Annotated in this window: 52 protein-coding genes and 1 pseudogene (2 of these 53 running past the window's edge); 23 read left to right on the top strand and 30 right to left on the bottom strand. The window is 59.5% G+C overall.

The window, feature by feature from the left end; all coding sequences use genetic code 11:
- The 3 genes in view from MnOB_RS06905 to MnOB_RS06895 are tightly spaced (each overlapping or abutting the next) and all read right to left on the bottom strand, a layout consistent with a single transcriptional unit that may run on beyond the window.
- Positions 1-368: the 5' end (the start) of a DNA-binding domain-containing protein gene (locus tag MnOB_RS06905; protein WP_077523359.1), read on the bottom strand. It extends 1477 nt beyond the left edge of the window; the window shows 368 of its 1845 coding nt (coding positions 1-368); it begins with the start codon at positions 366-368; its stop codon lies off the left edge, out of view.
- Positions 365-862, bottom strand: coding sequence for a hypothetical protein (locus MnOB_RS06900; RefSeq protein ID WP_077523357.1), 498 nt, complete (start codon positions 860-862; stop codon positions 365-367). The genes MnOB_RS06905 and MnOB_RS06900 overlap by 4 nt, the downstream gene beginning before the upstream one ends.
- A complete protein-coding gene (locus tag MnOB_RS06895) occupies positions 859-1482 on the bottom strand; it encodes a TnsA endonuclease N-terminal domain-containing protein (RefSeq protein ID WP_107504037.1) in 624 nt (207 codons plus the stop codon). The genes MnOB_RS06900 and MnOB_RS06895 overlap by 4 nt, the downstream gene beginning before the upstream one ends.
- 338 nt (positions 1483-1820) lie before the next feature.
- Between MnOB_RS06895 and MnOB_RS06890 the strand changes: the two genes are divergently transcribed.
- Complete coding sequence (locus MnOB_RS06890) at positions 1821-2762, top strand: hypothetical protein (RefSeq protein WP_077523353.1); 942 nt, start codon at positions 1821-1823, stop codon at positions 2760-2762.
- 39 nt (positions 2763-2801) lie between these two features.
- Here the strand turns inward: MnOB_RS06890 and MnOB_RS06885 are convergent, their stop codons facing one another.
- Positions 2802-3767, bottom strand: coding sequence for a DNA-binding protein (locus tag MnOB_RS06885; RefSeq protein ID WP_077523351.1), 966 nt, complete (start codon positions 3765-3767; stop codon positions 2802-2804).
- A 181-nt stretch (positions 3768-3948) separates the two neighbouring features.
- Between MnOB_RS06885 and MnOB_RS06880 the strand changes: the two genes are divergently transcribed.
- A complete protein-coding gene (locus tag MnOB_RS06880; RefSeq protein WP_107504036.1) occupies positions 3949-4938 on the top strand; it encodes a site-specific integrase in 990 nt (329 codons plus the stop codon).
- Here the strand turns inward: MnOB_RS06880 and MnOB_RS06875 are convergent.
- Complete coding sequence (locus tag MnOB_RS06875; RefSeq protein WP_199824490.1) at positions 4910-5140, bottom strand: DUF7740 domain-containing protein; 231 nt, start codon at positions 5138-5140, stop codon at positions 4910-4912. The genes MnOB_RS06880 and MnOB_RS06875 overlap by 29 nt on opposite strands.
- A 309-nt stretch (positions 5141-5449) precedes the next feature.
- On the opposite strand from MnOB_RS06875, the gene MnOB_RS06870 reads away from it, so the two are divergent.
- Together MnOB_RS06870 and MnOB_RS06865 are read left to right on the top strand one after the other, a co-directional pair.
- Positions 5450-7837, top strand: a complete 2388-nt coding sequence (locus MnOB_RS06870) for an SEC-C metal-binding domain-containing protein (RefSeq protein WP_077523347.1) — start codon at positions 5450-5452, stop codon at positions 7835-7837.
- Between the two features lie 339 nt (positions 7838-8176).
- The gene (locus MnOB_RS06865) at positions 8177-8881 is read left to right on the top strand and encodes an abortive infection family protein (protein WP_158713773.1); all 705 of its coding nucleotides are present in this window, start codon (positions 8177-8179) and stop codon (positions 8879-8881) included.
- A gap of 235 nt (positions 8882-9116) precedes the next feature.
- Here MnOB_RS06865 and MnOB_RS06860 read toward each other — a convergent pair whose 3' ends face one another.
- Positions 9117-10487, bottom strand: coding sequence for a transposase (locus MnOB_RS06860; RefSeq protein ID WP_077523343.1), 1371 nt, complete (start codon positions 10485-10487; stop codon positions 9117-9119).
- On the opposite strand from MnOB_RS06860, the gene MnOB_RS06855 reads away from it, so the two are divergent.
- Complete coding sequence (locus MnOB_RS06855; protein ID WP_077523341.1) at positions 10486-10962, top strand: hypothetical protein; 477 nt, start codon at positions 10486-10488, stop codon at positions 10960-10962. The two genes, MnOB_RS06860 and MnOB_RS06855, sit on opposite strands and share 2 nt — an antisense overlap.
- Positions 10963-11044: 82 nt before the next feature.
- On the opposite strand, the gene MnOB_RS06850 is transcribed toward MnOB_RS06855, so the two are convergent.
- Positions 11045-11638 carry a hypothetical protein gene (locus MnOB_RS06850; protein ID WP_158713772.1) on the bottom strand — a complete coding sequence of 198 codons (594 nt, stop codon included), beginning with the start codon at positions 11636-11638 and terminating at the stop codon, positions 11045-11047.
- 358 nt (positions 11639-11996) lie between these two features.
- Between MnOB_RS06850 and MnOB_RS06845 the strand changes: the two genes are divergently transcribed.
- The gene (locus MnOB_RS06845; RefSeq protein ID WP_077523337.1) at positions 11997-14936 is read left to right on the top strand and encodes a DEAD/DEAH box helicase; all 2940 of its coding nucleotides are present in this window, start codon (positions 11997-11999) and stop codon (positions 14934-14936) included.
- A gap of 413 nt (positions 14937-15349) precedes the next feature.
- On the opposite strand, the gene panC is transcribed toward MnOB_RS06845, so the two are convergent.
- The gene (gene panC / locus MnOB_RS06840; protein WP_077523335.1) at positions 15350-16204 is read right to left on the bottom strand and encodes a pantoate--beta-alanine ligase; all 855 of its coding nucleotides are present in this window, start codon (positions 16202-16204) and stop codon (positions 15350-15352) included.
- Between the two features lie 55 nt (positions 16205-16259).
- Positions 16260-16541 (bottom strand): annotated as a pseudogene (locus tag MnOB_RS06835) (bifunctional aconitate hydratase 2/2-methylisocitrate dehydratase); the annotation flags it as partial.
- A 303-nt stretch (positions 16542-16844) separates the two neighbouring features.
- Here MnOB_RS06835 and MnOB_RS06830 point away from each other — a divergent pair.
- From MnOB_RS06830 to MnOB_RS06820, 3 genes are all read left to right on the top strand, one after another.
- Entirely contained in the window at positions 16845-17594 is a 750-nt protein-coding gene (locus MnOB_RS06830; protein ID WP_077523333.1) for an electron transfer flavoprotein subunit beta/FixA family protein, read from the top strand.
- A gap of 1 nt (position 17595) precedes the next feature.
- Positions 17596-18525: an electron transfer flavoprotein subunit alpha/FixB family protein gene (locus MnOB_RS06825; protein ID WP_077523331.1), complete on the top strand. Its 930-nt coding sequence runs from the start codon at positions 17596-17598 to the stop codon at positions 18523-18525.
- Positions 18526-18594: 69 nt separating this feature from the next.
- Positions 18595-19419: a metalloregulator ArsR/SmtB family transcription factor gene (locus MnOB_RS06820; RefSeq protein ID WP_077523329.1), complete on the top strand. Its 825-nt coding sequence runs from the start codon at positions 18595-18597 to the stop codon at positions 19417-19419.
- A 35-nt stretch (positions 19420-19454) separates the two neighbouring features.
- On the opposite strand, the gene MnOB_RS06815 is transcribed toward MnOB_RS06820, so the two are convergent.
- Entirely contained in the window at positions 19455-20366 is a 912-nt protein-coding gene (locus MnOB_RS06815) for a TauD/TfdA dioxygenase family protein (RefSeq protein ID WP_077523327.1), read from the bottom strand.
- 96 nt (positions 20367-20462) lie between these two features.
- On the bottom strand, positions 20463-22073 hold the full coding sequence (locus MnOB_RS06810; RefSeq protein WP_234358204.1) for an MFS transporter: 1611 nt from the start codon (positions 22071-22073) through the stop codon (positions 20463-20465).
- A 198-nt stretch (positions 22074-22271) separates the two neighbouring features.
- On the opposite strand from MnOB_RS06810, the gene MnOB_RS06805 reads away from it, so the two are divergent.
- The 7 genes from MnOB_RS06805 to MnOB_RS06775 all read left to right on the top strand — a co-directional run bounded on the left by MnOB_RS06805 (position 22272) and on the right by MnOB_RS06775 (position 31362).
- Complete coding sequence (locus MnOB_RS06805) at positions 22272-23612, top strand: hypothetical protein (protein ID WP_077523325.1); 1341 nt, start codon at positions 22272-22274, stop codon at positions 23610-23612.
- Positions 23609-25003, top strand: a complete 1395-nt coding sequence (locus tag MnOB_RS06800; RefSeq protein WP_077523323.1) for an acyl-CoA reductase — start codon at positions 23609-23611, stop codon at positions 25001-25003. The genes MnOB_RS06805 and MnOB_RS06800 overlap by 4 nt, the downstream gene beginning before the upstream one ends.
- Positions 25004-25022: 19 nt before the next feature.
- Complete coding sequence (locus MnOB_RS06795; protein WP_077523498.1) at positions 25023-25811, top strand: SDR family oxidoreductase; 789 nt, start codon at positions 25023-25025, stop codon at positions 25809-25811.
- A 93-nt stretch (positions 25812-25904) separates the two neighbouring features.
- A complete protein-coding gene (locus tag MnOB_RS06790; RefSeq protein WP_077523321.1) occupies positions 25905-26930 on the top strand; it encodes an aldo/keto reductase in 1026 nt (341 codons plus the stop codon).
- A gap of 78 nt (positions 26931-27008) precedes the next feature.
- Positions 27009-28676: a DUF1302 domain-containing protein gene (locus MnOB_RS06785; RefSeq protein WP_234358203.1), complete on the top strand. Its 1668-nt coding sequence runs from the start codon at positions 27009-27011 to the stop codon at positions 28674-28676.
- Positions 28677-28704: 28 nt separating this feature from the next.
- Entirely contained in the window at positions 28705-30084 is a 1380-nt protein-coding gene (locus tag MnOB_RS06780) for a DUF1329 domain-containing protein (protein WP_234358202.1), read from the top strand.
- 135 nt (positions 30085-30219) lie between these two features.
- A complete protein-coding gene (locus MnOB_RS06775; RefSeq protein ID WP_077523494.1) occupies positions 30220-31362 on the top strand; it encodes an alpha-hydroxy acid oxidase in 1143 nt (380 codons plus the stop codon).
- Positions 31363-31432: 70 nt separating this feature from the next.
- Here MnOB_RS06775 and MnOB_RS06770 read toward each other — a convergent pair whose 3' ends face one another.
- Entirely contained in the window at positions 31433-32767 is a 1335-nt protein-coding gene (locus MnOB_RS06770) for an amidohydrolase family protein (RefSeq protein ID WP_077523317.1), read from the bottom strand.
- Positions 32768-33114: 347 nt separating this feature from the next.
- On the opposite strand from MnOB_RS06770, the gene MnOB_RS06765 reads away from it, so the two are divergent.
- Positions 33115-33978 (top strand): cache domain-containing protein, encoded by an 864-nt coding sequence (locus MnOB_RS06765; protein WP_371579102.1) that lies wholly within the window; start codon positions 33115-33117, stop codon positions 33976-33978.
- Here MnOB_RS06765 and MnOB_RS06760 read toward each other — a convergent pair.
- The 6 genes from MnOB_RS06760 to MnOB_RS06735 all read right to left on the bottom strand — a co-directional run bounded on the left by MnOB_RS06760 (position 33957) and on the right by MnOB_RS06735 (position 38601).
- Positions 33957-34556: a TetR/AcrR family transcriptional regulator gene (locus tag MnOB_RS06760; RefSeq protein WP_077523313.1), complete on the bottom strand. Its 600-nt coding sequence runs from the start codon at positions 34554-34556 to the stop codon at positions 33957-33959. The two genes, MnOB_RS06765 and MnOB_RS06760, sit on opposite strands and share 22 nt — an antisense overlap.
- Positions 34557-34564: 8 nt before the next feature.
- Positions 34565-35824: an NAD(P)/FAD-dependent oxidoreductase gene (locus tag MnOB_RS06755; protein ID WP_077523311.1), complete on the bottom strand. Its 1260-nt coding sequence runs from the start codon at positions 35822-35824 to the stop codon at positions 34565-34567.
- A 29-nt stretch (positions 35825-35853) separates the two neighbouring features.
- Entirely contained in the window at positions 35854-36021 is a 168-nt protein-coding gene (locus tag MnOB_RS06750; RefSeq protein ID WP_077523309.1) for a rubredoxin, read from the bottom strand.
- Between the two features lie 104 nt (positions 36022-36125).
- Positions 36126-37145, bottom strand: a complete 1020-nt coding sequence (locus MnOB_RS06745; RefSeq protein WP_199824488.1) for a zinc-dependent alcohol dehydrogenase — start codon at positions 37143-37145, stop codon at positions 36126-36128.
- Positions 37146-37189: 44 nt separating this feature from the next.
- Positions 37190-37666, bottom strand: a complete 477-nt coding sequence (locus MnOB_RS06740) for a MaoC family dehydratase (RefSeq protein WP_077523305.1) — start codon at positions 37664-37666, stop codon at positions 37190-37192.
- Between the two features lie 32 nt (positions 37667-37698).
- Positions 37699-38601: an SDR family NAD(P)-dependent oxidoreductase gene (locus MnOB_RS06735; RefSeq protein WP_077523303.1), complete on the bottom strand. Its 903-nt coding sequence runs from the start codon at positions 38599-38601 to the stop codon at positions 37699-37701.
- Between the two features lie 331 nt (positions 38602-38932).
- Here MnOB_RS06735 and MnOB_RS06730 point away from each other — a divergent pair, with 331 nt between their 5' ends.
- Positions 38933-39676: a TetR/AcrR family transcriptional regulator gene (locus MnOB_RS06730; RefSeq protein ID WP_077523301.1), complete on the top strand. Its 744-nt coding sequence runs from the start codon at positions 38933-38935 to the stop codon at positions 39674-39676.
- 27 nt (positions 39677-39703) lie between these two features.
- On the opposite strand, the gene MnOB_RS06725 is transcribed toward MnOB_RS06730, so the two are convergent.
- The 3 genes from MnOB_RS06725 to MnOB_RS06715 all read right to left on the bottom strand — a co-directional run bounded on the left by MnOB_RS06725 (position 39704) and on the right by MnOB_RS06715 (position 42310).
- The gene (locus tag MnOB_RS06725; protein ID WP_077523299.1) at positions 39704-40552 is read right to left on the bottom strand and encodes a hotdog fold domain-containing protein; all 849 of its coding nucleotides are present in this window, start codon (positions 40550-40552) and stop codon (positions 39704-39706) included.
- Between the two features lie 67 nt (positions 40553-40619).
- Positions 40620-41420: an enoyl-CoA hydratase gene (locus tag MnOB_RS06720; protein ID WP_077523297.1), complete on the bottom strand. Its 801-nt coding sequence runs from the start codon at positions 41418-41420 to the stop codon at positions 40620-40622.
- Between the two features lie 20 nt (positions 41421-41440).
- Positions 41441-42310 (bottom strand): MaoC/PaaZ C-terminal domain-containing protein, encoded by an 870-nt coding sequence (locus MnOB_RS06715; protein ID WP_077523295.1) that lies wholly within the window; start codon positions 42308-42310, stop codon positions 41441-41443.
- A 237-nt stretch (positions 42311-42547) separates the two neighbouring features.
- Between MnOB_RS06715 and MnOB_RS06710 the strand changes: the two genes are divergently transcribed.
- Genes MnOB_RS06710 through folX form a run of 4 tightly spaced genes read left to right on the top strand, consistent with a single transcriptional unit; the run spans position 42548 to position 45633 of the window.
- Positions 42548-43411, top strand: a complete 864-nt coding sequence (locus MnOB_RS06710) for an SDR family NAD(P)-dependent oxidoreductase (RefSeq protein WP_077523293.1) — start codon at positions 42548-42550, stop codon at positions 43409-43411.
- A 42-nt stretch (positions 43412-43453) separates the two neighbouring features.
- Positions 43454-44641 carry a thiolase C-terminal domain-containing protein gene (locus MnOB_RS06705; RefSeq protein ID WP_077523291.1) on the top strand — a complete coding sequence of 396 codons (1188 nt, stop codon included), beginning with the start codon at positions 43454-43456 and terminating at the stop codon, positions 44639-44641.
- Between the two features lie 60 nt (positions 44642-44701).
- Complete coding sequence (gene folE, locus MnOB_RS06700; RefSeq protein WP_016492704.1) at positions 44702-45259, top strand: GTP cyclohydrolase I FolE; 558 nt, start codon at positions 44702-44704, stop codon at positions 45257-45259.
- Positions 45260-45261: 2 nt separating this feature from the next.
- A complete protein-coding gene (gene folX / locus MnOB_RS06695; RefSeq protein WP_077523289.1) occupies positions 45262-45633 on the top strand; it encodes a dihydroneopterin triphosphate 2'-epimerase in 372 nt (123 codons plus the stop codon).
- A 185-nt stretch (positions 45634-45818) separates the two neighbouring features.
- On the opposite strand, the gene MnOB_RS06690 is transcribed toward folX, so the two are convergent.
- Genes MnOB_RS06690 through MnOB_RS06670 form a run of 5 tightly spaced genes read right to left on the bottom strand, consistent with a single transcriptional unit; the run spans position 45819 to position 50437 of the window.
- Positions 45819-46874 carry an acyl-CoA dehydrogenase family protein gene (locus MnOB_RS06690; RefSeq protein WP_199824486.1) on the bottom strand — a complete coding sequence of 352 codons (1056 nt, stop codon included), beginning with the start codon at positions 46872-46874 and terminating at the stop codon, positions 45819-45821.
- Entirely contained in the window at positions 46871-48031 is a 1161-nt protein-coding gene (locus tag MnOB_RS06685; RefSeq protein WP_077523285.1) for an acyl-CoA dehydrogenase family protein, read from the bottom strand. Before MnOB_RS06685 ends, MnOB_RS06690 begins: the two co-directional genes overlap by 4 nt.
- A 10-nt stretch (positions 48032-48041) precedes the next feature.
- A complete protein-coding gene (locus tag MnOB_RS06680) occupies positions 48042-49283 on the bottom strand; it encodes a CaiB/BaiF CoA transferase family protein (RefSeq protein ID WP_077523283.1) in 1242 nt (413 codons plus the stop codon).
- Complete coding sequence (locus tag MnOB_RS06675; RefSeq protein ID WP_077523281.1) at positions 49280-50059, bottom strand: SDR family NAD(P)-dependent oxidoreductase; 780 nt, start codon at positions 50057-50059, stop codon at positions 49280-49282. Before MnOB_RS06675 ends, MnOB_RS06680 begins: the two co-directional genes overlap by 4 nt.
- 9 nt (positions 50060-50068) lie before the next feature.
- Positions 50069-50437, bottom strand: coding sequence for a Zn-ribbon domain-containing OB-fold protein (locus tag MnOB_RS06670; RefSeq protein WP_077523279.1), 369 nt, complete (start codon positions 50435-50437; stop codon positions 50069-50071).
- 208 nt (positions 50438-50645) lie between these two features.
- Here MnOB_RS06670 and MnOB_RS06665 point away from each other — a divergent pair, with 208 nt between their 5' ends.
- Positions 50646-52238, top strand: coding sequence for an MFS transporter (locus MnOB_RS06665; protein WP_077523277.1), 1593 nt, complete (start codon positions 50646-50648; stop codon positions 52236-52238).
- 127 nt (positions 52239-52365) lie between these two features.
- Here MnOB_RS06665 and MnOB_RS06660 read toward each other — a convergent pair whose 3' ends face one another.
- From MnOB_RS06660 to MnOB_RS06645, 4 genes are all read right to left on the bottom strand, one after another.
- Positions 52366-53172 carry a metal-dependent hydrolase gene (locus MnOB_RS06660; protein ID WP_077523275.1) on the bottom strand — a complete coding sequence of 269 codons (807 nt, stop codon included), beginning with the start codon at positions 53170-53172 and terminating at the stop codon, positions 52366-52368.
- 75 nt (positions 53173-53247) lie between these two features.
- Entirely contained in the window at positions 53248-54534 is a 1287-nt protein-coding gene (locus tag MnOB_RS06655; RefSeq protein ID WP_077523273.1) for an amidohydrolase family protein, read from the bottom strand.
- Positions 54535-54564: 30 nt separating this feature from the next.
- Entirely contained in the window at positions 54565-55752 is a 1188-nt protein-coding gene (locus MnOB_RS06650) for an amidohydrolase family protein (protein ID WP_077523271.1), read from the bottom strand.
- Between the two features lie 173 nt (positions 55753-55925).
- Positions 55926-56124: the final stretch of an acetyl-CoA C-acyltransferase family protein gene (locus MnOB_RS06645; RefSeq protein WP_077523269.1), read on the bottom strand. It continues 989 nt past the right edge of the window; 199 of the gene's 1188 nt are visible here — the last part of the coding sequence; the start codon falls outside the window, past its right edge; its stop codon occupies positions 55926-55928.

The raw sequence follows: 56124 nt of genomic DNA, 5'->3' as shown, positions 1-56124 counted from the left end.
GGTGGGTCTTCATCTTGTATTTCTTTTGCAATTTCGGCAATCAGCGCATTGATTCGGTCGCGAGGAAGCGCGCCGGAAAATTCCTTTAAGCAGGTGGTCACGTAGATGTGTCGGCGGAAATAGATTTTTTTTTCTTCTTCAGTCGCTGATGTCAAATGCACCGCGTCAGATAGATCGATGGGGGCATTCTGGAAAAGGGTTATAGTATTTCTGATTTGAAGTTCAGCGAATTCTTTTTTCTCCAGGAATCTGCGGGCGCCTGTTTCCAAGCAGCATAACCCTATTACGGTTCCAACAGTGGTCACTTCATAGGTCTTGTTGTTCATCTTATAGTGGGCGCCGATAGATGGCTGCTTAATTATGTTCATACACCCTCCAGTATTGCGAAGCCAATGCACATGCCGATGTTTTGATTGATTACGGTGACTAGCATTGGCTTCTCAATGACGTTGCCGTTGTTGTCGACGATAATTAAATCAATCTCTTGCAAGTTAATCTCGATGCTGGTGCTTGGGTGTCGGTTATTATTTTGTTTTCCTTTGCTCTTATATTTGCTCGCCGAGTATTTGCGGTTGTATCCCGCAAGGTCTATTTGGCAATTGTGTCGGCACGAGAGGGCATCCCTTTCTTCTTCGATAGTTAGCGCCCATCGTGCGTCTAATGAAAGAGCGATTGGCGCATTTTGGTAAAGTGTTATTGCCTTTCTGATATGAAGCTCAGTGAATTCTCGCTTGTCTAGGAATGTGCGGGCGCCAGTTTCCAGGCTGCATAGCCCTATTACGGTTCCGACGGTGGTTACTTCATAGATCTTGTTGTCCATCTGGTAGTGGGCGCCGATCGCTGGCTGCTTAATCGTGTTCACGTTGCACCTTCCAGTATGCTAAGCGGGGTTATTTTATGAAGCAGATCGGTCTTCAGATGCTTGTCGAATATGCATCTATAGACGGCCCTGGGGCTTGCGCTGTATTTCTTCAGGAATTCTTGGATGGTTAGCGGAAATGACGCGAAACATAATGTTGACATGCATTGATTGAGTTCTTCTTTGTTGGCATTGAAGGAGTTGAAATAGAGCAATTTTAGGTTTTGGATTGTTGCTCCTTGGTTGATGCTATTGCAGTCTGCAATGTGAAGGATTACTTGTCTTTTATTGAGTTCATCCTTGGCGGCTGATAGCTTTCTCTGATATGCGGGGTGAAGCTTTGACCAGTCTGGTTTTACTTCTGTGTAGTAGGTGCGGTCAGCTGTTTCGACTAAGAAGTCGGGAGTGTAGGTTACGGTTTTTCCATCGACCAAGAACGACATTGTCTCTGGTTGGGCAAAGTAAGCCACGACTTCCTCTGCATACTCGAGATGAAGGCAATAATCGGCCTCTAGTAAGCTTTCGCAGATGACTTGACACGCATTCTTACGCGAGGGGAAACAAACGAGATACCTTCCATAATGCCCTTTCGTTAATTTGCGAGCTGGGGGTATCGAAGGCATAAAGAACCTCCTGCCGTTACCAAGGCCACGGCTATAGGGAATCGGATGTAGGGCGGTGTGTATGCATCAGCCTACGCCGTTTGAGATGCAAGTCAGCCCAACCCAAAACGCTTGCGACAAAAGGTAATAAGTAAATTTTTCAATCGTTTAGAACGGTTCCGGAGTCCCAAACCTGTTCAGCAGACAGAGAGTGGCTCGTCAGAGGCTCTAAACAGCCAATTTTGCCGAAGTCAACCAATCAAAAACGCTTGCGATAAATAGGCATCAGTAGTTTTATCAATGGATTAGAATGGTCCCAGAGTCCCAAACCTGTTCAGCAGGGAAGAGGGAGATTCACCATGGGGGCTAAAGATCCCGATGCGAACGAGTTCAACCGTTTTGTCCGCCAGCTTCGAGCTATGTCGTTTGCGCATACCTTGGCGCACGCCGCGCGGGTGCATCACCATGGGCAAGCGCTGGCTACTGGTCTAGTCCAGCTAGGGTTTGTGGAAGCGGAAGAGTGGGGCCACCGATGTGAGGCGTGGTTCCGCGGTGCGTTACCCAATGAGTCGCTGCGCAAACGCCTGGTCAAAATATTTCCGCATTTGCAGGCACTGTTAAGCGCGCCGCTATGGCTTTCTCTGAGCGATATCAATGCTGGCCCACCGTTCTGGGATACCTGCGCCGCGGCACTGCGATTCAATTACGGTAAGCTACCCTTTTTCTCTCACTCGAGAGCGGATCGTCTTTGCAGTTGTCCCAGTTTGGAGCGGATGGGGGAGTTAATGATCCTGATGCGTAGTCGGGATCTGTACTTTGATGCTTACCGACTTTGGCTGCAAAAGAATTTCTACTCATTCTTTTGTGTGGCGTGTATGCAGCCGTCGCTCCATTGGGTGAGAGACCAATTGCTTTATGCTGTGGATGAACTGCAGGCATGCAATCTGTTAAGTGAGGGGGCATTGCGTAATTGGCCAACTCGCATCGAAGAGTTCGATCGCGATATGTCTGACCGCTTCGAAGTACTGGACAGCCTGACGGAGCGCGGCTGGATAGAGAGTCGGGAAGACGACAGTTATTTATTAGTATCGCTGCTGTTTGATTATCCGGATGTTGCTAATGCCTTGGTTTATTCCGACAAGAAGTTTGTGATACCGGCTAAGATTCGGATGCGGTGGCGGCGAGATATAGAGAAGAGAAATAGCACCACTCTCGAGATTGCGTGGCCAGCTGTGTTCTCGGAGCTCAGACTGGATGATCATGATCGTCGAGTCGTACGACGATTGGGTTTGCTGGATTGAAACCAGGCTATTTACCCCGCCTCATTTGTCGGTGTTCGGCTAGGAAAGGGGATTGGTGGTTGGAGAGAGAGATTGCTGCTGCAAGAGTCTCTCTTGATTCCGTAGTTGGCGTCGGTATTGGCGAACCTCAATCAGGCGTTGTCTGAGCCGCTCCTGTAGCGTGGCGTTCTCCGTCTGCAGCGTATTCAAGGCACTACGCAGGTAGGTTTGTTCGGTCTTCAGCGCCGCCGAGGCTTCCTGGTATTGATGATGCAGGTCACTGATTTGCCGACGGTGTTGCTGCAACTGAATGCGTGCTTCGCTCAATAGCCGCTCATTGTCGCGATTGAGGACGGTCAGTTCATCCTGTTTACTGATCAGGCTGTTTTGCAGGGCACGGTGCTCCCGACGCAACTGCTGCATGGCCTCATCGTGCTGTCGCAGTTCCTGCTCGCGGTGTTCTTTCTGCGTCTGTCGATAGTGCTCCAGCGCCTGGCGGGCGTGTTGGTGTTTTTCTTCGAGGGACTGCAGTTGCTGCGCCTGCGCTTCCGACAGCCGCTGCCAGCCGTGCTCGGCTTCCAGCCGGCGACTGCTCTCCACCTCGCTGGCGCGTAGTTGCTCCTGCAGGCTCAATTCGATCTGCAGGTGTTGCTGCAACTGGGCGCTCAACTCGGATTGGCTGCGCTGCAGTTCCTCGATCCGCTCCTGGCTGCACTGACGTTCTGTGCGGTACTCCAACTGTTGGCGCGTCAGTAGCTCGCGTTCGGCGGCGACCGCTGCCTGCGCGTCCTCGCGCAGTCGATCCGCGACCGGGCCAATCCGTCTCAGCAACTCTTCCTCCACGGTCGGTGCCGGATGCTGGGGATCCTGGGCCGCCAATTCATGCAGACAACGCAGGATGGTGGATTTCGACCCGGTGTTGCCGAGCTCAATCCGCACCGCATCGATGCTGGGGTGGATGCCGCGGGCGAGCAGGGCGTCCCGGGCGATTTTGACCACCGCTTTGTTCACGCCACCGCGTGCCATGGTAAGGCCTCCTGACGATTTCGTGTTGTGGTACGGAGTATGGAAGTACACCTGCAATGGCGCCTGTCGTCTTTCAATTGGGCTGACGAACTAACATGGGATAATGCGGAGTTATCCCATGTGAGACAGCAATACGACCCAAATCCGGTCTTGAGGCGCTATGCCGGGACGGGGAGGCGCGATGAGTGAGGCGGTGGAGCGCTACCTGCAGGCGGGCACGCGGGCCAACACCCGGCGCAGCTACCAGCAGGCGATCGAGCACTTCGAGGTGAGCTGGGGCGGCTTCCTGCCGGCCACCAGCGACGCCATCGTGCGCTACCTGGTCGACTACGCCGGCACCCTGGCGAGTAGCACGCTGAAGCTGCGTCTGGCCGCACTCGCGCAGTGGCATATCAGCCAGGGCTTCCCCGATCCGACCAAGGGCTCCCTGGTACGCCAGGTGCTGAAAGGCATCCGTACCCTGCACCCGAAGCCGGAAAAGCAGGCCGAGCCGCTGCAGCTACGTGAGCTGGAGCAGTGCGTCGTCTGGTTGGAGCGGGAAGGGGAGAAGGCGCGGGCGGAGGGCGACTTGCCGCGGCTGTTGCGCTGCTGGCGCGACCGCGCCCTGCTGCTGATCGGTTTCTGGCGCGCCTTTCGCAGCGACGAACTGTGCCGCCTGCGGGTCGAGCACGTCCAGGTGCGGCCGGAGGAGGGCATGCAGCTGTTTCTGCCCTGGAGCAAGAGTGACCGCGACAACCAGGGGCAGAGCTACCCGGCGCCAGCGCTGGCTCGGCTCTGCCCAGTGCAGGCCTACAGCGACTGGATCAGCGTCGCCGGCATCACCCGCGGACCGGTATTTCGTGGCATCGATCGCTGGGGCCACTTGAGTGGACAGGGGTTGCACCCGCACAGCGTGATTCCGATGTTGCGCGCGGTGCTGCAAGGTGCCGGGTTGCCCGCCGAGATATATAGCAGCCACTCCTTGCGTCGCGGCTTCGCCACATGGGCGACGCGCAACGGTTGGGACCAGAAGGCCCTGATGGGCTATGTCGGTTGGCGCGATGCCAAGTCGGCACTGCGCTATGTGGACAGCACCGGCTTGTTTCCCGGGCAATTGCGGCCGTTTTCGCCGAGTCTGGAGGCTGATGAGGTCCCGGGCCTGGCTAGTCCAGGTGCTCTGCCAGGTAGTTGACTAGTTTGAGCGGTTCGGCGCTGTCGACGATGGCGAATATCAAGTCGCGCTTGCTGCGCGGCAGATGCTTGGCGCAGCGCTTGGCGGTGGCCTTAATGGCGCTGTTCGTTCCGTGAATGCGAGCCGCGAGGAAAACGGCCAGCGTTGCGTCTAATAGGGTCAAGCTGATTTGCTCAGATTGGAGGTCGCGGGGAGTGTGCATTCTATCTCTAGCGTTACTCAATTGAAGGCATAATCCCTGCGAAATAGCGGTGCAAAACTGACTGCTTTCAACCCAAAGCGGACTCTAACTACGTAGTTACCAAGCGGCGGTCGGCGCTGTTGGCTCGCTCGGCGTGGACGTCAGTGGTAGTGTCCGGGCAATGGGCTCGCGCGATGACCTCTTCTGGCCGGTAAGTCCCGCACCATAGGGTTGTTTTTGACCAGGAGCTAACCTTGCAACTTCTAACCTAGAACTCTTAGACGCTATAACCCAATCAATAAAGCCATATAATTATTGACGGCCAAGGAAATGAGCAAGACTAGGGACAATCATTTTGTAGCTCAATGGTATCAGAAAGGTTTCATGCATGAGCGAGACAGCCAACTCTGCTATCTAACGCGCCGAGATATATATCTAAAGAACGGTGAAGCCAAGACAATTTACTCCAAGAGATGGCATGCGCCGGCTCAACAGTTCTATAAGATCGACCTCTACTCGACATTCTTGGGGGAAGAAGTTAATGATGATATTGAGCAGAAGCTTTTCGGCCCGATTGACGACAACGGCTCAAAAGCTGTGCGAGCATTTCTAACTGATGACCAATCGCAATGGCATTACAACTTTCAGAATTTATTTACATATATAGACGCCCAAAAGCTAAGAACCCCAAAAGGCTTGGATTGGATTAAGAGCAAGTATCCAAAGCTAAGCCAGCCACAGTTGATGATGGAGATGCAATCACTGCGTACAATGCATTGCATTTTGTGGGCTGAAGGCGTAAGAGAGCTAGTCTCCGCTGAAGATTCCGAAGTAAAATTTATAATTTCCGACCATCCTGTCACGATTTATAATTACGCGTGCCCTCCTGGAACAGAGCTATGCGAGCCCCCTAATGATCCTGACATTTCACTGAAGGGTTCGCAGACAATATTTCCCCTAGACAAAAATCGCTGTTTGATTCTAACCAATCTTGAATATGCTCGAGACCCTGAAAATGTCAATCCACTTGAGCAAAGAACCAATGCTGTCCGTGTTCGTCACAGCATGGTCAACACCATTGAGTTTATTAATTCTCGCAAGCTAACAGCAGGCGAAGTTGCCAAAGTCAATCACGTCATCAAAAGCAGAGCCCAATCATCGTTAGCTGCTGGCAAAGAAGAGTGGCTTTACCCTGAAATCGACTTAGATTGTGACTGGGCCGATATACGAAAAGTTCTCCTGCCACCAATCAATGGGCTTCACAGGTTTGGCGGGGAAATGTATGCAAAATTTGATGACGGTTCCGTTCACTATCAGGATGCGTTTGGTCGAACAAAACCTCAGAGCGAATACCTAAACAAGAGCATAGATGAAGCAAAAATTGGTCGCAACGATCTTTGCGGTTGTGGCAGCGGCAAAAAGTATAAGAATTGCTGTCGAGACATTCCCAATGGACTTCGAACCACTTGGAAGGTGGCAAGTGTTCGAGAGCGAAATTTAGCGTTCTGCAACTGCATTCGCGATGTTCTTGGACTCGATAGCGGCAAAACCTGGGTGGATGTCAGGCGCGAACTTTCCGAACGCCAGATATCAAGTATTTATGGCTTTTATTCCATTTTGTGGCCTCGTGATACCGATATTTATTCATTACTACCTAAGCCTGATGGGAGGTTTCGAGGGCTTTACACAGGGCCATTAGATGTTCGTACTATTAGTGAGAACGCCTTACCCATGGCGTCTGTGTTTGACGAATTCCTAATAGAATCACCAATAGTCAATCCAAACAACATTAAGCCAGAATTCAGCCCAACTAAATCACCAGAAAAATACAAGTATCAGGCATTAAAGGATTTTCTCTTTATGCTTGAGATAGAGCCATTTATTGGGCGCGGCCTAGTAAACCTTATTCCAGACCCAGCTGAGTTCGACCTCGCCCTAATGAAGGGTATGATGGAAATGGCTAGAGATCGATCTAGGTTTCGCACTAAAGAAATGTTCTGCGAGAAAGACCTGGGATTGCACTATAGGTTGGCCACTGAGGATTTGTTGAACGCTATGGCAATGATGCCTAGTGCTGCAAAAATACAAGCATTAATACATCAGTTTGGGTTGACTGAGGAAACGGCAGTAGAGGCAATCTCCGAATTAGAACGCCATGCTGAGGCGTCGCCACTAACTATGCTGCAAAGCATGCCTCTTGGTGAAGGTGGTCAGTTTTTCCAATTCAGAATGGGGCCAAATTATGAAATGGCACTTTTCTTGGCACAAGTCACAGGTTCGGTACTCGTCACCGATAGTGGTTCGAGGTGGCGAGAGTTGATTCCGGCACAGCATCAAACTCAAGGAACTGTCAACTATCCATGGAGTGATGCTTTGGATCAAATAACTTTCACTCCTATAGACTATCAATTTCTGGAGACATTCCAGAAATCTCAGCATCAATTTACCGCTTTCAGGGAGATCATAAAGTCGGCAGATCGCATGGTTTTGTATAATGACCGAGATGCTGCAAAATTGAATCGCCTGGCTGATCAAGCTAAATATCTCATTAGTCACATTGGACAAACTATAGGTCCAAATTCGACCAGTGCATTAAAAATACTAAGCCCCGATGGCGGGCTCTATGATCCCCATGTCCAACGATTATTGGCGCTATCTAGCTGCCAGCAATATGAGCATAAAGTTAGGTCGATTTATGGGGTTTCGCTTGCAAATTAAAATTACAGCTAACGAAGCAAGCTTGCTCTCTGCAAAGTTATAAACGTCTAAGCAGATTTACAAGAAGAGCGAGAGTTTATAAGCCTTATGCGGGGGATTGATATGACCGAAATCAGATCTCTGCGAGAATCAGCTATCGACCAGTCTCAGCCGATCTCGACTAGCACAAACCGACCGAAAGTAGTCAATCAACGTACGTACAAGAAAAAAAGCACTGTTATCCCTACTCAAATCGACGAGCATCGTAAGGGAGGGATACAGCAAAAGCTTTCCACAAAAATTAATAATGCCACCGGGCTATGGCTGAAAAAATAATAGAGAGACACAGAGGCGATGACGATGAGTTTGCTGCTGCATGAAGTTTTGCGAAAGGTTAAATCTGGCGCGAAATCATTCGATCCCCAAAAAAATGCGGATGGAGATCTGGACAAATTCCAAGCCATTGCGAAAACAGTTGTTTATGCTCATAGGCAAGGGTATATATCCAGAATAATCCCGCAAATGGACTATGTGCTCGGCAATTTGTCTTACAACCTTATTCTGGTTGATGGTGGGCTTACATTTGAAGGTGAGTGCCATTTAAATGAGCTTTCCGGTCAGCCAACGCCCGCTGACGAGGCTTTGAGCGACCTATTAACTCGAATTCCCAGTCACAACATACGTGATAAGTGGGAAAAAGCTCTTCATCGCCGCGTGACAGACCCAAGCGGAGCGATTACGGCGGCAAGAAGCCTTCTTGAAACAACGCTCAAATGGATTATTGAGGAGCGTGGAGGAAAACCAACTGAGAGTAATAGGGAACTATTTAGCAGAGCGATCGACGCCCTTGGAATTGTTGTCAAGGGACAGCCCATTGAGAAAACTATCGAAGGGCTAAATTCCATTATCTGGGGCATAGGAGAAATGAGAAATAGGCTTGGTGACGCGCACGGTTCGACCTCAAATAGCACCCTCCCAACAGTAAGCGAGGCGGGCTTCTGTGTGAATCTTGCCGGAGTTACTGCTCTGTTCTTGCTTGAGGAATTTGAGGCTAGTCAACTCTAAACACGCTTAGTTTGATAGGTGCTCTATGGTGGCGTTTAGCTGGTATCTGTCGCTTGCGAACGGCAGAAAACGGCCGATTCTGTTGAAAAAGGCGGTTCTGCGGCAGCCAGCCGGCCAGGTGCGCCAGCTTTCGAAGTGGCTGCAAGCCACTCCAAGTTGCCTTTCGGCGTTTCACTGAGCCACCGGGCTCAGGTTTGCGGGTTAATTCGAGGGTTTCTGCTCGCAGCAGGCGTACCTATCCCGTAAGCGGTGGCCCTTGAGGCAAAAGCTTGGCCATGCGTCGCAGGTTTTGCACCGTCGCAGCCAAGGTGAACTCGTCAGTGGCACCGGTCAGGCCACGCAGCCGTAAACGGTCGAGTTTCATGATCCGTTTGAGGTGGGCGAACAGCATCTCCACCTTCTTTCGCTCGCAGCGAGAGACGAGGTACTCCGGTGTCTTGGCGATGCGTCGCGCTACGTCGCGAGCAGCCTCATGGATGCTGCGAACGATCTTGCGGTTCGGCGTGTTGGGGCAGCACTTGGCTTTCAGCGGGCAGGTGGTGCAGTCGGCTTGGCTGGAGCGGTAGATGATGGTGTTGGCCTTGGTCACCCGCGATCTTTTCTGGGTGAAGGCGCGCCATTCACTGCGTAGCGGTTTGCCGGCTGGGCAGCGGTATTCATTGGCGTCCTGACTCCAGTGGAAGTCGCTGCTGGAGAGGCTGTCGTCCTTGCGCTCGGTCTTGTCCCACACCGGAACATGCGGCTCGATGTCCTTCTCCTCGACCATCCAGGCCAGCATCGGGGCCGTGCCATAGGCGGTATCGCCGATGAGGCGCTCTGGGGTGAGGTCGAACTGCGCTTCGACGCGCTCGACCATCGTTTTGGTCGACTCGACTTCGGCGGTCCGATGCGCCGGCGTGGCTTCCACATCCAGGATCACGCCGTGCTCGGTGTCGATCAGGTAGTTGGTAGCGTAGGCAAAGAAGGCCGGACCACCTGGCGCGGCGGTCCACCGGGACTGCGGATCGGTGAGTGAAATTTTCTTGGGCAGGGCTTCGGCCAGCGCTTCCTCATCAAGGGCTTCGAGGTACTCGCGCACGGCGCGGCTGCTGAGCGCCGGATCGCGCCAGTCGACTTCATCGCCCGCCACCCCACGTTGCCGGCTGGCATCCGCCTTGATGATGCTGGCGTCGACGGCGAAGCCTTCGCCCTTCACCAGGCCGGCCGTCATGCAGCGACGCAGCACTTCATTGAACAACCAGCGGAACAGGCCGCTGTCCCGGAAACGGCCGTGGCGATTCTTCGAGAAGGTCGAGTGATTGGGCACTTCGTCTTCCAGTCCCAGCCGGCAGAACCAGCGATAGGCCAGGTTCAGGTGCACCTCCTCGCACAACCGCCGCTCGGAACGGATGCCATAGCAGTAGCCGACGACCAGCATGCGCACCATCAGCTCCGGATCAATCGAGGGGCGCCCGATGGGGCTGTAGAAGTCGGCCAAGTGGGTGCGCAGATCGCTGAGATCCAGGCACTGGTCGATGCTGCGCAGGAGGTGTTGCGGCGGGACGTGCTCTTCCAGATTGAACGCGTAGAACAGGCGCGCCTGTCCTCCCGGTAACCGTCCCATCATGCTGCCTGCCCCCACGCTCGCTGAGCGTGCGATTTTGCCGGCGGCTTCGGGCGGCAGCTACTTTTTCAACAGAATCGGCCAAAAGCTGCCGGTCGAGGCGACCCCGTGTGCCGGTCAACTCCGATGTAAACGGCCGGTCATGTCGAATGCAAATGAATGGATGAGTTTACTAAAGCCTGCTGGACACATGGCCGGACACCAGCGCACCCATTTAATTAGTCTGACGGACGGTGAAACCGAGATCAAAAATGTAGCGTTCGAGGCCTGGTTGGGCTTCGATAATGAGGTCGTTTATCTCACAGGATTGGAAGATCGCCTTTCTAAGAAATACGGTTATCTGGCACAGCTTACGCTGCATATTGATTTCGACCGTCAACGATACAAAGTGATCTCAGCAGGAGTTCGAAGCTACGTTTTTGACTTCCCAAGAAAGACCTTATCGATCTCGAAGGTAGCGGCGAAATCTTTCGCTTGATTTGCTTGGCTCGCCGTTTCGCGATTAAGCTCCAAATATGACAGTTTGGAGCTCTCGCTTGCCAGTCAACATTGAACGAATGTTAATTCTCTTTGATTATCTCGATATCTTCGTAAGAGCCATTTCGGGCCAGGCAGTAAAAGCTAACGGGATTATTGTTATTAGCGAAGCTATGAACGACCGCACTTACTTTCAACCGCTCAACGTCGCCCGTCTTGCTTTCGCTATCAACGTTCCAGTTTCTGATACTGTCTGTGGACTGCGAGGAGCCTGCACCGGAGACTCGCTTCTGCAGATCCTCAATGCAGGCGTTGACAACGTCAGAGCGTGATTTTGGTCTGTACGCGTCTGCGAGTTTGATAACGCAGGCCTGGGTACTCAAGATGACAGCAGCAAGGTCTTTTGACTCCATTCGCCCGGCTACTTCCTTCGTCGATAGGATTGCGGAAACCTGAGTGTTCAAAGAATCCTGCATTTTTGCACTGAAATCGATGCCTTTGGAATTGTCCGCTTCTGCATATTGGAAAGCGCCCCTGAACACTGCGCTCGCTTCTGCTGAATAACCAAGCCCGCATGCTTTGAGAGCTTGATCGACGGGTGTGACTGAAGAATACGGCGACAAGCCAGAGCAGGCGCTTAAAAACACAGAATTACAGAGCAGAAGAAGCCTACGCAAGATCGCTTTCCTTTTGACGATGAAATTATGGCCTGATGACATCAGGCCATCGCTCGGGAATAGAGCATACCCCGATCAAATTGCAGGTCCAGCAAAGGGTGGATCTGGACCGGGATATTTTGCGTGATTAGTCGATCAAGACGTGTCTGCTAACGGACCAGGCACAGTAAAACAATGGTCACCTCTCACGACAGACAGCTACCGGCCAGAAGCGGCCACGACAATTCGGCAACCCTGCGCCGAGGCTCGACCGGCCTTGCCCTTATGACTAAACCGCTAAGGCCATGCACGCAATAGAGGTCGTGCTACCATTTTGCCACTTTTTCCAAGAAGCCCTTTCTGCCCGCAGGTAATCGCCATGGACGACGTAGTCATAACGCATTCGGATGTGTACCAGAGCTGGCAAAACCACCTCTTCAATTTCAATCTGGACGATCCTACAACTAAGGCGCCAGGCCTGCGAAAGCCGCAACTCGCCGCGCTTTACGCGACCCTTGGTCATCTGGTGGTCGACCCCACAGCTACGGCCACCGTGGTCATGCCCACCGGCACAGGGAAAACCGACACAATGCTCGCGCTGATCATCGCGGCGAGAATGAGTCGGACACTGATCCTTGTACCGTCGGACGCCCTCAGAGCTCAATTAGTGAACAAGTGCGCTGAGATGAGGACGCTTCGTACCGTGGGGGCAGTATCGGACACGGCGCGCAATCCCATTGTTGCGGCCATCGATTCGAAGCTGTCTGAGGCGCAGGTTGCTGAATTGGCTACTGCCAACATCATTGTGGCCACTCCCCAGGCCCTGCTGCTGTTCGAGGACGCTGCCTTGGGGGCGCTGGTGAACATGTGCAGCCACTTGATGATCGATGAGGCTCACCATGTCGTGGCAGCCAGTTGGAACCGAATCAAAACAGCCTTCAGGGGCAAACCTTGCATTCAGTTCACAGCGACGCCATTCAGGGAGGATGGTCTGGCTCTGGCTGGCAAGATCATCTACAACTACCCGCTCCGGGATGCGCAACTTGATGGCTATTTCAAAGGTATTGAGTTCCATCCGGTACGAGAATACAACCTCAAGCTGTCCGACCAGGCCATCGCAGACAAGGCCGTTGAGCTGCTCCGGGCTGACCTCAAGGCAGGCTACAACCATTTGATGATGGTGCGGGCCAAGTCGCACAAGCGGGCGGCAGACTTGTTTGAGATTTACAAGCAGCACCCCGACCTGACGCCAGTTCTGATCCACAGCAAGGTGCCGAACCAGGCCAGGGTGATGGCGGAGATCGTCAAGAAAAGGCACCGGATCATAGTCTGTGTCGACATGCTTGGCGAAGGCTTCGATCTGCCCGAGCTTAAAATCGCCGCCATTCATGATCAACACCAAAGCCCTGCTGTGACGCTCCAGTTCATTGGTCGACTGACGAGGGTAGATGCGGCTCTTGGTGATGCCAAGTTTGTTGCCAACATCGCTAACCAGAAGACCGACCACCAAATGGCAGCCCTCTACAAGGAGAGTGCTGACTGGGGTGCAGTCATTCGCGACGTGAGCGAGCAAAAAGTCAGCCGGGAAATTGAGAAGGCGGACTTCAACGAGCAGTTTGCCGACGGTGACGATGCCCAGGTGATTTTTGGACTGAACCCGAACCCCAAAATTAGCGCCGTGGCATATCACGTCTCTCCCAAAGACTGGACACCACAGCGTGCGCAGGGGCTGGATGGGCGCAGAGAAACACTGCAGTACATCTCGATCAACGATCAGGCCGATACAGTCATAGCTGTAACCCGGCGAGAGACGCTGGTTGGGTGGGCTCAGACCGAAGAGATCATCGATACCAACTGGAATCTGTACATCGCTTTCTATAACAAGGCGCAGAAAACCCTCTTCGTTCACACCTCAGGTGACGACACACAGGCAACTCGCTTTCTCAACCTGGTGGCCAGAGCCCCCCGTCGCATCAATGGTGAGCCGACCTTCCGTACGCTCCACGACATCAAACTGATGAAGCTGCAGAACGTTGGCCTATCACGCGCCCGGAAAGACCTGCGGTTCACGATGCACGTGGGGCGCGATATCAATCAAGTGATCAGCGACATCGAGAAGGGCAACGCGACAAAATCCAACATCTTCGCCACCGGCTTTGAGGATGGAGAACGAACTACTGTGGGCTGCTCGCACAAAGGCAAGATCTGGGAGATGAACTCCTCTCCGATCAACTACTGGGTCGAGTGGTGCAAGCGCATGTCGGTCAAACTCAACGACAACACCATTAACCCTGCTGACGTACTCAAAAATGTCATGCGTGTTGACCAAATCAAGGGCAGTTGGCCAGAAGGCCTGTTTTACGCCGACTGGCCTGAGTCGATCGCGATCGAAAACGAGCAAAGGATCTCGCTGTATTTTCAGGGAGAGACTTTCAACCTTCTCGACGTCGAGCTTGGTAAGCCCGAGTACAGTGGCGCGCGGACGTTGGATATCCCCGTCTTGGTCGCGGGTAACGATGGTGAGGAGCGTCGCCTCACTTCCATTGCCATCAAGCTGTTAGAAGACGGATACAAGACCTCCTGCCCAGGTGTGAAGATTCTTTACCCCCACGAAATACCACTGGACTCCTACCTGGATGGAGAGCCGCTTGTATTGCTCAAGGTCGACGGTTCCATGGTGCAGGGCAACTACCGTCAGTACTCGCTCAACAGCATGGATGTAAAACTGCCTGCCGGTTTGCTCGAACCCTGGAATTGGGGAACGACGAAAATCCATCAAGAGTCCATGCGTGCGGAGCGACGTGAGGATTCTGTACAAGGCTTCACCTTTGCCAAGATCGCTGACGACTACTCGATCGTCTTCAACGATGACGGCAAAGGCGAAATCGCTGACCTAGTGGCAATCCGGGAAAGCAAGGACGTTATCTACGTTGATCTCTACCACTGCAAATTCTGCCCAGTGACGGATGGCGTGGCCGCGCCCGGGGCGCGCGTCGCAGACGTCTATGAGGTATGCGGTCAGGCGTCGAGATCGGTGAAATGGCTGTACACCGGCGATAAGTTCTTCAACCGCCTGATGGATCGCTACCAGCAATCACTGCTCAAGAACTTCGACAGAATCCTGAAAGGCACGCCTCAGCAGCTGGAGATACTGCGCAACAAATGCCACGACCACGAGCTGATCTTCAAATTTGTGATCGTGCAACCCGCGATATCAGCGAAGAAGGTGTCGAACGAGCAGCTTGCCGTCTTGGGAACGAGCTACTCGTACATCAAGAGCATCTCGGGCTCGGACATCAAGGTCATTGTTAGCCCTTAATCGAGTTGCATCAGCGGAATTTCAGCTGATTCTGCTGATGTGCTGATGTGCTGATGTGCTGATGCCATGCTGTGATCCGCGCCTCCGATACCTACTTCGCTTTTGCCACCACAGGCTTGTGGCGGTCGGAATCGTCCTAAATTTGTCTAGGTACTCGATGACCGCTTCTGGCCGATTGCTGCCGATATGACTGCATGGAAGACATTCCGATTTAGGTACGCCACGGCCGTCAGATAGCTAACTGGTGCCAGAGTCCATTTATCGGGGGCGTCACCAGGTTGGGTCTCTGGACATATCGGCCCTGTGCCGTGCCGGTACAGAGTTGGGAGAAGCGCTGATCCTGGGGTGGATGGCCTGCGTGAATATCGCCCCGCCGGACAGCTCCTCTTAACGGGAGCCTTCTAACAGTTCAATTACGAGAACCAGCAACACTCCAGGTTGTCGATCAAGCGCGTATTACCGATGAATGCTGCAACCAGAATGACTAGCGATTTGTCCTGCTGAGCGGGCATCTCAAGTGTCTGCGTTGTTCGGATTTCTAGGTAGTCCAGCCGGAATCCGGCTTGCTCAAGCATGTTCTTGCCATCTTTGATTAGTGACGGGAAGTCACGATCGCCTTGTTCAATGGCGTCTGCGATTTGCCTGATGCAGCGGTGGAGCAGTGGTGCGATGTCGCGTTCGGCGGGGGTGAGGTACCCATTGCGTGAGGAAAGTGCGAGGCCATCGGGAGCGCGAATGGTTGGCGCGGCGAGTATGCGCGTGGCGAGATTCAAGTCTTTGGTAAGTGCTCGAATCACAGCAAGCTGCTGGTAGTCTTTCTGGCCAAACACCGCGACGTCGGGCTGAACGATATTGAATAGCTTGGTCACGACGGTTGCCACGCCCTCAAAATGCCCTGGGCGGCTGTCGCCACAAAGGCCTCGCGATATGCCAGGGACAATCACGCTGCAGTGATTGCGCAATCCGTCTGGGTACATCTCTTTTACGCTCGGTGCGAAGAGCACGGAGCAGCCAGCTCTCGACAGCGCCTTCTGATCTGCAGAAGGAGTTCGCGGGTAGCTCTGGAGATCTTCTTGGGGACCGAACTGCAAAGGATTTACGAAGAGGCTGGTGACGATGAATTCACTTTCCTGTCGGGCCATCTCCAGTAGCGAGATGTGTCCTTCATGAAGGTTGCCCATCGTCGGTACCAGCCCGATGCGTTTTCTCTGACCTCGCGCCTTTTGCAACGCTGCGCGCAATGTCTGGATGCTGTCAGTTGTGATCATCGCTGACCTGATGGGGGTGTTTGGCACAGATTTTCGGGTTTTCCATCAGAGACGCCTGCATGGCGGCCAGCAGTTCGGTGGCGCGCTGCTTGCCGATTATTGGTGAGCAGGTATCGCCACGGACAATGGCGGAGAGGAAGTCGGCCTTGATATAAGCCGCGTCGTTCACACCTGCTGGCACGTGATTGGAGATCAAGTCGAAGAGAAAGGCTTCCTCGAAGGCCGGCGGGTTCTTCAGCAACTCCACCAGCTCCGCGGTCTGCGTGGCATCCAACGCAAGGGGCGGCAGCCCTTCCTCGGCACGTGCTTTCACGTGTTCGAAATAGCCTTCAAGCACTGCGATTTCTCCTGTCGAGCACGGATAAAAAAGTAGGGCAGGGACGGCCATCGAGGATGACGACTCAGCAGACCGACATGGGAACCTGCACCTACGAAAGGTATGCGACGCCCGCCGCAGGTGCGTTGCAGCAGATCGTCGGTTGGCGATCAAAAAATAACAATATTTCAGTTATTCAACAACTGACATGTTGACATTTTCTTGTCGGGACACAAAAGTTAGCCCGCTGGCGCCCCCGTAGCGCCGCTGTGTGCCTGGCCTTCGGCCAGCGGCGTTACGCCACCGTCATTCGAGAGAAATCACATGAAAGTACTGGTCCCGGTCAAACGAGTGGTCGACTTCAACGTCAAGGTCCGCGTCAAGGCGGACAACTCCGGCGTCGACCTCGCCAACGTGAAGATGGCACTGAACCCCTTCTGCGAAATCGCCGTGGAAGAAGCCGTCCGACTGAAAGAGAAGGGCACCGCGACTGAAGTCGTGGTCATTACCGTCGGTTCTAGCGCAGCCCAGGAGCAGTTGCGCACGGCCCTGGCCTTGGGCGCCGATCGCGCCATTCTGGTCGAGTCCGCCGACGAGCTGAACTCCCTGGCCGTCGCCAAGTTGCTGAAGGCCTTGGTCGACAAGGAGCAGCCGCAGCTGGTCATCCTCGGCAAGCAGGCCATCGACAGCGACAACAACCAGACCGGCCAGATGCTGGGCGCCCTCACGGGCTTCGCCCAGGGCACCTTCGCCTCCAAGGTCGAGCTGGCTGGCGACAAGGTCAACGTCACCCGTGAGATCGATGGCGGTCTGCAGACCGTTGCGCTGAACCTGCCGGCGATCGTCACCACCGACCTGCGCCTGAACGAGCCGCGCTATGCGTCGCTGCCGAACATCATGAAGGCCAAGAAGAAGCCGCTGGACGTGGTCACCCCGGATGCCCTGGGCGTTTCCACTGCCTCCACCGTCAAGACCCTGAAAGTTGAAGCACCGGCCGCCCGCCAGGCGGGTATCAAGGTCAAGTCCGTGGCTGAACTGGTCGAGAAACTGAAGAACGAAGCGAAGGTGATCTGAGATGGCAATCCTGGTAATCGCTGAACACAACAACAGCGCGCTGGCAGCTGCCACCCTCAACACCGTTACCGCCGCTCAGAAGATCGGTGGTGATATCCACGTTCTGGTCGCTGGCCAGGGCGTAGGTGCTGCTGCAGAAGCTGCCGCCAAGGTCGCGGGCGTGTCCAAGGTGCTGGTCGCTGACAACGCTGCCTACGCGCACCAACTGCCGGAAAACGTCGCTCCGCTGATCGCTGAGCTGGGCAAGGGCTACAGCCACGTGCTGGCACCCGCTACCACCAACGGCAAGAACTACCTGCCGCGCGTGGCTGCCCTGCTGGACGTCGACCAGGTCTCCGAGATCATCGCCGTTGAAAGCGCCGACACCTTCAAGCGTCCGATCTACGCCGGCAACGCCATCGCTACCGTGCAATCCAGTGCGGCCGTGAAGGTCATCACCGTGCGTTCCACCGGTTTCGACGCCGCGGCTGCTGAAGGCGGTTCCGCTGCCGTTGAAGCAGTTGGCACTGTGTCCGACGCTGGCAAGTCCGCCTTCGTGGGTGAAGAACTGGCCAAGTCCGATCGTCCGGAACTGACCGCTGCCAAGATCGTCGTTTCCGGCGGTCGTGGCATGCAGAACGGCGACAACTTCAAGCACCTCTACAGCCTTGCAGACAAGCTGGGCGCTGGCGTGGGCGCTTCCCGTGCCGCCGTCGACGCCGGCTTCGTGCCGAACGACATGCAGGTCGGCCAGACCGGCAAGATCGTCGCGCCGCAGCTGTACATCGCCGTCGGTATCTCCGGTGCTATCCAGCACCTGGCCGGTATGAAGGACTCCAAGGTCATCGTCGCGATCAACAAGGACGAAGAAGCCCCGATCTTCCAGGTGGCTGACTACGGCCTGGTGGCTGACCTGTTCGAAGCCGTACCCGAATTGGAAGGCTTGGTTTGACCGCGGGCCGGCAGGCAGTCGATGGACTGTCTGCCGGCGAGCTTGGCTTCACAGAACAGGTGATGCCTCATGGCACGAGTCAATGAAAAGCTGGCGTCGCTCAACTGGGCGCAGTTCAGCCCGCTAGCCGACCCGACCCGCCGCGCCATTTTCACCCGGTTGATGGAGCACCCTGCGGCCGTCAAGGTACTCGCAGCGGAAATGCCGATCTCCCAACCAGCCATTTCCCAGCATCTGAAGGTGCTCAAGGAAGCCGATCTCATCCTGGACGAGCGCCAGGGTCGCTATCGACTGTATTCGGCCAATCCCCAGGCGCTTGAGGCGCTGTCCTTGCAGTTCGGTCAGTTGCGCGACTGCCTGTTGGACGATGGCGAGTCTCAGGGCACAGCGTCCGGCGAGTTCGATTCAGTGGATCGCGCCATGCAACAGTGGGCGCGCCTGTGGCCGGAGCACGATCCGCTGAGCGTCGGACTGATCGTGCGCCTACGTCTGGTAGCCCGGCATCTGGAACGGCTCTCCGAACTGGCCGCCTCACGCCATCAGCTCAATGTTGTGCAGGTACTGCTGCTGGCAACTCTGGACCGTATCGAACCGCCCCATGAAAGCACCCTTACTGAGCTGTCCAAGGTTAGCTTCATGTCTCTACCGGCCACTGCGCGCCATCTCGACCAGACCGAGAAGCGCGGCCTCATAAGTCGCAGACCGGACGAGAACGACGCCCGCTCCAACCTGATTCGCATCACGGACAAGGGGCGCGAGGTGCTGCACAAGATCATGAACTCGCAGCGCCAGTATGAGCATGCCCCCGTATACCAGATGACAGGGGACGATCAGTTGCGTCTGGCCAGGATGTTGCGTTCGTTGATGCGCGATCTGGGGACGATCCAGGGATGAAGCGTGGCACCCCGCCGGCACGGGGTGCCATTAAGTCAGGCGACCTGATCGGTTTCCAGCACTCGACCCATTTGCGTATCGCCGCCGATGGTAGTGCGGTGTACCAGGCGCCGGTCACCCAGGGGGTATCCCAGCGCCGAATGGAGTGTGCGCCAGTTGTCCCACAGCACCATGTCGTCTGGCTCCCAGTGGTGGACGTAGCAGAACGTCCGACTGGTGACGTGGGTAACCAACTCTTCGAGTAGGGCGTGACTTTCCGAGGCGTCCATGTTGACCACACGTTGCAGGTGCAGCGGGCTGAGGTTCAGCACCTTGCGGCCACTCACCGGGTGGCGCCATACCAGGGGGTGGGCCACTGGCGGGAAGGCAGGAAAGTTGCGTTCGCCTTTTACCTGCATGCGCAGCAGTGGGTCGCGTCCGTAAGGAGAGTCGAGAAGCGAAGTGCAGAATCGATACTCCACCTCTAAGTGCTCGATGCGCTGTTTCATCGCCTCCGGCAGCGCGGCGTAGGCCGCAATGGTATCGATCCAGGCGGTTTCCCCGCCGTGTTGCGGGGTTTCCACGGCGCGCAGCATGGCGCCGTGGTTGGGGCGGTTAGTGAAGACAAGGTCTGAATGCCAGGGGATGAAGCCGACGAAGGGCTTGTCCGGCGCCGACTCACGGTAGTACACGCTGAGCTTTGCCTGGGCATCGCTATCGAGCACCATCAGCTCGGGATATTGGCTTTCGGTCACCAGATTCTTCACCGGATGCACGTCCAGTTCGCCAAAGCAGCGGCTGAGACTGAGCTGCTGTTCCGGGCAGTGGCCCATGTTCTTGAAGACAACTATGCCGGCTTCAATCCAGGTCTCATGAAGTTGCTTGGCGATGTGCGACGGAATTGGTTGATTCAGATCGATTTCACTGCATTGCACGCCAATGCCACCGGCTAGGTTGGATATTTTCATTGTTGTTGTCTCTTGCTTTGAGAATTTTGTTTGGAATATTTGACTGGGAACTCGACATGCTTTTGAGTAAATCGTTAGTTGCTTGCCAGCTAACTTTTATCGAAGTGCTTCGGGCTCATTTGTGGCGATCACTGAGGATTGTTGGGGCGCGTTGTTCGCCTGCTCTGGACGTCGCTGCAGGCGTAGGCTGAGCAGCAGCATCAGCGCCAGCACCGCGACCAGCGAGCCAGTCACCCACGGGATGGCCGAGGCCAGTCCATCCAGCCTGCCGGCCTGGAGCAGCTCACTGGCGTCGACGCCAAGTTGTTGCAGTTGAGCCGCAAGTTCAGGACTCGGCTTGGCCTGGCCGAGGCCTGCCAGGCGGCCGAGCAACTCGGGGCTTGCGCCTGCCTGGCTGGCACGCTCCTGCATCGACTGCTGGGCGATCAGGGTCACCGCGCTGCCGAACACGCCGAGGCCGAAGGTGGCGCCGGCAGGCGAGCCGAAGTCCTTCATCATGGTGAACAAGCCGCTGCCAGCGGCTAGCTTGGCGCGTGGCACGGCGCTCATCATCAGCTTCATCAGTGCCGGTGTCTTCATGCCGTTGGCGAAGCCGATCAGTACGACAATGCCGGCGATCATCCACAGTGGTGTGCTCAGCCGGATGGTGCTTATCGTCAGCATGCCCAGCAGTATGGCGACCATCGACGCCACCACGATCCGCCGGCAGTCGTACCTGTCCGCAAGGCGCCCAGCGATGGGGGCGGAGATCATCGAGCAGCCGTACACGCACATGTTGATGAAGCCCACCTGGGATGCGCTGCCACCCGGGCGCTCGCTGATGAAGAAGGCCAGCGAATAGGTCAGGCCGGCCAGGCACATGACACTCAGCAGGTAAAGTCCGGCAGGCAGGATGAACGCAGGGTTGCGCAGGATGCCAATGTCGATCACAGGGTCAGCCACGCGCTGCTCCAGCTTCCACAGTAGCGCTGCGGCGACCACACCTATGCCCAGGGCTGCGAGCGTGTAGGGCGAGGTTGGGCCGAGCTTGGCGGCGGCGGTGGGGATCGACAGCAGGCCGCCGAGAGCCAGGAACAGTAACAGCGACCCGGCCAGATCGTAGCCGCGGCGTCGGCTGACTACGGTGGTTTCCGGCACGAGGGCGGCGATCAGTAACAGACCGACTGCGCCCAGCAGGCCGCTCAGCCAGTAGATGATCTGCCAGCCGAAAGCGTCGACTAACAGGCCGCCGAGCAGGGCGCCGGTAGTGGCGCCCAGGCCCATGGCGGCGGTGAAGATGCCGAGCGCCATGCCGCGCCGCTCATCGGGGAAGAGAAATCCAATGTAGGCCAGTACCACGGGCATGATGCAGGCCACCCCCAGCCCCTGAAGCAACCTCGCGGCCAGGAGCAATTCGAAGGTGGGCGAGACCGCTGCGGCGAATTCGGAAACGGAGAACACCACCAGGCCGATTAGCAGCATCTTCTTGCGGCCGATGGCATCGGCCAGGCGGCCCATGATCGGCGAGCAGGTGGTGGAAGCAACGAAGAACACCAGGATGATCAGCGCCGATGAGTTCATCGATACGCCGTAGTGACGGACGATGCTGGGCAGCGCCGGGGCCTGGAAAGTCATGGCTTCAATGGTGACGAAGGTACTGAACAGCAGTACAGCGTAGATACGCCAGGCAATACGTGGGGACAGGTGTTCTTGTTGTAAGGCTGCCATGCGCGTTCTCCGGATTCATCGATATCGGAACTTATTGTTGTGGTTCCAGAGACTACGGCGCTTCTTTCTTGTTTGCTCGTGATTCATATAAGTTTGCACTTATATGAATCTGCTTGAATGCACTTTTTGTTAGCGAATAACGTGAGGTCACTCGATGAGTTAATTAACCGAGTTAAATAAGTGCCGGAGCAAAACTACATGTCACCCAAACGTAAGTTTCTGCTGGACCTGATCGAAAAGCCGGATGAGGCATTCAATATAAGCGCAAGCGAACTGGCCCACCTGCGCCTGGCCGCCGCCCAGGAGTTGTTCGAAGAGCGCGTGCAGCAGATTCCCCTGCTCAAGCACCGTGCCGAGGAGGCCGGTATCAGCCGAATCGAAAGCTTCGAAGACCTGGTGCCGTTGCTGTTCGCCCACACCACCTATAAGTCCTACCCGGCGTCCTTCGTTGAGAAAGGCCAGTGGGAGCGCCTGCTCAAATGGCTCGACGCACTATCGGTCCCGGACCTGAGCCAGGTCGACATGACCGGTGTCAGTAACGTCGACGAGTGGCTCGACCGCCTGTGGGCAGCCGATCACCGGGTCCTGGCCACCAGCGGCTCGAGCGGCAAGTGCTCGTTCCTTAACCACACCGCCGGAGACCAGGACAACAAGCGGCGTCACTTCAAGTACGCAGCCGCCTGGCCGGTTCAGGTGGCCAGCAAGGACCGGCCGGTGTTCTGGATGGGGCAGATAGAGGGCCCCAACAGCGCGGTGGAGGCCGGCCAGTTCGCCATGGCCAACTGGGGCCGCGAGGGTGCCATCTTCATGCTGACCCAGGAGCCGCTGCGCATTTCCGAAGTAAGCCGCATGGCAGCGATGCGCAAGCGGATGGCAGACGGCTCGGCGACCCCCGATGAGATTGCTGCCTTCGAGGCCGAGTCCGCAGTCAAGGGTGCTCGAGGAAACGAGGAGATGCGCGCCTTCGCTGACAAGGTGTTGGATCACCGCCATGAGCCGATTTACCTGATCGGCTTCTGGGCACAGCACCTGGCGATCATCGAGCGCGCCCGCGAGCGCGGCATCGCCGATGGTGACTTCCATCCGAACAGCATTATCGGCGCCGGTGGCGGGGTTAAGGGCATTCCATTGCCTCCGGACTACAGAGAGCGGGTCAACACCTTCTACGGCAATGTGCTGCGGCCGGGCCTGTACGCCATGACTGAGCTGTCCCAGCCGATGCCGCGCTGCGAGAAGGGGCACTACCACATCCCGCCGGGACTGATCGTCCTGCTGCTGGATGATAGCGGTGAGAAGCTGGTCGAGCCCATTGGCTTGCAGAGCGGGCGCTTCGCCTTCCTTGACCTCGCCTACGAGGGCCGTTGGGGCGGCCTGATCACGGGTGACAAGGTAACCGTGGATTTTGCATCGAAGTGCGAATGCGGACGCCACGGACCGGTAATCCACGACTCCATAACCCGATACACCCAACTGGGGCAGGATGACAACATCGGCTGCGCCGGAACCATAGACGCCTATATCCGGGGGGCTATCGCATGAATGCAGTGAACCAACATCAGGTCTCCCGCGTCTGCCACATCGTCAAGGGCGAGGTGGTGGAGGGGGAGGATCTCGAATACGGCCCTGCCCATGCGCGATTCACCACGCCGGCGCTGAAGCTGGACGAACTGGTCTGGAGTCGTCAGGAGCCAGGCCCGGCCTTCGATACCCCGCTGGATGACATCCTCAACATCCTCGGCGAGCTCAGCCGCTGGCTGGAGCGCGATCCGGAAGGCCTGGTCAGGCAGGCACTGGAAAATGCCATCCGCAACAACCCCATGCACCCACGCGTCATGCAGCGCTCCTACGAGATGATGCCGCGAATCTTCGATCGCGAGCGGCTCCTGGTGCAGATCGACAACGAGCTGGGCGGCAAGGAGGCGGTGGATGGTTGGAAGCCGGTCACCAACCTGCTCAGTGGTCGACCGGCAGCAATGCGTGCCTTCCCCGCGCGCATCCTTCACATCATTGCCGGCAATGCACCTGGAGTTGCGGCGGTTTCCATCGCCCGCGGCGCGGTGACCAAGGCAGTGAACCTGATCAAGCTGCCGTCCAACGACCTGTTCACAGCTCCGGCCATTCTGCGCGGCATCTCGGCGGTAGCGCCGGGGCATGCCCTGGCGCGCTCATTCTCGGCCGCATACTGGCGCGGGGGCGACGATAAAGTCGAAAGCCTGCTGATGCGTCCGCAGTTCTTCGACAAGCTGGCGGCCTGGGGCGGTGATGCGACGCTGCGTAGCGCGAAGAACTACATCTGCCCAGGCTTCGAGCTGGTGTCCTTCGATCCGAAGACCTCCATTTCCATGATCGGTCGCGAGGCCTTCGCCTCCGACGAGTTGCTCGCCGAGGTGGCCGACAAAGCAGCCGCCGATGCCACTCTGGTCGAGCAACTTGCCTGCGCCTCCAGTCGTTACCAGTTTGTGGAGGGTACCCAGGAGCAGGCCGACCGCTTCGCCGATCTGTTGCAACAACGCATGGGTGTGGAACGTCAGCTGGCATCCGCGGAAGGGCGTCCGGTGCCGGGTCACCTGCGCGAAGAAATCGACGGCCTGCGAGTGATGCCCGACTACTACCGGGTTTGGGGGAACTACAGCGGGGCCGGTGTGGTGATCCGCTCCGAGGAGCCGGTGGATTTCCATCCCGAGTTCCGTGTGGTCAATGTGGTGCCGGTCAATGACCTTCGTGATGCGCTGCGCTTCGTCAACGTCGCGACCCAGACCGTCAGCCTGTACCCCGGTGAACGCAAGGTTGAGCTGCGTGATTTGCTGGCTTCGGCCGGTGCCCAGCGAATTACCTGCATCGGCGCTTCAGGTGGCATGGAGGGTGGCTTGGCCCACGACGGCTTCCTGCCGCTGGCGAGACTGGTGCGCTGGATCAACGATGAAGGCTGAGTCGAAGGGAGCGGGGTGGATGAGCAGCGAACAGATGCAGTGCGGATTCCCCGGCCTGTCCCTGGCCGGCCAGGTGGCCCTGGTTACCGGGGCCGGGCGAGGGCTGGGCTTCGAGATGGCGAAGGGGCTGGCCCAGGCCGGTGCAAGGGTATGGCTCAACGGCCGTGATCCGAAGCAATTGGAGGCGGCTTGCGCACGACTGGTCGACAGCGGGCTACAGGCTTGTGCCTTGCCCTTCGACGTGGAGGACGAAGCGGCCGCCGACATCAGCGTGCAGCGCATCCTTGGTGAGCACGGGCGGCTGGACATATTGGTCAACAACGTCGGCCGGCGTGATCGCCGTTCGTTGTTCGAGCTGGATAGCCAGGCTTTGCGCGCCATGCTCGACAACCACTTGGTAGCGGCTTTTGGGCTGAGCAGGCTGGTGGCAGTACCCATGATGGAGCAGGGCGGCGGAAGGATTATCAACCTGGCCTCGGTCTCGGCCTTCCTCGCTTCGGCAGGGGATGCCGCCTACATCGCTGCCAAGGGCGGCCTGGTTGCCTTGACTCGTGCGCTGGCGGCAGAGCTCGGCAGCCATGGAATCACGGTCAACGCCATAGCACCCGGGCCCTTTGCCACTGAGACTAACCAGACTCTGTCAGCTAGTCCGGAGAGCCAGGCGTGGATTGCCAGACGCAGTTCCCTGGGCCGCTGGGGGCGACCCGAGGAAATCTCCGGTGCAGCAGTATTCCTGGCGTCCCCCGCGGCTTCATTTGTTACCGGCCAGGTGCTGGCCGTGGATGGAGGACTGCTGGCGCACTACTGAGTTGACGGCGGATGCATCCGCTCAACCCGATCCGGCGAAGCGGTGCTAGCATGTCCATTTAAATAACAAAGAGTCAGTTATTGGGGGTTGATCATGCGTTACAAGATACTTGGCAACACGGGGTTGCGTGTCTCGGAGCTTTGTCTCGGCACTATGACCTTCGGTACCCAGGGCTGGGGGGCGGAGGAGGGCGAGGCAGCCCGGATCTTCGCGCGCTTCCGCGAAGGCGGCGGCAATTTCATCGATACCGCCAATGAGGTCTATGCCGGCGGCAGGTCCGAGGAAGTAGTGGGCAGCCTGATCCAAGGCTGTCGCGAGGAGATGGTACTGGCCACCAAGTACTCCCTCGCCTATCCCGGTGGCGGCAATCCCAATGCGGGCGGCAACCACCGCAAGAGCCTGCGTCGCTCGGTAGAGGCAAGTCTGAAGAGGCTCAGCACCGACTACATCGATCTGCTTTGGGTTCACGCCTGGGACAGCGCCACACCGCTGGAGGAAACTCTTCGCGCCCTGGACGATCTGGTGCGTCAGGGCAAGGTGCTTTACACCGGCATCTCCAATGCGCCGGCGTGGGTGGTGGCCAGCGCAAATACTCAGGCACGGCTTCAGGGTTGGACTTCCTTCGCCGCACTGCAGGCGGAGTACAACCTGATGGAACGAAGCGTAGAGCATGACCTACTGCCTATGTGTCGGCACTTTGGGTTGAGCCTGGCTGCCTGGTCACCCCTGGCCAGTGGCATCCTCAGCGGCAAGTACAGCGCCGGCAAGGACGCCGGTGAGGCCAAGCGCCTGGACGTGGCTGGGCTCAAGACCCTGGACGAGCGCAGCCTGGCCATTGCCGAGGCGGTGGGTCAGGTGGCTCAAGCGATCGGCCGCAGCCCTTCGCAGGTGGCGCTTAACTGGCTTCGGGCCCAGCCGGGTGTGATACCGCTGCTGGGGGTGCGCACCCTCGCGCAACTGGAGGACAACCTCGGCTGCCTCGACTTCCAACTGGAGCCGGGGCACCTGGCGACCCTTGCCGAGCTGGGCGCGCCACCTGCGCAGTACCCCCATGACTATCTGACCAAGTACCAGGAACTGATCGCCGCCGGTTATCGGCGACTGACCGACCCTAACTGAATCCCGCGGAATAAGGCTTCCAGGCTCGGCCTGGAGGACCCCGCTCACCCTGAAGAAAGACCTCTGGAGCAAGGTTTAATGGCCACAATAAATACAAGAGCCGCACCCATCACCGCCCGCTTTTCGGCCTCTATCTGGCTACTCGCACTGGCCATTTCGCAGGATGCCGGTGCGATGCTGCTCGACCTGGAGAGTGACGACTGGGAAGTCCGCGTCGACAACACCATCCGCTACAACGCCGCGTGGCGCATGGAGCATCAGAACAAGGACTTCCTGCGCTCGCCGGCCTTTGACGACACCGAGAACAAGTTCGATCGCGGCGACCTGGTGACCAACCGCTTCGATCTGCTCAGCGAGCTGGACGCTGTGTACCAGGGTAGCTATGGGTTCCGTCTGAGCGCAGCCGGCTGGTATGACCAGGCCTACCAGGACAAGGCCGAGCCCAACTCAGCGCTGGTGAACAGCGGCAACTACATCAATGATCACTACAACGGCTACGCCACCCGATACATGGCGGGGCCCTCAGGCGAGCTGCTGGACGCCTTCGTCTTCTCCAACTTCCAACTGGGAGAAGTGGGCGTGGGGGCCAAGGCAGGCAAACACAATGTCTACTGGGGCGAATCGCTGTTTACCTTGGGCAACAGCATCGCCTACTCGCAGGGGCCGGTGGACACCATCAAGTCGGCGTCCAGCCCCGGCACTGAAGCCAAGGAGCTGTTTCTACCGATCAATCAGTTGTCGGCTGACCTCAGCCTGAGCAACGAGCTGTCCCTGGGCATGCAGTACCTGCTGGACTGGAAGCCTTTCCGACTGGTTCCGGGCGGCACTTTCTATGCGAACTCCGATGGCTCGCGCTCGGACCTCGCTTCGCCACCTGCCTTGGTCAATGGCGATGACCTGGAGCCCGGCAGCAATCACGGCGAGTACGGCCTGAACTTGCGTTGGAGCCCTATGGCGCTGGGCGGCACGCTGGGCCTCTACTACCGCAAGTTCAACGAAAAGTTGCCTTGGAGTTTCACGCAAATCGAAGGCCGTACACCGCGCGCAGTGCGCCTGGCCTATGCGCGGGATACGGAACTCTGGGGGCTTAGCCTATCCCGCAACATCGCCCAGATGAGCGTGGCCACCGAGTTGTCCTACCGCAAAAACACCGCCCTTGTGTCTCGGTCCGGATACCCCGTTCTGACTGTTGCTGGTGTGGATCCCAGCTTCGAAGCCGCCGAAGGTGCACGGGGAAATTCCTGGCATGCCTTGGTGAACGCAGTCTACCTGCTGCCGAAGACGGCTCTCTGGGAAGGTGGCACCTTCCAGGGAGAGGTTACCTACAACCGCCTGGACAAGATCACCGACGACCCGCAGAACCGCTTCAACGCAAAAGGCCATGGCTGTACCTCGGCGTACACCAAGCACTGCGCCACTCGCGACGCATGGGGCATGCAGCTCCGATTCACGCCGGAGTGGCCGCAGGTGCTGCCGGGGTGGAACCTTTCGATGCCGGTCAACCTGGCCTGGGGCATCGAGGGCAATAGTCCGACCCTCGGTGGCACCAATGAAGGATCCTACAGCTGGACGGTGGGCGTCAGTGGTACATACCGCAGTGCCCATACCTTCAGCCTCAGCTACATCGACTCCTACGCCCGTTACGACACCCGCGCCGACGGCACCGTGACTACCGACTTCACCAGCGGGGCGGCAGTGCAGAACGACCATGGACGTCTGTCCTTCACCTACAAGACGACCTTCTGATCCGCAGCGACAATCTGGGAGAACAACAATGAAAAAGCTTGAGAGCATGACGCTGGCGACCCTGGCCCTCCTGGTCGCCATGCAGGTATTCGCGACACCCTCGGACCAGGAAATCAGCCAGTTGGGTACCACGCTCACCCCTCTGGGTGCGGAGATGGCGGGTAATCGGGATGGCAGCATTCCTCCATGGGATGGCGGTCTCTGTAAGCCTCCTGCGGGTTACCAGCCGAAGAAGGGCGAGTCAGGTGGTGGTCCCTGGATGGATCCTTTCGCCAACGAGCAGCCGATCCTGAAGATCACCAGGGACAATCTGGAGCAATACGCCGACAAGCTGGACGCGGGCACGAAGGAACTATTCCAGCGCTATCCTGAGACCTTTCGCATCGACGTCTACCCCAGCCATCGTACGGCCTGCTACCCGCAATGGGTGTACGAGAACACCATCAAGAACGTCCGAAATCCCAAGTTGGTGGGCGGGGCGCCGGGATTGGTGAATGCCCATGCGCAGATTCCCTTCCCGATCCCAAAGAACGGCTACGAGGCCATGTGGAACCAGTCGGTGCGGGTGGATGCACCCTATGTGAAGGGCGACCAGGAAAACTGGCTAGTGGATGCGGCGGGCAACGTTACCCTCACCTCCATCAACCGGGTCGAGCAGAGCAAACCATACTGGGACAACGATCGGGAGGCGGTGCCGGACGAGCAGCCCTACTGGACCTTGATCTCCACCACCGTGGCGCCCGCTTCCAGCGCCGGGGTCAAGCAACTCCGGCACAACTTTCTCGACACTGAGATCCGTGATCCCATGGCCTGGTCCTACGTGCCGGGACAGCGCCGGGTCCGGCTGTCGCCCGAGTTCAAGTACGACACCGTCTCCACTAGTTCCGGCGGCGTGCTGCTGTTCGATGAGATCAGCGGCTTCGACGGCAAGATGGACAAGTTCGACTTCGTGCTGAAGGGCAAGCGGGAAATGTACATTCCGGCGAACGCCTACAAGTTCAATGCCGCGCCCAGCGAGGTGGTGAATACCCCGAATCACGTCAACCCGGATTACCTGAGGTTCGAGTTGCGCCGGGTGTGGGTGGTGGAAGCCAACCTCAAGCCGGGGGAACGACACGTGCAGAAGACCAAGACCTTCTATCTGGACGAGGACAGCTGGTCGGTGGCCGTCTACAACGCTTTCGACAACATCGGGACCATCCAGAAGGTCACCTACTACCCGGGATTCCAGGAGTATGACAAGCCGCAGTACCGCACTGCGCCCAACGTCCTCTACGACCTGACCAAGCGCGTATACACCCATGGCGCACGCATGGGCGCGGACAAGTCCACCGGCTTCTACCGGGTCGCGCGCTACCCCACGACCTTCTTCTCTCCCGGCTCCCTGGCCGGAACCGGCATCCGCTGAGTTCTTGGTGTGGGTCCGGGCCCTTCTCAGATCGGTGGCCCGGGCCATCCTGCCGGCGCAATCCAGCCGGCAGGCACACTTTTTTCCTTCCCGAGCGCCGCGCCCCGCGCCGGCGTTGAATCCGAGGGCGACACCTTGACCATAGTTGCAACCATCGAAGACCTGCAGCGACTTGCCAGCCGTCGCGTGCCGCGAATGTTCTATGACCTGGTGGACGCCGGTTCATACAGCGAAGGGACCTACCGCGCCAACGAGGCGGACCTCCAACGCATCAAGTTACGCCAGCGCGTTGCGGTCGACGTTGGCGCGCGTAACCTGAAGACTTGCCTGCTGGGCGAGGATGTCACCATGCCGGTGGCCCTGGCGCCGGCCGGTCTGACTGGCATGCAGAGAGCCGACGGCGAGATACTCGCGGCCCGCGCGGCCGAACGTTTTGGCGTGCCCTTCACGCTGAGCACCATGAGCGTCTGCTCCATCGAGGACGTCGCCGCTGCTACTCACAAACCCTTCTGGTTCCAGCTTTACGTGATGCGTGATCGCGAGTTCGCCCGCTCGTTGATCCGGCGCGCCAAAGCGGCCGGTTGCTCGGCGCTGGTGCTGACCCTGGACTTGCCCATGGTGGGTCAGCGACACAAGGACGTACGCAATGGTCGCGCCTATTCCAAGCGCACTCTGGTGCGTTTCGCCAACCTGGCTAGCAAGCCGCGCTGGTGCCTGGAAATGCTGCGTACTTCCCGCCGCAGCTGCGGCAATATCGTTGGCCATGCCAAGGGCGTGAGTGACGAGACATCCATGCGCGCGTGGGTCGGCACCCAGTTCGACCCCACCGTGACCTGGGCCGACGTCGCGTGGGTGCGGAGCCTTTGGGATGGCCCGTTGGTGCTCAAGGGAATTCTTGATGCCGAGGATGCTCAATACGCTGTGAACTGTGGCGCCGACGCCCTGGTTGTGTCCAATCATGGTGGCCGCCAGCTGGATGGAGCACCGTCGTCCATAAGTGTCCTACCCTCCATCGTAGATGCGGTGGCAACGCGTGCTGAAGTCTGGATGGATGGTGGTGTGCGCAGCGGACAAGACGTTTTCAAAGCGTGCGCCTTGGGTGCCCGCGGAGTCATGATCGGCCGCAGTTATCTTTACGGCCTGGGTGCGGAAGGAGAAGCCGGCGTGGGCAAATGCCTGGACATAATCCGACGGGAGCTCGATGCGACATTGGCACTGAGTGGCACCGCTGACATTCGCAAAGTGGGTCGCGATAGCCTGGTCGCAGGCAGCTGGTAGCGGCAAGCGACCCTGTATGACCCAAAAGAAAACGCCCCGCCTAGCGGGGCGTTTTCGTTCGTGCAGGCGATCAGGCTTCTTCAGCCATGATCTTGCCGTCTTCCTTCGCCACGGCGGTGAACATCTTGATGATGTCGCCGGAGGTCACGCGACGACGCACTTCGCCTTCCTTGAGGGGGGCCGGGCCACCGTAGGACTTCGGCGTAGTATCCACGTCCTTCGCCAGGGCGCGCAGGGCACTTACGGTGCACTTGTCTCGGCCGCCCATCTTGCCGAACGCATCGAAGTTATAGAGGCGCAGGGCGTTGCCGTGCGTGATCTTGTCGATGCTGGCGTCCGGCAGATGCTTGAGGGAGTCGAACAGCATGTCAGCAGATTCCGGCCAGACGGTATCGGAGTGCGGGTAGTCGCATTCGTAGGCGACGTTGTCTTCGCCGATGTCCTCGAGGTTCTTCAGGCCGAAGCGGTCGTCGATGAAGCAGGTCTGGAAGTGTTCGCGGAACACTTCGCTCGGCTTCTTGCCGCCGAAGTCGGCGTAGGTCCAGGCCTTGTGGTGCTCATGGACGAAGTCCGCGCGCTCGAGGAAGTAGGGGATCCAGCCGATGCCACCCTCGGACAGGGAAATCTTCAGGTCCGGGTAACGCTGCAGCGCTTTCAGGTGCAGCCAGTCGGCAGCCGAGTTCACGATGGAGATCGGCATGGTGATGATCCATGAGTCGATGGGCGAATTCATCGAGGCATGGGGAGCCTGTGCACCAGAGCCGATATGGATGTTGATTACCACCTTGTTTTCGGCACAGACCTTCCACAGCGGTTCCCAGTGGGCGTCATGGATGCTCGGCTGGCCCTTCAGCGAAGGGTTGTCGGAGAAGGAGATGGCGTGGCAGCCCTTAGCAACGACGCGCTTGATCTCGGCCACCGAGGCGTTGAGGTCCCAGTAGGGAATGATGGCGTTGGGGATGTTGCGGCCCGGGTAGCTGCCGCACCACTCGTCGATGTGCCAGTCGTTGTAGGCCTGAAGCAGGGCGAGGGCGTTCTGCTTGTTTTCGAACTGATGGAACAGGCTGCCGTCGAAGGTCACCACGCTGGGGAAGTTCAGCGAGGCCAGCAGACCGTTGGCGTTCATGTCGTCGATGCGCGCATGGATGTCCCAGGCGCCTTTACGCATCTGGTCGAAGGAGATCGGCTCGCAGCCATACTCCTCGCGCAGGCGGCCGACCACGGCATTGAGGCCGATGTTGCCTGCACGACGGCCTTCGAACAGCCAGTAGTCGGCGCCGTTCTTGTCTTTCAGTACCTTGGGGGCGAAAGCCTTCTGGGCAGTGGTGAGGTGCTGCTCGAACATGGTGGGCGGCTCGACAATGTGGTCGTCGACGCTGACTAGAACGAGATCATCGAGTTTCATGTGTTATCTCCATCGCTCAAGCGGCCCCTCACCAGGCAGGTTCGGACTGCTTCAGGTTTGTTGTTGTATGCGATGTCGAACGTTACCCCGAGTCGGGACGTTCATCAATAGCAAAACAGACAAATAGTCAGTTATTGCTATTTTCGCATGACTGCTTGATACCCTTGCCGATTGACTCCAAACCTTCCAGCTGAAGTGATTTCCTGTCAATAGACTACAGGCCTGATAGTCCTTACGCCGTTGATGTGCGCGACGGGTGGCTGGAGGCTGGCTGGAGCCTTTGCCGACTAAGTAATACAATGTCATTTTTTGTCGGCTACAGACAACTTGGCAGGGGTGGGGCAACTATGGGATTCGGCAGGATTATGGGCTGGGTGGGGATATTGGTTGGCATTGTGGTCGCTGGAGGCGCAAGTGCTGCGCCCGGTGGTTATGAGGCAGAAAAGCAGGAGGCGCGGGCGTTGCTGGAAAGCGCCGTGGCCTACTACCGCGAGCACAAGGCGCAGGCCTTGCCGGTCTTCAGTCGACAGGGGCCGTTCGTGCGCGGCAACCACTATGTCTATGTGCTGGACATCAATGGCGTAATGCTGGCCAGTGGGGGGCCTTCCGCCAGCTTGATCGGCAGCAACCTGCTTGAGCAACTGCCGCCTGACCTCAAGAAGTCCTTCGACGAGGCCTTAAAGGTCAAGGAGGGGCAGGGCATCCAGGAGGCGGAGTACCATTGGACCAACTGGCAGACTGGGCGAGTCGAGCGCAAGCGCGTGCTGTTCCAGCGTGTTGACGATGTATTGCTGGGTGCCGGCTATTTCATTTCCAAGGCATCCCCGGCTCATGCGCTGGATCTCCTGGAAAAGGCAGCGGCAGCCGTATCGTCGGGGCCACAACAGACCTTTGCGGCGATCAACAGCGAGAATCTGGCTTTCCTCCAGGATGATCTCTACGTCTTCGTTGTCGATATGAACACGTTTCGCTACGTAGCCCACGGCTACAACCAACGTCTGGTAGGCACTGACTTCCGCCGGGTCAAAGACCCGCAGGGCAAACCGGTCGGCGAACCTATGCTCGCGGCAGCGAAAAAAAGCAGTGCAGGCGAATACGACTATCTCTGGGAAAACCCGCTGAGCCGCAAGGTGGAGCGTAAGCACACCTACTACCGCAAGGTCGGCGACTACCTGGTGTCTGTCGGCTATTACGAGAAAGCCGGCGACTGAATGTTGTAGGCGCCGGGATACTGGTTCGCTCCGGCAATCTGCAGTGCAATCCGCTGGCAGACGCGGACCAATTGTCTGGGGTCATCCTCCTCGGCCTCCTGCCACAAGCAGAGGCCGGTGAGCATGGAGAGAATGGCGGTGCTGGTCATGGTGTCTTGGCTGAACAGGCCCAAATGCTCACCGCGATCGAGAATGTCCTTCAGCTCCCGCTCATAGCATGTCTTCATGGCGATCACCTGATGCCTGCCGTGCTCTGGCAGATTGCGCAGGTCCATGCTGGCGATCAGGCTCTCGGCGCGGCGCGCGCTCTGGAACTCCAGGTGGTGTGCGATGAAATCCGCGAGCGCGCGTACCGGGTCTCCATGATTTCCTGACGATTCTTGCCAGGACTGCTGCAGGTCTTCCAGGTAGCTGGCGATGAGGTCCTGCAGCAAATCATCCTTGCTTCGATAGTAGGCATAGAGCGAACCGGCCTGCAGGCCGCAGCTCCTGGCCAGCTGGCGCAGGGATACCGCGCCAAAGCCATGCAGGGCGATCAGTTCGATGGCGCTGCTACGGATTTCCTCGATCCTGGACATGGCGGGTGTCAGGCCGGAAGGCTCGCGGCCAGGTCTTTGAGACTGACCGACTCGTCGACCAACAGTTCGACGTCACCAGCAAAGCCTGCCTGAACCAGCTTCTTGATGGCCATGAACTCTTGCTGACGATTAATGCAATCGGCGGCAATCAGCCGCCCCTTGCTCAGGTAGAAGGCCGCGAAAGAGCGCAGTGCCTTGGAGCCGCGTAGTACCACCTCGTCATAGCCCTGACTGATGCCTGCAATTTGCAGCTTGAGGTCGTACTGGTCCGACCAGAACCAGGGGAGCGAGCTGTAGGGTGCCTGTTTGCCGGTAATGGACGAAGCCGCTGCGCGCGCCTGTTCGATGGCGTTGGGTATGGACTCCAGGCGCATACGGCAGCCGTAGAGCGCGCTGGGGTGATTGCTGCAATCGCCGATCGCGTAGACGTCGGCGGCGCCGGTGCGGGAGAACTCGTCCACCAGAATGCCATTCTCCACCGCCAGGCCAGCCTGCTCGGCCAGCTCGGTATTGGCGATGGCGCCCACACCCACCAGCATGAGATCAACCGGAATGCGCGTGCCATCGGTAGTGATCAGCGCTTCCACCGCCTGCCCCGTGACATCCAGGCAGACCTGCTCCAGTTGGGCGCTCAAGCACAGTTCGACACCAGCAGCGCGGTGCACCTGCTCGTAGAAGCTCGATACTTCGGGAGCTGTGACACGTGCCAGAACGCGCGGCTGGGCTTCCAACACCGTGACCTGCAACCCGGCTTTCTGAGCTGCTGCCGCGACTTCCAGACCGATATACCCACCGCCGATAATCACCAGGCGCTGGCCTTCTACCAACTGGTCTCGCAAGCGTTCGGCATCTGCCTGGCTGCGCAGATAGTGCAGGTTATCCGGTTGGCGTTCGCCGAGCCCTGCGACCTGGAGCCTTCTCGCCCGACTGCCAGTAGCCAGGACCAAGTGGGTCCAAGTAAGGCTGCTGCCGTCGGCAAGCTGCACCGAGTGACCCTCCAGGTCCACGCCGCTGACGGAAGCGCCGTTGAGGATTTCGATGCCGGACTTCTCGTAGGTGGCCGCTGGACGGATCGGCAGCGCCTCGGCACCGAGGGTGCCTGCAAGGAAGGCCTTGGACAGCGGTGGACGCTGATAGGGAAGGCCAGGCTCATCACTGATGATCAGGATGCGTCCGTCGAAGCCGTTCTGCCGCAACGAGACGGCCGCCTCGCTGCCGGCGTGGCCGCCGCCGACTATCACTGCGCATGCTTGGGTTGGGACTGTCATGGCGATTCTCCAGGAGCGTCAGACGCGGATCAGGCGATTTCCAGCATGGCGAAGTCTTCTTTGGTGGCGCCGCACTCCGGGCAAATCCAGTCATCCGGCACGTCTTCCCAGCGAGTGCCCGGCGCAATGCCTTCGTCAGGCAGACCAAGGGATTCGTCATAGATGAAACTGCAGAAAAAGCATTGCCACTTCTTCATATCCACTCCAGGCTCAGACTTGTCAACTAATGGCAGGATGTTCGTTTGTTGTTTGCGGATGCCCTCGAAATGCCGTGCGAATCGATCGAGGGCGGCCTTTGTATTCAGCGCACTTGCACCAGTACCTTGGCGGACTGGTGAGGGTCCTGTGCCATGGCGAAGGCTTCGGCGAAACGGTCGAAATCGAAGGAGTGGCTATGCATAGCTCCGAGGAACAGTCGCTCGTCGCCCAGCATCGCAAGGACCTCCGGGAACTCTTCGGGGTAGGACAAGGAACCGCGTATGGCGAGCTCCTTGACCATGACCTGGACCATATCCAGCTCCACCGGCTGCTTATGGGTGGCCAATACCAGGATGCGCGCCATGTCCTTGGCCATGGCGACCGCCTGCTGGAGCATTGCACTCTGGCCGGCGCAGTCGATGTACAAGGAGCAATCCACCAACGGCTGCGCCGAAAGCTTGCCGGGAACGGTGCCAAAAGTTGCTTGCAGTGCCATAGCCAGGTCTTCCCGGGTCGGATTTATGCAGCGCTCGGCGCCTAGCTGGCGGGCACGCTCCAGTCGCTCGTCGATGATGTCGACGACCGCGATTCGTTCGACACCACGGTGCCTGAGGGCAGCAACAACACCCAGGCCGATAGGGCCTGCACCGAATAGCACCACGCAGTCTTCCGGTCCGGCCTGGCAAAGATTGAGGCCGTGGACGCCGACTGCTACGGGTTCGGTCAGTACCGCGCGCTCAAACGCCAGCGCGTCGGGAATCGGGAAGATCGATTCTCCAGGCACTGCGTCGCGCACCAGCAGGAACTCGGCGAAACCCCCATGCTCAGGGTCGCCGGTGCCGATGCGATTACTTCCCTTCATCGGATGGACCACCACACGCTGGCCGACCGCAACGCCCTGCACGGCCTCGCCAACCTGATGTACGGTGCCCGCCAGCTCATGCCCGAGGGGCATTGGTTGCGGACCCGGACGGCCGATATAGCCATTCCTGGCGAAGCCGATATCGCTGCCGCAAATACCGAACACAGCGACCTTCACCACCACATCCCGTGGGCCGGCCTGTGGCATCGGCACCTCGTCAATACGCAGATCCTGGGGGCCGTACAAACGCACTTGCTTCATCTTCATCTCCGGCTATTGGCGGCTGCACTGCAACTGGGAATGGTTCAGGAATGCAGGTTTTCGCGGCCTTTCACCAGGCGCAGCGGGGTGTAGACCATGACCACGCTGCCGTCCTGCTTGACCACCTGGTTGCGGGTGCGCACCAGACCCATGCCTGGCTTGCCTTTACTCGGACGGGATTCGATTACCTCCACCTCTACATGGATGGTGTCGCCTGCAAAGGTGGGGCCCTTGATGTCCAGTTCCATGTTCAGGAAGGCCACGCCCACGCCCTGCAACGCGGTCTGGAACAGCAGGCCTTCGGCCATACAGAACACCTGGCCGCCAGGTACTAGGCGGCCGTCGAAGCCAGCATCGCGGAGGAACTCCTTGTTGGTGAAAAGCACCTCCAACATGCCGGTGGCGGAAATGAAGTTGACGATGTCCGTCTCGGTGATGGTGCGCCCGTAGGTCTTGAACTTGCGGCCAACTGGCAGTTCGTCCCAGGTAAAACCGGTTCCGATGGTTTCGATCTCGCTCATGCTGCGTTCCTTGTTGTTCTGGTCAGGGGCTGTCAGATCGGGTCCCAGGTGGTGAGCTGGGGCGAGGGGATGTTCTCGTAGAAGGAATTCTTCATCGCGGGGATGGCGTGCTCGGCGATGCTTTCCGGGGTCCAGCCATCACTGCGGTGCACCGAACGGATTACGCGCGACTGGGAGTAGAGGTAGATCTCGTTGGCGCGCACGCCGAAGATCTGCCCGGATACTCCGGCACCCGCATCACTGGCCAGGTACACAGCCAGCGGGGCGATCTTGCGGGGTTCCATGGTCTTCAGCTTCTCCATACGTGCGGCGGCGTCCGGCGTGTCGGTGGGCACCGAGGCGGTCATGGCTGTCCAGGCGAAGGGCGCGATGCAGTTGGAACGTACGTTGTAGCGTGCCATGTCGAGAGCGATGGTCTTCGACATGCCTACCAGGCCCAGCTTGGCTGCCGAGTAGTTGGCCTGGCCGGGGTTACCGATCAGTCCGCTGGTGGAGGTCATATGGATGTAGGCGCCGCTGGCCTGGGCCTTGAAGTGCGGGGCCGCAGCGCGGGCGACATAGAAGGATCCGTTGAGGTGGACGTTGATCACCGCCTGCCATTCTTCGAGGCTCATGTTGAAGAAGAAGCGGTCACGGACGATGCCGGCGTTGTTGATCACGCAATCCACCCGGCCGAAGTTGTCCAGCGCGGTCTGCACGATGTGCTGGGCGGAATCCCATTCGGCGACGCTGTCGACGCTGGCCGCGGCTTCGCCTCCTGCTGCGCGAATCTCCGCGACTACCGCTTCCGCGGCGCTGCCCCCAGCCTCGGTACGACCCAGGTCATTGACCACGATGCGCGCGCCTTGGGCGGCGAAGGCCAGGGCGAACTCCCGACCAATGCCGCTACCGGCCCCGGTGATGACCACGACTTTGTCTGCAACCATGTTCGGCATGTCGCCTCCTGAATTGGCTTCTGGGTTCCTGGCGCTGGCTCAGGCCTGCGCATTTGGCTCGTTCATCTATAATAACTGTAAATGTGTCAGTTATGTCTAGTCCGTTCGGACTATTATCGATACTCGTCGATGACGTAAAGTCCTTGGGGCCAGCAGCTTTCGGGCTATTGAAATGTGCGGTGGCTTTCTATAGGTTCGACTGAGAGCTGTCATTTTGTTTATTATTGGGGCGTTTGCGCCCAGCAAGAGCCGGTAAGGCCAAAGGGCCCTGGGCACATCAGTGCCGGGGCGGGCGCGCCAATCTTGAATTTCGAGTCAAAGGGACCATGCCATGGCATTTGAAGTCAGCATGAACAAGCAGGGGCAGGTGTTGGGCCGCAAAGGCCAGGAAACCCGCCAGCGTCTGATGGCCGCCACTCGGCGCCTGCTTTTCACCCACGCCCTGGTGGACATCACCGCCGTGGCCATTGCGAAGGCCGCGGGCACTTCCTCCGCCAGCTTCTACATGTACTTCGACGACGTGCAGGACGTGCTCTATTCACTGGCTCTGGAGGCCGGCGAAGACATGGCCAAAGTCTCGCGGCTGCTGGAGGAGCCCTGGGCTCCTGAACGGTTCGAGGAAGAGGCGCTGCGCTTGATCGAGGCGCTGAACGGGGTCTGGAGCCGCCATCGTGAAGTGCTGCGCTACCGTAACCTCGAAGCTGATCGTGGCGACCCACGCTTCGAAGAACTGCGGATGAACACCTATATCCCGTTTATCGAACGCTTCGCCAAGCTGATCCTCACGGTCAACCCAGCCGTGGGTAGTCGCAAGAAGAGCGATGCCTATGCCGAAGCCACCGTTCTGCAGGCCGCCATGGAGCGGCTGGCGGCCACTGATCCGGTAGTGATGGAGCGTGGGCTGGGTTCCAAGCGGGTAAATGCCGCCATTGCGCGCATTGTCGTGCAGACCCTGCGCTCCGGCATGCCGGAGGAAACCGCTGCTGAAGCTGTTCCCGCCCCTCGTGCGCGTAAGCCGCGCATTACCAAGGCGAAGGCTGCCGCCCCGGCGCCGGAAGTAGCCGCCGAGGGCTGAGTCTGCTTTCCTGTCAGCGGTGCTTTTTCAGGCCTCGAACTCGATGACACCATGACTGAGTACCGGCTTGTCGCGCTCCACCGCATGCATGCGGAACAGTGCGAGGCCGGGCTCCATCCGCCAAAGCTCGATGCGCATGGTTTCACCGCTGTACATCGGACCGGCGTAGCGCACCGACAGGCTACGCAGGCGCGCGGCGTCATTGTCGCAAACCATTCGAAGCGCACCGCGGCCTGCCAGGCCGAAGCAGCCGACTCCGCGGATCATCGCCTGGGGTTTGCCCTGGGTTTGAGCCGCAATGGCGATATCCGCCGAGAGCCGAAACAGCGTGTCCGGCTCAGGTGGCGTAGGAATCTCCAGCACCAGGTCAGCGGCCCGTTCCGGTAGCGGAGTGGGGCGCGGCGTATCTTGTGGCTTGCCGCCGAACCCACCATTGCCGCGCAGGACGGTAGTGACCTCGATGCTGGCGATGGCCTCGCCTGCAGGCTCGCTGAGCGTCAGTGTCTGCAGCATGACGGCCCCTTTGTCGGCGCCACGATCAAATATCTCATCGATCTTCTGGGTGACTACCAGTTCGCCTTCGCTGCTCAGTGGACGATGCAATCGCAGGGTTTCTTGGGCGTGAACGATCTGCTGCCAGGCTATGCCGGTGCGTGGATCCATCTGCCAGAACTCGCCGTCGGCCAGGGCCACGGCGGACATCGGCAGTACCCGTAACCCTTTGCCGGGCTCAAGGTAGGGGCGGTCGGTTTCGACCCAGTTCGTCGATGCGCCAGCGCCGAAACCACGGGCGAAGCGGATGCAGTCTTCCTGGCTGTAGCGTCGGGTCACGGCGGGGAAGGGCCAGTCGATAAGCTTTTGGTAGTCGAGGGACACCTGGAACTCCGGAAGTGCGTGAAGGGAAGGGCAGGGGCGAAGGCGTGGCGCCTTCGCCCCGGTGCAGTCAGGACTGGGCTTTCTTGGCGGCTTCCATCGAGGCACGCATACCGGCGGCCGCGACTTCGAAGTGCTCTTTGGTGGAGGTGCTGAGGATGTGGGTATCGAAGTGCGCCATCAGCGAATTGCGGAAGCCCATGATGTCCGCGGAGCGGTTCAGCGAGCGCTTGAGCATGCGGATGCCGATGGGGGGCGCTGCGGCAATGCGGTTGGCCAGCTCCAAGGTGAAGTCTTCCATCTCGGCGCGGGGCACCACGTGGTTGACCATGCCCCATTCCTTGGCTTCGGCGGCGCCGATCCTCTGGCCGGTGAAGAGGAATTCCTTGGCCTTGCGCAGTCCCATTACCCACGGATGCACCAGGGCCTCAACCGAGGCGGCGGCCAGGCTGTGGCCTACCGGGTCGCTGAAGAAGGCATCGTCGGCAGCGACCACCATGTCGCACATGTTGGCCACCATGAAGCCGCCGGCAATGCAGGCACCCTGCACCTGGGCAATGGTGGGCTTGGGAAAGTCCCAGATGCGCAGGGCGTTACCCAGGTAGTGCTCGCTTTCCCACAGCCAGTGTTGTTCGGGAGAGAAGTTGCCGCGCTTTTCCATGCCATCCATCAGGTCATGGCCGGCAGAGAAGTGCTTGCCCTTGGCGCCGATGATGATCACGCGAATGGCATCGTCTCGCTTGGCGCGGTCCAGTGCGTCATCCAGTTCGGCCAACAGGTTCTCCGATTCGGCGTTGGCCTGGCCGGGACGGTTGTGGCAGATGCGCGCGACGGCGCCGATCACTTCGTAGCTGATGTCCGAGTATTTCATCTTGTTATTCCTCGTTGCGGCTAGGCAGCGAATTCCGCGTAGCCATTGTTGAGAATGATCAGATCGCGCTCTACCACTCGCGCGCGGAAGCTGGCCCTGCCGGGGCCTTCGTGCCAAACCTCGACCTTTAGCGTTTCCCCGGGATACATGGGCGAGGCGAAGCGCAGGTTGAGTGCATGCAGACGGTGCGGGTCGTCGTTGCAGAGCAGGCGGACTATGGCGCGGCCGGCCATGCCGTAACTGCTCATGCCGTGAAGGATCGGCTTGTCGAAGCCCGCCTTGGCGGCGAAGGATGGGTCGATGTGCAGCGGGTTCAAGTCTCCGGACAGGCGATAGATGGTGGCCTGCTCGGGGCGGCTGGGCAGCTCGATGCTGAGATCGAAGGGGCGGTCGTCCGGCAGCGGATGAGGCTTGGGCTGACCTTCGGCGGTGCCGCCGAAGCCACCATTTCCACGCATGAAGGTGGACCAGGTGGAAGTGGCCAGCAGTTCCTCGGTCTCCGCGTCGTAGATGCGCCGTGACATGTACATCACAGCGCCCTTGTCGGCGCCCTTGTCGTAGATCTCGTCCACGCTGTCGCGGCCGATCAGTGTGCCCTTGGCCGGCAGTGGCTTGTAGATGCGCAGGAACTGCTCGCCATGCAGCACTTTCGTCAGGTCGATGCCGGTTTCCGGGTTGGCCAGCCAGAACTCGCCGCTGGCCATGATGGTGGCCATGGTGGGCAGTGCCTTCAGGCCTTTCTCATAGACGTACTGCAGGTCGCCGGCCGGCAATGGGTTGCTGGTGGCCGCCCCTACGCCAAGGGCGTAGAGGATGGTGTCGCGAGTGCTGTAGCTCTGCCGGCCGTCGGTGATGGGCCAGTTCTTGATGCGGTGGTAGTCGAGAGGCACGTCGTATTCCTCGGTAGGCCGGTTCTTGTCTCTAGCATTGCGCTTCGCTTGAAAACTGTCAAACAGTCAGTTACATGATGTAGTATGCCTGTGTGAGGCATTAAGGGCGGGCGATTGTTCTGCCTTTTCTGATGGCATTTCAGTTGCTTTGCGATGAAAACTCTCCCGCGCCGAGGGGCGGGAGCTTCCGGGCAAGGGCCGGAGCCCACCCAAACAAGAACATTTCGGAGACAGACAATGACTCTACTGGAAGGAAAGGTCGCGATCATTACCGGTGCCGGGCGTGGCCTGGGCGCCACGTACGCACAACTCCTGGCCGCCGAGGGTGCGGCAGTGGTGGTCAACGACCTGGGTCGAGACGAGAACGGTAGCTACACGGCTGAGGCGGTGGTCGCTGCTGTGCGCGAAGCCGGTGGCCGCGCCGTGGCGCATACCCAGGACATCTCCACGGTGGAAGGCGGTCAGTCGCTGCTTGCCACCGCCCTTGGCGAATTCGGTCGCGCCGACATTCTGATCAACAACGCTGGCATCCTGCGCGACAAGTCCTTCCTCAAACTGGAGGAAGGCGATTGGGATGCGGTTATCAAGGTCAACCTGAAGAGCATGTACGCCGTCACCCAGCCCGTATTTGCCTGGATGAAGGAAAACGGTGGCGGGGTGATCGTCAACACCTCCTCCACCTCTGGCCTGGTCGGCAACTTTGGGCAGAGCAACTATGCCGCTTCCAAGTGCGGCGCCTGGGGCTTCTCCAATGTGCTGGCCATCGAGGGCGCCAAATTCGGTGTTCGCGTCTGGACCCTCGCTCCAGCAGCCGTTTCTGCCCTGACTGCACCGTTGATGGACGAGGCTACCAAGGCCCAGATGGCGCCCGAGCATGTTGCCCAGGTGGTGCTTTACATGGTCAGCGAGCTGTCCGGCCAACGCACCGGCCACTGCCTGTTCGCCTCCGGCCAGAGTGTGCGTGAGCTGAAGCTACTGTCCGCCGAGGGCATTCCCGGCGGTGGCAAGGACGCGGCATTCGACGCCCGCAGCCTGGCCGCGGCCGAGGACAAGGTTTTCCGCCCCGAGGCAGCGCTGACCATCATGGACTTCGCCAAGTAACCGCCCCACAGATGCGGGGCGAGCGGCCCCAGGGAGTTCAACATGAGTAACAAGGTATTGGTTGCCGGTGTGGGGATGATCAAGTTCACCAAACCCGGCAAGAGCGAGATGTACGACGTGATGGGGGGCGATGCTGCTGCCCTGGCGCTGAAGGACGCAGGCATCGCCTACTCCGAAGTACAGCAGGCCTATGCCGGCTTCGTCGCCGGTGATACCTGCTCCGGGCAAACCGCGCTGTACCGCGTGGGAATCACCGGTATTCCTGTGATCAACGTCAATAACGCCTGTGCCAGCGGTTCCTCTGCGTTGTTCCTGGCGCGCCAGGCCGTGGCCAGTGGTGTGGTCGATGTTGCTCTGGCAGTCGGCTTCGAGCAGATGAACCCGGGTGCCATGTCTACCGGTGACGCTGCGCTGCGCACACCAATCACGGTGAAGATCGACGAGGCGGTGCGCAAGATTCGCGGCTGGGACGACAACGCCCCCAGCGGCCCACAGTACTTCGGCGGTGCTGGTGCCGAATACCTGGAGAAGTACAACGTTTCAGCCGAGTTGTTCGGGCGCGTCTCGGTCAAGGCTCGCAGCCATGCCCTGCGCAACCCTTATGCGCTGTTTACCGAGCCACTGACCCTGGAACAGGTCATGACCTCGCCGCAGATCTTCGGACCGGTCACTCGCCTCATGTGCTGCCCACCAACTTGTGGCGCAGCTGCCGTGGTGGTGGTTTCCGAGGCTTACGCGCGCAAGCACGGCCTGGGCAGCTGCGTGGAGATTGCCGGCATGGGTCTGGCAACCGATACCTCTGACAGTTTCGAGTCCGGCAGCATGCTGGACGTTGTCGGCGCCGGCATGACCCGTCGTGCTGCGGCCCAGGCATATGAGCAAGCTGGTGTGGGTGCGAGTGACATTGATGTGGTTGAGTTGCACGACTGCTTCTCGCCAAACGAGGTCATCACCTACGAAGCGCTCGGCTTGTGCGAGGAGGGTGGTGCGGAAAGGTTCGTCATCGACGAGCAGAACACCTACGGTGGCCGCGTGGTCACCAACCCATCCGGCGGCCTGCTGTCCAAGGGGCACCCGCTGGGCGCTACCGGTCTGGCACAGATCACCGAATTGACCTGGCACTTGCGCGGTCAAGCCGGCGATCGCCAGGTGGAGAACGCCCGCGTCGCGCTACAGCACAACATCGGGCTGGGAGGCGCCGGGGTGGTCACCATCCTCAAGCGCATCTGAGTTCGAGGCGCCCAGTGGTGGCTGGGCGCCTGTTCAACGTAATCATTGGGAGAGGCGCAGATGAGCGAACCCATGACCCAGCATTACCGGGAAATCCTGCTCGGCGTAGGCGAGAACCCCGCCCGCGAAGGCCTGCTCGATACTCCCAAACGCGCCGCCAAGGCGATGCAATTCCTCTGCAACGGATACCAGAAGACCCTGGCTGAGATTGTCAATGGCGCGTTGTTCGAGTCGGACAACGACGAGATGGTGATCGTCAGGGAAATCGAACTCTATTCCCTTTGCGAACATCACCTGCTGCCCTTCATCGGCAAGGCCCACGTGGCCTACATTCCCACCGGGAAGGTGCTGGGCCTGTCCAAGGTGGCGCGCATCGTCGACATGTATGCGCGGCGCCTGCAGATCCAGGAGAACCTTACCCGCCAGATCGCTGAGGCGATCCAGCAGGTCACCGGCGCCGCCGGCGTCGCCGTGGTAATCGAGGCTCAGCACATGTGCATGATGATGCGCGGCGTGGAGAAGCAGAACTCGGTGATGAGTACGTCGGTGATGCTTGGTGCTTTCCGCGAGTCGCAGAACACCCGTTCCGAGTTTCTTCAGTTGATAGGGCGGAAGTAGGTATGCCTGGCCTTCAATCCGGCATGGCCCGCATCCGCGTCAAGGATTTGCTCCTGCGCACCTATATCGGCATCAAGGAAGAGGAAATCCTCAACCGACAGGATGTGCTGATCAACCTGTGCATCCACTACCTGGCGAGTGAGGCGGTGCAGGGCACCGAGATCGAGCAGGCGTTGAACTATCGCACGATCACCAAGGCGATCATCCGCCACGTCGAGGAAAATCGCTTTGCATTGCTGGAGCGCCTGACCCAGGAAATACTCGATCTGGTGATGAGCGAACCGCGTGTGCGGTATGCCGAAGTGGAAGTGGACAAGCTGCATGCACTGCGCTTTGCCGAATCGGTTTCGATCACCCTGGCCTGTGAGCGCTGATCACCCAGGAATCCTGTAAGTCGGGTCGGGAGGCACTCTGCGAAGTCCGACATCTCCAGGCTCGGAGCCAGGTATTGTTGGGCTTCGCCGCAGGCTCAGATCCGCGCGGCTCACACCAACCTCCCCCAACGATCCCGTTACGCGTACCGCCCCCTCTCTCCCGAGGGAAGAGGGGGGCTCTCGTTTCAAGCGTCGATGGACGTGGTCAGTCGTTGCCACAGGTGTGCGCCATCATTCGCCAGTACCTGCCGACCAATCCGCTCCGACCACCAATGCTCGCTGCCGGCTTCGGCCCTCCATTGCCAGAGACGACGGGTGTAGTAGTGCAGGCTGTGTTCGTCGGTCACGCCAATGGCGCCGAACACCTGGTGAGCGATGGCCGCTGCACGGGTCGCGGCCCGGCCTACCAGACTCTTGGCCACGGCGGCACCGTAGCTGGCATTGCCGGCATCCACCTGGCGTGCGGCATAGAGGCCTGCGACCTGGGCGGCAGCGGCCTGGGAAGCGAGCTCGGCGACCATCTGCTGGATCGCCTGGAACTTGCCGATAGGTTTGCCGAATTGCACGCGGGTATTGGCGTATTCCACGCACAGGTCCAGCACTCTGGCCAGGGCCCCGGCCATTTGCATGCTGCGTAGCGCTGCGAGGTGCGGGCGCAGGCCTAGCTCGTCGAGGAACGGTGCTTCGGCAGTTTGCAGCGGGATGGTGCCTTCCAGCTGCAAGCTGGCGCAGGGCAGGCGGTCGAGCGTGTCGATGGCCTGCTGTCGACCGGCGTCGGCGCGCACCAGGCAGAGGTGCATGACATCGTCGCGGAGGGCTGCAACCAGCACATGACCGGCCACGGGCAGCCAGCTCAGTTGGGCGTCGTGGCCTAGCAGCCTGCCCTGGGCATCCAAGCGGAAGATTTCGCCGGAGATCGCCAGTACGCCTTCAGGAACCTCCAGCCCTGCGCGGGCGAGCGCCCAGGCAGCGATGGTGGTTTCGCCTACCGGCACGGGAACGGCGTGAACGCCGCAGAGGCGCAGCACCGGTTCGCTCTCGGCCCAGTTGAGCCCGGCACCGCCGGCGTTTTCGTCGCTGAGGGCGAGGGTGATGCCCATGGCTTCGATTTCCTGCCAGAGGTCGCTGTCCAGTTGGCCGTCTTCGGCATGCACCCAGGTATCGCGGTCGATCCTGTCGCTGAACAGGCGCTGGACCTGCTCGGCGAGCATTTCACTGATGTTCATTTCGCTGTTACTCATTTCAGTCCTAGCCCCTTGGCGATGATGCCGCGCAGGATTTCCCGGGTACCGCCTCGCAGGGAGAAGGAGGGCACGTTCTGCACCAGGAATGCCTGTAGTTCGCTGAGTCGGTCGTCGGCGTCGATGCTGGACGGGCAGTCCAGCAGCTCGCGGACCAGGTCCGGCATGCGCTGCTCATGGAGGTTGCCGAGGTCTTTGACCAGCGCGGCTTCCTTGGCGGGAGAATGACCTTCCTGCAATTGTCCGACTATGGAAAGGGACATTTCCCTCAGCACAGCCAGTTCGGCGACCGCTTCGCCCAGCCGTCGGGAGGCGAGACGGTCGTCGGTGCCTGCACCGCGCAGCGCATCGATGGTCAGTGGTAGCAGGGGGAATGAACTCATGTAGCGGTCCGGCTGGCTGCGCTCGAACGCCAGTTCACCACTGGCCTGCGCCCAGCCATCGCCCTCGCGGCCGACCAGCATATCGTCGGGAACGAAGACGTTATCGAAGGTCACTTCGTTGAAATGGGCCTCGCCGGTCAGGTCGTGAATCGGTCGGACTTCGATGCCGGAAGCGCTCATGTCGATGAGGAATTGCGACAAGCCCTTGTGCTTCTCGGCGTCGGCCTGGCCGCCACTGCGGAACAGACCGATCATGAAGTCGCAGAGGTGCGCATTGGTGGTCCACACTTTGCGGCCATTCAGACGCCAGCCGCCCTCCACGCGCGTGGCGCGGGAGCGCAGGGAAGCCAGATCGGAACCCGAGTCCGGCTCGCTGAGACCGATGCAGAATGAAGCCTCGCCTCGTGCGATCAGTGGCAGAAAACGCTGGCGTTGAGCCTCGGTACCCAGGCGCAGCAGCAACGGACCGCTCTGGCGATCGCCGAACCAGTGGGCGCCCAGGGGGGCGCCCACTGCGAGCATCTCTTCCACCACCACATAGCGCTCCAGGCCGGAGCGCTCATGGCCGCCATAGGCTTTCGGCCAAGTCATGCCGATCCAGCCACGTTTGCCGACTTCGCGGCTGAATTCGCGATCGAAGCCAGTCCAGGAATGGCCGACCTTCCAGCCGGACCAGTCCTTCGCTGCTTCGGTCAGGAAGGTACGGGCTTCCTGGCGCAAGGGTTCGAGAGAGGAGGGCAGTTGCAGGGGCTTGAAACTGAATGCGGATGTCACGGCAGGTCCCTCAAATGACGTTGCGCTGACGCAGTTTGGCGATGTGCTCGGCCGAGAGGCCCAACCATTCGCCCAGGACTGCGTCGGTGTGTTCGCCAATGGCCGGCGGCGCCAGCTTGTAGCGCACGGGGGTGGCGGAGAAGCGCATCGGGCTTGCTGCCGAGCGCACGGTGCCGTTCAGCGGATGCTCCTGGGCAACGATCATTTCCCGATCGATCACATGGGGATCCAGCTCAAGGTCCTGCATGCCGTTGATCGGGCCGCAGGACACGGTGTTGGCATTCAGGTGCTCGATCCACTCGGCCTTGGTTCGTCCTCGCAGCGCCTCCGTGAGTTGCTGTGACAGTTCGCGGCGGTTGGCCACTCGGGCGCCGTTCTTTGCAAAGCGCGGGTCTTCGATCCAGTCCTCGCGGCCTACTGCCTTGGCCAGGCGGACAAACTCGCGATCGTTGAACGTGGCCACCAGGATGAAACCATCATCGACCGGATAGACCCCATAGGGCGAGGCACTGGGGTGATCATTGCCGGTCCTGCCCAGTTCCTTCCCTCCGTTGAACCAGGCCGAGAAAGTGTTGAGCAGGGTGGCGACCTGGGCGTCGAACAGAGACACGTCGATATGCTGGCCTTCGCCGCTGCTGTTGCGGTGATTCAGCGCACCGAGCACACCAATAGCGGCGTAGAGACCGGCGCAGATGTCTGCCACTGGAATGCCCACGCGCATCGGCCCATCGCCGGGGTCGCCTTCGCGGTGACCGGTGACCGACATCACTCCGGCCATCGCCTGGATCAGGTAGTCGTAGCCGGAACGGTTGGAGTAGGGACCGGTCTGGCCGAAGCCGGTGATGGAGCAGTAGATCAGGCGCGGGTTGATCTTGCGCAGGTCCTCGTAACCCAGGCCGTACTTGGCCAGGGTGCCGGTGCGGTAGTTCTCAAGCAGCACGTCGCAGTTGGCCACAAGTTGGCGGATCAGCTCAGCCCCTTCAGGCTGGGCGAAGTCCACGGTGATGGAGCGCTTGTTGCGGTTGGCCGCCTGGCTGTAGGTGGATTCCTGGTGTGGCTGGTTCTCGGTGCCCTTGATCCAGGGCGGGCCTATGCGGCGGATGTCGTCGCCTTCGCCCTGGCGCTCGACCTTGATCACCTCGGCGCCAAGGTCAGCGAGGATCTGCCCAGCGTAGGGGCCGGCGATCACTCGGGTCATGTCGAGAATGCGGATACCGCCGAGTACTTCAGGGGAGATGTCGTTCATGGTCATACCGCGATGGTGTAGCCGCCATTGACCGAAAGGACCTGGCCAGTGATGTAGGAAGCGCCCTCGGAGAGCAGGAAGCAGACCGGTACCGATACTTCTTCAGGAGAAGCAAAGCGGCCCAGGGCGATCTGCTGCAGGTAGGTGTCGAGGAAGCGCGGATCGTTACGCACCTTTTCGGTCATGGCGGTTTCCACCATGCCAAAGCAGACGGCGTTGGCGCGGACGCCGTACTTGGCCCACTCGCGGGCGGCGGTCATGGCCATGCCGAACATCCCGGATTTGGCTGCCGAGTAGTTGATCTGCCCCAGGCTGCCCCGGCGCCCGGCGTCGGAGGAGATGAAAACGATGGAGCCGGGAGCTTTGTCGCCCGCTTTGCTGCGTTCCAGCAGGTGGCGGCCGACGGCCTGGGTGAAGAGGAATGAGCCGGTGAGGTGCACATCCAGCACCAGTTGCCATTGCTCCAGGGTCATCTTCTCGATCATCGCCGGGCGGCCGATACCGGCATTGTTGACCAGGCCGTGGACTGCTCCGAATCGGGCGATGGCCTGCTCTACGGCACCCTGAACGAAATCGGCGTCGGCCACACTGCCGGCCAGCGGCAGGTAGTGCTCGCCCAGATCATCGGCCGCTGCCTGCAGTGCTTCGGCATTGAGGTCCACCGCCGCCACATTGCCGCCCAACTCGATGACCAGGCGGGCGATGCCCAGGCCGATGCCTTGCCCGGCGCCGGTGATGATGATTGTGCGTCCCTGGAGGGACATCGGATTCTTGTTGGCCATGATGTTCGCCTAATTGCTGTGGGGGTCGAAAACGACGAAGAACTGCTCTGGCTCGGCGCTGATGCGCGCCTTGACCCGCATGCCGATGCTTACCTGCTCGGCAGGAAGACCCTCGACCCGGGACATCAGGCGCGGGCCTTCATCCAGGTCGACCAGGGCGACGGTGTAGGGCTCGGTCGGAGGCTTGGGGCGCACCACGGTGACCGCATAGACCGTGCCCAGGCCCGAGGCCTCCACCCATTCAAGGTCAGTGGCTCCGGTTCCGGGCTCCAGTACTCGCGGATAGAAAAAGTGACGCTGACTGGATCGGCTGCGCTGGAGCATGAATCGCCCCTGCTTGAGGAACCCTTGGAATTCGAGATCGGGGCATAGGGCCATGGTGTGCAATCCCTGATGGGCGCCTGGAGTCTGGCTGCCGGCGCCGAATTAAAACTGTCTGGTTGTCATTGATTCTTCTGCTCGCCCTTTATGCCCTTGTTGACTAGACATTGCTTAAGGTAAAAACTGGCGATCAGTTAGTTTTGAATATGCGGGCATTCAAACGGCGAGTCAAGCCGAGGCCGCATTCGCAGATACGGAAAACCTGATGACCGACAGCTCGAACTCCCTCTGGGCGCCCTTGCGCTTTCCTGCCTTTCGCTGGCTCTGGCTGGGTGCCCTGGCGATGAACCTGGCGATCTGGATGCAGAACGTCGGCGCGGCCTGGCTAATGGTGTCCCTGAGCAGCTCGCCGATGCTGGTGGCGCTGGTGCAGACCGCCATCAGCCTGCCGTCCTTCTTCTTTGGCCTCCCGGGTGGAGTCTTCGCGGATATCTTCGACCGGCGTCGTTATCTGCTGCTGACCCATGCCGGGATGCTGCTGGTGGCGTTGACGCTGGTGGGTTTCTGCATCACCGGGATGATCGGCCCCTGGTCGCTGCTGGCGCTGACCTTCGCCTTCGGTATCGGCTTCGCTCTGCAGGGACCGGCCTGGTACACCACTCAGGCTGAAGCGGTGCCGCGGGCCTTCATGGCCTCGGCCATGGCGCTGTCCTCGGTCTCCTACAGCTCTGCCAGGGCGGTGGGGCCCGCGTTGGCCGGCGGGGTGATGGCGGCTTCAGGCATCGTCAGCGTGTTCATCATCTGCACATTGTTGCTGGCGGGCTCGGTGCTGGTGGTGGCATGCATGCGCCGCCCTACCGAGGATGCCTCGATGCCCGCGGAGACCCTCTGGGCCGGATTGCGTGGTGCTCTGCGCTATGCGCGTTACTCGGAGGTGGTACGCACCCAGTGCCTGCGCACTATTGCCTTCGTCGGCGCGGGGAGCGGGCTCTGGGCATTGCTGCCGGTAGTTGCCAGCGAGTCCGGCGGTGCAGGGAGCTACGGCCTGCTGTTGGGCAGTATTGGTGTCGGCACCATGTGCGGGGCGTTGGTTCTGCCTATGCTGCGAGCACATCTGGAAATCAACCGCATGGTGTTGATCTCCAGCCTTGTCTATGCGCTGGGAATGCTCGTGGTGGCCGAGGTACCGAGTACGATGGTTCAGTGCATGGCGCTCTTCTTCGCCGGGATAGGTTGGCTGTGTGTCGGCACGATCAACCTGGTAGCGATCCAGTCCACTGTTCCGCCCTGGATCCGCGCTCGCTCCGTGGCCATTTACATGCTTGTGTTCCAGGGTTCCCTGGCCATAGGCGGAGCCGCCTGGGGGGCGGTGGCAACTCGGATCGGCACCCCCGATGCGCTGCTTGTGGCGTCCCTGATGGTGGTGGTGTCTCTGCTGATCATGCGCCGCTATCGTGCTCGCTTGGGAGAGGAGGCCGAGGTGACGCCTTCCAGTCACGAGGTGCCGGCCTTTGCCTTCGCCGAGCTGCAACCTCAGGACGGCCCAGTGACCGTTCAGATCGCCTACCAGATCCGTCTTGAAGAACGCACGGAGTTCCTCCGCCGCATCCATGCGATGGGCGTCAACCGTCGTCGAGACGGCGCCAGTTTCTGGCGCGTCTACCGCGAGCTGGAGCGTCCGGCCTGGTACATGGAACGCTTCATGGTGGACTCCTGGTCGGACTACCTACGGCAGCAAACCCGCGCCACACTGGCTGACCGGGAGGCGGAGGAGAGTGTTCGCGCGCTGCACGTGGGCAGTGAGGCTCCTCGGGTTTCCCATTACCTCAGCGAGCCCTTGCCGCGCAGCGATTCCTGAACATATAGGAGCGAGAAAGGGGATGCTCGTGGCTTCGACGAATGCCGGAGGGCAAACTAGCCCTGCTCTCCGGATTTCATCTGGGCCATGAGGCGATGGAAGCAATAGCAACCTGAGCAAGTCCGCCTCAGAGGTTCAGATACTGCGCCATACCTGCAGGAGCCTTCTTGAGGGCCGGGTCGTAGAGTGGCGAGAATACCTTGAGCAGGCGAGGCAGACTGGCCCTGGCGAGGTGCCGCTTGACCACCCGCTCGCGCTCGACCGAGGCGGCGTGGTCTGCCTCCGATAGATTGCGGCGGTCCTGCTCGAGCAGGTAAGCATTGATCCGTTTGACGTGCCGGCCGATGTGGGCAATCGCGTAGATGAAGCCATACAGGCGGTACAGGTAGCCGCGCAGGCCGTGTCCGTAGAGCGCCCTGTACACGTCGTAGCAGACGCTGCGGTGCTCGAATTCCTCGGCGAGGTGCCATTTCCACAGGGTCACAGCGCTTTCATCGGCACCTTCCAGGTAATCGTCCAGATCGGTGAAAAACACTTCGGCACTGGACGAGCCCATGGCCTCGAAGCCTTCGGAGTAGGCCAGCAGGAAACGTAGCGGCTTGTCTTTAAGCCAGCGCTGATAGTCGGCCTCATAGGTGGCCTCCAGCTTGCGCATGCCGGCGTAGCCGCTGTCGTACAGGCGCTGGTTGAAGGCTAGGTGGCGCTTGCAGTGCTGCACCTCCTGCTTGATGAAGATGTCCACCTCCTCCAGCAGGCGCTGCTGGCCAGGCCGAGAGGCCAGTTCGTCGCGGGCGCGCATCATCACCTTTACCAGGAAGGGTTCGATGTGGGCGGGTACGGTGGATGCGGCGTTGTAGTACTGGGCGAACTCGCGGTTCGGCGCCCAGTCGGGGCGTACGTTGGCGAAATCGATTGCGGGGCTGCGAACGCGCATGGAATCTCCTTGCGGATGGTTTCGGGAGCAACGGCAAGCGGCCTGGACGCACTGCTAGCGCCCAGGCCGGGGAGGTCAGGCGAATAGCTTGACCACTTCACCGGAGGTGACCGGGTGGCCATGGCGGTTCGACGGGTTGTGTCCGCCCATGCCGGGAACCGGCGTCACGTTGACGTGCCTGGCCTGGGCGCGCAGGGCACCCACGGTGCAGTTCTCGCGGCCGAGGATGGCGAACGGGTCGAAGCGGAACTCGCGCATCGCGTTGAGGTGGGTGGTCTTGTCGATCATCTCCTTGGGCAGGTGCTTGATTGCCCCCCAGACGGTTTCTGGCGAATTCGGCCAGACGCAGTCCGAATGGGGGTAGTCGCACTCCCAGGCAACCATGTCCATGTTCAGGAAGTCGGTGCTGTGCAGGCCGAACTGGTCGTCGATGAAGCAGGTCAGCACATTGCGCTTGAACAGTTCGCTGGGTAGCAACTCGCCGAAGTCGGCGTTGGTCCAGGCATGGTGGTGCTTGTAGACGAAATCGGCGCGTTCCAATAGGTAGGGAATCCAGCCGATTCCACCCTCGGCCAGCGACAGCCGCAGATCGGGGAACTTCTTGAACACCGGCGAGAACAGCCAGTCGGCAGCGGCCCCGGAGATGGCCATGGGCATGGTCACGATCCAGGCGTCGATCGGCGAGTCCATCGACGAGTGCGGCGCCTGATTGCCGGAGCCGATGTGGCTGCTGATGACGATGCGCTCCTCGACGGCCGCCTGCCACAGCGGGTCCCAGTAGCCCAGGTGGATGCTCGGCAGGCCGACGGCCGCTGGGTTATCCGGGAAGGTCACGGTGCGGCAGCCCTTGGCCGCCACGCGCTTGAGCTCGGCCACGCAGGCCTGAACGTCCCACAACGGAAGGATCGCCAGCGGGATGAAGCGGCCAGGGGCGGCGGCGCACCACTCGTCGATATGCCAGTCGTTGTAGGCTTGCACGATGGCCAGAGCGGCCTGCTTGTCGCTGGAGGCGATCAGCCGGTTACCGGCGAAGTGCGGGAAGGTCGGGAAGCAAATCGAGGCCAGCACACCATCGGCGTTCATGTCCTCCACGCGCTTGGCCACGTCGAAAGTGCCACGGCGGATCTGGCTGTAGGCGGTCGGTTCCATGCCGTACTCTTCCGGCGGGCGGCCGACCACGGCGTTGAGGCCGAAGTTGGGGATCACCTGGCCGTCGTAGACCCAGGTATCGGCGCCTTTGTCGTCGGTCACCAGGCGCGGCGCGACATCCCTGTACTTGGCCGGCAGGTGCTTGTCGAACAGGTTCGGCGGTTCGATGACGTGATCATCGACGCTGATCAGAATGAGATCGTTCATGTCCATGGTCGTACCCTCTTGTTGTTGTCGCTGGACTCAGTCGCGGGCGCCTTCGAGCAGGCCCTTGAGGTTGCTGTGCATGATCTTCTTGGTATCGGCGTCGGACAGGTTCGCGATGTCCTTGAAGAAGTCCAGCGGGCGCTTGAGGCCCTCCGGGTGCGGCCAGTCGCTGCCGAATAGCACGCGGTCGGCGCCGAGCAGTTCGATTACCTTGTCCACCGGGTCCTCGTAGAAGGGCGCCAGGAACACGTGTTCGCGGAAGCTCTCCACTGGGTCGCGCTTGAACGATTTGGGCATCTTCGAATAGACGTGCTCGAAGCGCTTGAGCAGCGGCTCCAGCCACGCCGAGCCATTCTCTAGCACCGCCACGCGTACGTCGGGGAAGCGGTCGAACACGCCATGGCAGACCAGTGCCGACAGCGAGTCGGCGATCGGCCGGCCCATCCAGTCGAGCATCTCGTTGAACGGATCCTTTTCGAACGGGCGGAATTCGCCCTTGCCACCGGCGGTCCACCAGCGGTAGATGCGGTTGTAGCCGGAGTCGGAGACGTGGTGGATGACGAAGATCTTCGACTCGTTGATGCGCGCCCAGAATGGGTCGAACTCCTTGAAACCGTGGGAGCGGCTGCCACGGATACCGGCCACCGGAGCGGGGCGGATCAGCACGCAGCGGGCGCCGGCGGCGAGCAAGAAGTCCAGTTCCTTGCAGGCGGTTTCGCAGTCAGACAGGTTGATGGCGCCGGCCGGGAACTGGCGGCCGTTGCCGAAACCGTATTCCTCGGCGACCCACTGGTTGAGCGAGTGGAACAGCGCTTGGATGGCTTCCGGCTTGTGCTCCAGGCGTTCCTCGATGACCGAGGCCAGAGTCGGCAGAATGATGGCCGCGTGGATGCCCTCCTGGTCCATCACTTTTAGGTGCTCGGCACCGTTGTGAAAAGCGGGGCGAGAGGGAATCGGGGCGCCGCCGTACTCGCGCAGGGATAGTCCCTTGGGGTTGTTGCCGCGGTACCAGCCCTCGTGGGAACCGATATCGGCGACATGCTCGAAGGTCGGGTTGGGGATGTAGTCGGAGATCACGCCGCCCACCGCCAGTTTGGTGCGGCCGTTGATCTGTACGTACTGGAAGTCGTTGCGGAACTGCTTGGGCAGGTGGCGCAGGAAGGCGTCCGGTGTTTCGTAGTAATGCTGGTCGCAGTCGTAGATCGGGTAGTCGATAGTGCTCACGCGCTGATCCTCGGTTGTTGTGGTTGGGTCGAAGGCCCGCAGCCATTACATTCCGACGGGTTCTCGCGGCTCTTGATTTAGATCAATAAATGAATATCTGTCAGTTATTTGTTTGTGAGCCGAAAAAGAAGAACCGGCCACAAGGGCCGGTTCTCTGATCCGGAGGGAAGCCTTCAGAGGCGTTCGAGTACCACGGCAATGCCCTGGCCGCCGCCGATGCACATGGTTACCAGGGCGTAGCGTCCGCCAGTGCGTTGCAACTCGTAGATGGCCTTGATGGCGATGATGGCGCCGGTGGCGCCTATCGGGTGGCCAAGGGAGATGCCCGAGCCATTGGGATTGACCCTGGTTGGGTCCAGGCCCAGTTCGCGG

Origin of the sequence: Metapseudomonas resinovorans, from assembly GCF_002003485.1 — a bacterium.
In the GTDB taxonomy this organism is placed as follows: Bacteria; Pseudomonadota; Gammaproteobacteria; order Pseudomonadales; family Pseudomonadaceae; genus Metapseudomonas; species Metapseudomonas resinovorans_D.
The sequence above is the reverse complement of the archived record's forward strand: the minus strand, read 5'-3'. Positions and strand labels throughout refer to the sequence as shown.

What these genes read in the sequence shown, in the direction of transcription:
- MnOB_RS06705 (WP_077523291.1), top strand. Translation starts at nt 43,454, where the DNA reads ATGAGTAACAAGGTATTGGTTGCCGGTGTGGGGATGATCAAGTTCACC.
- MnOB_RS06860 (WP_077523343.1), bottom strand. Translation starts at nt 10,487, where the DNA reads ATGATGGGACGGTTACCGGGAGGACAGGCGCGCCTGTTCTACGCGTTC.
- MnOB_RS06815 (WP_077523327.1), bottom strand. Translation starts at nt 20,366, where the DNA reads ATGAAAATATCCAACCTAGCCGGTGGCATTGGCGTGCAATGCAGTGAA.
- MnOB_RS06785 (WP_234358203.1), top strand. Translation starts at nt 27,009, where the DNA reads ATGGCCACAATAAATACAAGAGCCGCACCCATCACCGCCCGCTTTTCG.
- folE (WP_016492704.1), top strand. Translation starts at nt 44,702, where the DNA reads ATGAGCGAACCCATGACCCAGCATTACCGGGAAATCCTGCTCGGCGTA.
- MnOB_RS06670 (WP_077523279.1), bottom strand. Translation starts at nt 50,437, where the DNA reads ATGGCCCTATGCCCCGATCTCGAATTCCAAGGGTTCCTCAAGCAGGGG.
- MnOB_RS06755 (WP_077523311.1), bottom strand. Translation starts at nt 35,824, where the DNA reads ATGACAGTCCCAACCCAAGCATGCGCAGTGATAGTCGGCGGCGGCCAC.
- MnOB_RS06760 (WP_077523313.1), bottom strand. Translation starts at nt 34,556, where the DNA reads ATGTCCAGGATCGAGGAAATCCGTAGCAGCGCCATCGAACTGATCGCC.
- MnOB_RS06805 (WP_077523325.1), top strand. Translation starts at nt 22,272, where the DNA reads ATGTCACCCAAACGTAAGTTTCTGCTGGACCTGATCGAAAAGCCGGAT.
- MnOB_RS06790 (WP_077523321.1), top strand. Translation starts at nt 25,905, where the DNA reads ATGCGTTACAAGATACTTGGCAACACGGGGTTGCGTGTCTCGGAGCTT.
- MnOB_RS06745 (WP_199824488.1), bottom strand. Translation starts at nt 37,145, where the DNA reads ATGAAGCAAGTGCGTTTGTACGGCCCCCAGGATCTGCGTATTGACGAG.
- MnOB_RS06780 (WP_234358202.1), top strand. Translation starts at nt 28,705, where the DNA reads ATGAAAAAGCTTGAGAGCATGACGCTGGCGACCCTGGCCCTCCTGGTC.
- MnOB_RS06770 (WP_077523317.1), bottom strand. Translation starts at nt 32,767, where the DNA reads ATGAAACTCGATGATCTCGTTCTAGTCAGCGTCGACGACCACATTGTC.
- MnOB_RS06690 (WP_199824486.1), bottom strand. Translation starts at nt 46,874, where the DNA reads ATGAGTAACAGCGAAATGAACATCAGTGAAATGCTCGCCGAGCAGGTC.
- MnOB_RS06660 (WP_077523275.1), bottom strand. Translation starts at nt 53,172, where the DNA reads ATGCGCGTTCGCAGCCCCGCAATCGATTTCGCCAACGTACGCCCCGAC.
- MnOB_RS06855 (WP_077523341.1), top strand. Translation starts at nt 10,486, where the DNA reads ATGCTGCCTGCCCCCACGCTCGCTGAGCGTGCGATTTTGCCGGCGGCT.
- folX (WP_077523289.1), top strand. Translation starts at nt 45,262, where the DNA reads ATGCCTGGCCTTCAATCCGGCATGGCCCGCATCCGCGTCAAGGATTTG.
- MnOB_RS06885 (WP_077523351.1), bottom strand. Translation starts at nt 3,767, where the DNA reads ATGGCACGCGGTGGCGTGAACAAAGCGGTGGTCAAAATCGCCCGGGAC.
- MnOB_RS06665 (WP_077523277.1), top strand. Translation starts at nt 50,646, where the DNA reads ATGACCGACAGCTCGAACTCCCTCTGGGCGCCCTTGCGCTTTCCTGCC.
- MnOB_RS06880 (WP_107504036.1), top strand. Translation starts at nt 3,949, where the DNA reads ATGAGTGAGGCGGTGGAGCGCTACCTGCAGGCGGGCACGCGGGCCAAC.
- MnOB_RS06735 (WP_077523303.1), bottom strand. Translation starts at nt 38,601, where the DNA reads ATGCCGAACATGGTTGCAGACAAAGTCGTGGTCATCACCGGGGCCGGT.
- MnOB_RS06800 (WP_077523323.1), top strand. Translation starts at nt 23,609, where the DNA reads ATGAATGCAGTGAACCAACATCAGGTCTCCCGCGTCTGCCACATCGTC.
- MnOB_RS06765 (WP_371579102.1), top strand. Translation starts at nt 33,115, where the DNA reads ATGGGATTCGGCAGGATTATGGGCTGGGTGGGGATATTGGTTGGCATT.
- MnOB_RS06680 (WP_077523283.1), bottom strand. Translation starts at nt 49,283, where the DNA reads ATGACCATGAACGACATCTCCCCTGAAGTACTCGGCGGTATCCGCATT.
- MnOB_RS06795 (WP_077523498.1), top strand. Translation starts at nt 25,023, where the DNA reads ATGAGCAGCGAACAGATGCAGTGCGGATTCCCCGGCCTGTCCCTGGCC.
- MnOB_RS06820 (WP_077523329.1), top strand. Translation starts at nt 18,595, where the DNA reads ATGGCACGAGTCAATGAAAAGCTGGCGTCGCTCAACTGGGCGCAGTTC.
- MnOB_RS06730 (WP_077523301.1), top strand. Translation starts at nt 38,933, where the DNA reads ATGGCATTTGAAGTCAGCATGAACAAGCAGGGGCAGGTGTTGGGCCGC.
- MnOB_RS06825 (WP_077523331.1), top strand. Translation starts at nt 17,596, where the DNA reads ATGGCAATCCTGGTAATCGCTGAACACAACAACAGCGCGCTGGCAGCT.
- MnOB_RS06830 (WP_077523333.1), top strand. Translation starts at nt 16,845, where the DNA reads ATGAAAGTACTGGTCCCGGTCAAACGAGTGGTCGACTTCAACGTCAAG.
- MnOB_RS06845 (WP_077523337.1), top strand. Translation starts at nt 11,997, where the DNA reads ATGGACGACGTAGTCATAACGCATTCGGATGTGTACCAGAGCTGGCAA.
- MnOB_RS06710 (WP_077523293.1), top strand. Translation starts at nt 42,548, where the DNA reads ATGACTCTACTGGAAGGAAAGGTCGCGATCATTACCGGTGCCGGGCGT.
- panC (WP_077523335.1), bottom strand. Translation starts at nt 16,204, where the DNA reads ATGATCACAACTGACAGCATCCAGACATTGCGCGCAGCGTTGCAAAAG.
- MnOB_RS06675 (WP_077523281.1), bottom strand. Translation starts at nt 50,059, where the DNA reads ATGGCCAACAAGAATCCGATGTCCCTCCAGGGACGCACAATCATCATC.
- MnOB_RS06720 (WP_077523297.1), bottom strand. Translation starts at nt 41,420, where the DNA reads ATGAAATACTCGGACATCAGCTACGAAGTGATCGGCGCCGTCGCGCGC.
- MnOB_RS06895 (WP_107504037.1), bottom strand. Translation starts at nt 1,482, where the DNA reads ATGCCTTCGATACCCCCAGCTCGCAAATTAACGAAAGGGCATTATGGA.
- MnOB_RS06750 (WP_077523309.1), bottom strand. Translation starts at nt 36,021, where the DNA reads ATGAAGAAGTGGCAATGCTTTTTCTGCAGTTTCATCTATGACGAATCC.
- MnOB_RS06870 (WP_077523347.1), top strand. Translation starts at nt 5,450, where the DNA reads ATGAGCAAGACTAGGGACAATCATTTTGTAGCTCAATGGTATCAGAAA.
- MnOB_RS06865 (WP_158713773.1), top strand. Translation starts at nt 8,177, where the DNA reads ATGAGTTTGCTGCTGCATGAAGTTTTGCGAAAGGTTAAATCTGGCGCG.
- MnOB_RS06655 (WP_077523273.1), bottom strand. Translation starts at nt 54,534, where the DNA reads ATGGACATGAACGATCTCATTCTGATCAGCGTCGATGATCACGTCATC.
- MnOB_RS06810 (WP_234358204.1), bottom strand. Translation starts at nt 22,073, where the DNA reads ATGGCAGCCTTACAACAAGAACACCTGTCCCCACGTATTGCCTGGCGT.
- MnOB_RS06740 (WP_077523305.1), bottom strand. Translation starts at nt 37,666, where the DNA reads ATGAGCGAGATCGAAACCATCGGAACCGGTTTTACCTGGGACGAACTG.
- MnOB_RS06890 (WP_077523353.1), top strand. Translation starts at nt 1,821, where the DNA reads ATGGGGGCTAAAGATCCCGATGCGAACGAGTTCAACCGTTTTGTCCGC.
- MnOB_RS06875 (WP_199824490.1), bottom strand. Translation starts at nt 5,140, where the DNA reads ATGCACACTCCCCGCGACCTCCAATCTGAGCAAATCAGCTTGACCCTA.